Annotated in this window: 30 protein-coding genes and 1 pseudogene (1 of these 31 running past the window's edge); 8 read left to right on the forward strand and 23 right to left on the reverse strand. The window is 45.6% G+C overall.

Going from position 1 to position 43,243, the window contains the following annotated elements; translation table 11 throughout:
• The 3 genes from QUB63_RS20395 to QUB63_RS20405 all read right to left on the reverse strand — a co-directional run.
• Positions 1-73, reverse strand: partial view of a DUF5615 family PIN-like protein gene (locus tag QUB63_RS20395; RefSeq protein ID WP_332947107.1) — the 5' end (the start) only. It extends 179 nt beyond the left edge of the window; the window shows 73 of its 252 coding nt (coding positions 1-73); it begins with the start codon at positions 71-73; the stop codon falls past the left edge of the window.
• Positions 70-300 (reverse strand): DUF433 domain-containing protein, encoded by a 231-nt coding sequence (locus tag QUB63_RS20400; RefSeq protein ID WP_332947108.1) that lies wholly within the window; start codon positions 298-300, stop codon positions 70-72. Before QUB63_RS20400 ends, QUB63_RS20395 begins: the two co-directional genes overlap by 4 nt.
• A 370-nt stretch (positions 301-670) precedes the next feature.
• Positions 671-3,598 carry an ATP-dependent Clp protease ATP-binding subunit gene (locus QUB63_RS20405; protein WP_332947110.1) on the reverse strand — a complete coding sequence of 976 codons (2,928 nt, stop codon included), beginning with the start codon at positions 3,596-3,598 and terminating at the stop codon, positions 671-673.
• 91 nt (positions 3,599-3,689) lie between these two features.
• On the opposite strand from QUB63_RS20405, the gene QUB63_RS20410 reads away from it, so the two are divergent.
• The 4 genes from QUB63_RS20410 (at position 3,690) to QUB63_RS20425 (ending at position 8,450) form a co-directional block, all read left to right on the forward strand.
• Positions 3,690-3,920, forward strand: coding sequence for a hypothetical protein (locus QUB63_RS20410; RefSeq protein WP_332947112.1), 231 nt, complete (start codon positions 3,690-3,692; stop codon positions 3,918-3,920).
• Between the two features lie 78 nt (positions 3,921-3,998).
• Positions 3,999-5,414: an MBOAT family O-acyltransferase gene (locus QUB63_RS20415; RefSeq protein WP_332947113.1), complete on the forward strand. Its 1,416-nt coding sequence runs from the start codon at positions 3,999-4,001 to the stop codon at positions 5,412-5,414.
• A gap of 4 nt (positions 5,415-5,418) precedes the next feature.
• On the forward strand, positions 5,419-6,390 hold the full coding sequence (locus QUB63_RS20420) for an SGNH/GDSL hydrolase family protein (protein WP_332947114.1): 972 nt from the start codon (positions 5,419-5,421) through the stop codon (positions 6,388-6,390).
• A gap of 281 nt (positions 6,391-6,671) precedes the next feature.
• Positions 6,672-8,450 (forward strand): hypothetical protein, encoded by a 1,779-nt coding sequence (locus QUB63_RS20425; RefSeq protein WP_332947115.1) that lies wholly within the window; start codon positions 6,672-6,674, stop codon positions 8,448-8,450.
• Positions 8,451-8,551: 101 nt separating this feature from the next.
• Here the strand turns inward: QUB63_RS20425 and gloA are convergent, their stop codons facing one another.
• From gloA to QUB63_RS20445, 4 genes are all read right to left on the reverse strand, one after another.
• On the reverse strand, positions 8,552-8,980 hold the full coding sequence (gloA, locus tag QUB63_RS20430; protein ID WP_332947116.1) for a lactoylglutathione lyase: 429 nt from the start codon (positions 8,978-8,980) through the stop codon (positions 8,552-8,554).
• Positions 8,981-9,186: 206 nt separating this feature from the next.
• Complete coding sequence (locus tag QUB63_RS20435; RefSeq protein WP_332947118.1) at positions 9,187-9,453, reverse strand: hypothetical protein; 267 nt, start codon at positions 9,451-9,453, stop codon at positions 9,187-9,189.
• Between the two features lie 19 nt (positions 9,454-9,472).
• Complete coding sequence (locus tag QUB63_RS20440; protein ID WP_332947120.1) at positions 9,473-11,722, reverse strand: heavy metal translocating P-type ATPase; 2,250 nt, start codon at positions 11,720-11,722, stop codon at positions 9,473-9,475.
• 86 nt (positions 11,723-11,808) lie between these two features.
• Positions 11,809-12,003 (reverse strand): heavy-metal-associated domain-containing protein, encoded by a 195-nt coding sequence (locus tag QUB63_RS20445; RefSeq protein WP_332947122.1) that lies wholly within the window; start codon positions 12,001-12,003, stop codon positions 11,809-11,811.
• A gap of 192 nt (positions 12,004-12,195) precedes the next feature.
• On the opposite strand from QUB63_RS20445, the gene QUB63_RS20450 reads away from it, so the two are divergent.
• Both QUB63_RS20450 and QUB63_RS20455 read left to right on the forward strand, forming a co-directional pair.
• A complete protein-coding gene (locus QUB63_RS20450) occupies positions 12,196-12,912 on the forward strand; it encodes a DUF305 domain-containing protein (RefSeq protein WP_332947123.1) in 717 nt (238 codons plus the stop codon).
• Between the two features lie 188 nt (positions 12,913-13,100).
• Complete coding sequence (locus tag QUB63_RS20455; RefSeq protein WP_332947178.1) at positions 13,101-13,685, forward strand: D-glycero-alpha-D-manno-heptose-1,7-bisphosphate 7-phosphatase; 585 nt, start codon at positions 13,101-13,103, stop codon at positions 13,683-13,685.
• A 211-nt stretch (positions 13,686-13,896) separates the two neighbouring features.
• Here QUB63_RS20455 and QUB63_RS20460 read toward each other — a convergent pair whose 3' ends face one another.
• From QUB63_RS20460 to ftsH2, 5 genes are all read right to left on the reverse strand, one after another.
• Complete coding sequence (locus QUB63_RS20460) at positions 13,897-15,114, reverse strand: hybrid sensor histidine kinase/response regulator (protein ID WP_332947125.1); 1,218 nt, start codon at positions 15,112-15,114, stop codon at positions 13,897-13,899.
• Positions 15,115-15,123: 9 nt separating this feature from the next.
• Positions 15,124-18,054: a PAS domain S-box protein gene (locus tag QUB63_RS20465; protein ID WP_332947126.1), complete on the reverse strand. Its 2,931-nt coding sequence runs from the start codon at positions 18,052-18,054 to the stop codon at positions 15,124-15,126.
• Positions 18,055-18,178: 124 nt separating this feature from the next.
• A complete protein-coding gene (locus QUB63_RS20470; protein WP_332947128.1) occupies positions 18,179-19,468 on the reverse strand; it encodes an aminopeptidase P N-terminal domain-containing protein in 1,290 nt (429 codons plus the stop codon).
• Positions 19,469-19,775: 307 nt separating this feature from the next.
• The gene (locus QUB63_RS20475) at positions 19,776-20,174 is read right to left on the reverse strand and encodes a hypothetical protein (RefSeq protein ID WP_332947129.1); all 399 of its coding nucleotides are present in this window, start codon (positions 20,172-20,174) and stop codon (positions 19,776-19,778) included.
• Between the two features lie 252 nt (positions 20,175-20,426).
• A complete protein-coding gene (ftsH2, locus tag QUB63_RS20480) occupies positions 20,427-22,313 on the reverse strand; it encodes an ATP-dependent zinc metalloprotease FtsH2 (RefSeq protein WP_332947130.1) in 1,887 nt (628 codons plus the stop codon).
• 403 nt (positions 22,314-22,716) lie between these two features.
• Here ftsH2 and QUB63_RS20485 point away from each other — a divergent pair, with 403 nt between their 5' ends.
• Together QUB63_RS20485 and QUB63_RS20490 are read left to right on the forward strand one after the other, a co-directional pair.
• Positions 22,717-23,799, forward strand: coding sequence for a ParM/StbA family protein (locus QUB63_RS20485; RefSeq protein ID WP_332947132.1), 1,083 nt, complete (start codon positions 22,717-22,719; stop codon positions 23,797-23,799).
• A 20-nt stretch (positions 23,800-23,819) separates the two neighbouring features.
• Entirely contained in the window at positions 23,820-24,338 is a 519-nt protein-coding gene (locus QUB63_RS20490) for a hypothetical protein (RefSeq protein WP_332947134.1), read from the forward strand.
• Positions 24,339-24,603: 265 nt separating this feature from the next.
• On the opposite strand, the gene QUB63_RS20495 is transcribed toward QUB63_RS20490, so the two are convergent.
• From QUB63_RS20495 to QUB63_RS20545, 11 genes and pseudogenes are all read right to left on the reverse strand, one after another.
• A complete protein-coding gene (locus tag QUB63_RS20495) occupies positions 24,604-24,939 on the reverse strand; it encodes a hypothetical protein (RefSeq protein ID WP_332947135.1) in 336 nt (111 codons plus the stop codon).
• Positions 24,940-24,965: 26 nt separating this feature from the next.
• Entirely contained in the window at positions 24,966-25,889 is a 924-nt protein-coding gene (locus QUB63_RS20500; protein WP_332947137.1) for a hypothetical protein, read from the reverse strand.
• Between the two features lie 217 nt (positions 25,890-26,106).
• On the reverse strand, positions 26,107-27,504 hold the full coding sequence (mgtE, locus tag QUB63_RS20505; RefSeq protein WP_332947138.1) for a magnesium transporter: 1,398 nt from the start codon (positions 27,502-27,504) through the stop codon (positions 26,107-26,109).
• Positions 27,505-27,657: 153 nt separating this feature from the next.
• Positions 27,658-28,539 (reverse strand): amino acid ABC transporter substrate-binding protein, encoded by an 882-nt coding sequence (locus QUB63_RS20510; RefSeq protein WP_332947139.1) that lies wholly within the window; start codon positions 28,537-28,539, stop codon positions 27,658-27,660.
• A gap of 182 nt (positions 28,540-28,721) precedes the next feature.
• On the reverse strand, positions 28,722-28,937 hold the full coding sequence (locus QUB63_RS20515) for a hypothetical protein (protein WP_332947141.1): 216 nt from the start codon (positions 28,935-28,937) through the stop codon (positions 28,722-28,724).
• A gap of 62 nt (positions 28,938-28,999) precedes the next feature.
• Positions 29,000-30,736, reverse strand: a complete 1,737-nt coding sequence (locus QUB63_RS20520) for an ABC transporter permease (protein ID WP_332947142.1) — start codon at positions 30,734-30,736, stop codon at positions 29,000-29,002.
• A gap of 148 nt (positions 30,737-30,884) precedes the next feature.
• Positions 30,885-32,243, reverse strand: a complete 1,359-nt coding sequence (locus QUB63_RS20525; RefSeq protein ID WP_332947143.1) for an ABC transporter ATP-binding protein — start codon at positions 32,241-32,243, stop codon at positions 30,885-30,887.
• 166 nt (positions 32,244-32,409) lie between these two features.
• The gene (locus QUB63_RS20530; protein ID WP_332947144.1) at positions 32,410-32,643 is read right to left on the reverse strand and encodes a hypothetical protein; all 234 of its coding nucleotides are present in this window, start codon (positions 32,641-32,643) and stop codon (positions 32,410-32,412) included.
• A gap of 562 nt (positions 32,644-33,205) precedes the next feature.
• A complete protein-coding gene (gene crcB / locus QUB63_RS20535; RefSeq protein ID WP_332947145.1) occupies positions 33,206-33,604 on the reverse strand; it encodes a fluoride efflux transporter CrcB in 399 nt (132 codons plus the stop codon).
• 255 nt (positions 33,605-33,859) lie between these two features.
• A pseudogene (locus QUB63_RS35125) lies at positions 33,860-34,965 on the reverse strand (ISAs1 family transposase).
• Between the two features lie 124 nt (positions 34,966-35,089).
• A partial coding sequence (locus QUB63_RS20545; RefSeq protein ID WP_332947147.1) for a Calx-beta domain-containing protein occupies positions 35,090-43,243 on the reverse strand: 8,154 nt, incomplete at its 5' end.

The following is a 43,243-nucleotide window of genomic DNA, read 5'->3' on the forward strand; positions in this document are numbered from 1 at the left end:
GAGACTCTATTCCGTATTTAGTAAATACGACAGTCCATTCAGGTGACAGGTTCATATCAATCAAAATTTTCACGCTATTTTGAGAGGAATTTCTACTTCTTCAACTCGCCACGCTGCATAGGCAAGCGCTTCATATATATCTGCTTCTTCCAGGTAGGGATAGGCTTGCAAAATGCCTGACGGTAAGTGTCCCGATGCCATCAGTCCGACTATAGTACCCACAGTGACTCGCAAGCCGCGAATGCAGGGTTTTCCTCCCATTACTTCTGGATTCAGAGTGATTCTAGTTAGTTGTTTCATGATTTTAAACTACCAGGCTTTCGGGGACAAAAGAAGATTAATTTTTGGTGGAACAGGCTAGAAAGTTATTGGTGTCAACTTAAGCCAGAAAACTTTTGTATCTTTCGTTTATAGCCTAGGCCTGATCCCCCTAAATCCCCCTTAAGAAGGGGGACTTTGAGAAGACTTTTGTCCTTCTTCGCAAATAGAGTTGCTAGTTGGAAAGATCCCTTAAAAAGGGGAGTAGGGGTTGACGAAAGAGAAGACTCTTATCCCCCCCTTGTTAAGGGGGGTTAGGGGGGATCAGGCCTTAAATCACCCAACAGCAGTCTCTGAATACTTTTGAAGTTAAGTTGACACCAATGGCTAGAAAGCCTGTTCCTAAATGCAACTACAAACTGTTACCTACCAGCGCGGGGAGAGAGTCTTTTTTGCGAAACTGCAAAGTGTTATTTACGCAGTCGATCGCAATTGTATCGCCTTCGGTAAACGCATTTTCCAGAATCTTGTTAGCCAGCGGGTTTTCCAGCTCCCGCTGGATAGCGCGTTTCAGCGGACGAGCGCCGTAAACCGGGTCGTAACCGACATCTGTAATGTGGTTTTTCGCGGCATCTGACAGTTCCAAAGTAATTTTTTGCTCCGCCAACAACCGCTCGATCCGCTTCACTTGAATGCTGACTATTTGCCGCAGTTCGATCTTGCTCAAAGTGTGGAACAAAATTATCTCGTCCACCCGATTGAGAAACTCAGGTCGGAAGTGCGATCGCAAAGCAGTCATCACCCGTTTTAACATTTGCTCGTACTCTTGGTCTGTCTCCCGTTCTTGAGTCAATAAATCTTCATTTTCACTCTTGTCTTTTTCACTCTTATCTGATGTATCGACTCGCTGGGCCGACACCTCAACAGTACCGTCAGCGGCCACTTTATAATCTGTCTTGTGACTTGACAAATCTTTCGGTTCGTGCTTCCGACTTGCAGGTTTCTTGGCCGTTTTTTCCTTCTTCGCAAACACGTCTAAAATGTGGTCGCTGCCGATATTGCTAGTCATCACAATTACAGTATTTCTAAAGTCAACCACTCGACCTTGAGAATCGGTAATTCTGCCGTCATCCAACACTTGCAGCAAAATGTTAAATACATCCGGGTGCGCTTTTTCCACTTCGTCAAACAGCACCACCGAATAAGGATGTCTCCGCACTGCTTCAGAAAGTTGTCCGCCTTCATCGTAACCGACATATCCGGGGGGAGCTCCTACCAACCGCGAGACGCTGTGCTTCTCCATGTATTCCGACATATCGATGCGGACGATCGCATCGTCGCTGTCAAACAAAAACTCCGCCAACGCCCGCGCTAACTCGGTTTTTCCCACGCCTGTCGGGCCCATAAACAAGAAAGAGCCGATCGGTCTACCGGGATCTTTCATCCCCGCCCGCGCCCGCCGAATCGCCGCCGCCACAGCCGTTACAGCCTCCTCTTGACCGATGACTTTTCTGTGCAAATGGCTTTCCAATTGCAGCAATTTTTGGCGTTCCGATTCTAACAACCGGTTGACCGGAATTCCCGTCCATTTAGCCACAATTTCCGCAATGTCGCCCTCAGTAACTTTTTCCCGCAGCAGCGAAGAACCTTGAGCTTGCTGTTTCAAAAGTTCGGCTTCCTTGGCTTCGCGATCGCGCACCGCAGTCTCCAATTTACCGTACTTCAACTGCGCCGCTTTATTCAAATCGTAAGCTCTTTCTGCCTGTTCGATTTGCACTCGCAGTTGGTCTTCTTCTGCTTTCAATTTATTGATCGCATCCAACAACTGCTTTTCGCCCAACCACTGAGAAGATAATTTTTCTTGCTTGACTTTTAAAATATCAATCTCAGTTTTGATGCGTTCGATGCGGGGGGTAATGGTGGCGGTGGGAGAACCTTTTCCCTCGCCTTCGATCGACAATTTTTCCATTTCCAACTGCATCACCCGGCGGTCGATCCCTTCCAATTCCACGGGTTTGGAGGTAATCTCCATTTTCAAATGGGCGGCTGCTTCGTCTACGAGGTCGATCGCCTTGTCCGGCAAAAAGCGATCGGAAATATAGCGAAAAGACAAAGTTGCAGCAGCTACCAGCGCCGAATCAGTAATTTTTACCCCGTGGTGGCGTTCGTAACGGTCTTTCAATCCGCGCAAAATTGAAACAGTATCTTCCACAGTCGGTTCCCCGACAAATACTTGTTGAAAGCGGCGTTCCAGTGCAGGATCTTTTTCGATATTTTTGCGAAATTCATCGAGAGTTGTAGCGCCGATACAGCGCAATTCGCCCCGGGCTAACATCGGTTTCAACAAATTTCCCGCATCCATTCCCGAACCGGAACTACCGCCGCCGCCAGTGCCAACAACCGTGTGCAATTCGTCAATAAATAGGACAATTTGCCCGTCGGAATCGATAACTTCCCGCAGGACAGAACGCAACCTTTCTTCAAATTCGCCCCGGAATTTTGCCCCAGCAATTAAACTGCCCATGTCGAGGCTGAATAGCTGGCGGTTTTTCAAAGATTCGGGTACGTCGCCGTTGACAATTCGCTGGGCTAAACCTTCGGCGATCGCAGTTTTTCCGACTCCGGGATCGCCAATTAACACCGGATTGTTTTTCTGGCGGCGGGAAAGAACTTGTACGACGCGGCGAATTTCCTCGTCGCGGCCGATTACTGGGTCGAGTTTGCCTGCTTTGGCGGCTTCTGTCAAATCCCGCCCGTATTTGCTGAGGGCGTCGGAGTTGGCGTCGGAATTTTGGTTTTGACTTTGGCTTTGGCTTTGGCTTTGGCTTTGGCTTTGATCTTTGACTTTGTTGCTAGCGCGAATTGATTTGATTGCTTCATCGAGTTTCGGGCGATCGATCGTCCCTGGGGCCGGTTTGCGATCGTATCCGGGGCGGCCCGGCGGCCCGTCGCCCCTAGTCAGCAATCGCCTACCGACTCGTTCGTCTTCTAGCAAGCCTATTAATAAATGTTCAACGGCGATAAAATTATCTTGCCAAGTCTGTCTGGCAGACTCAGCAGCATCTAACATCACTTCTAAGCCGCGGCCGAGGTATAGTTGGTCAGCGTTGGCAACTCTGGGCTGTCGTTTGGCAAAAGCATCTAACTGCTGCGCCAAGCGGGGGACATCGACTCCAGCTTTGCTGAGAATGCTGTTGCCCAAGCCTTGCTGTTCTAGAATGGCGATCGCTAAATGTTCAACCTCTAGCTGCTGATTGGCAAAGCGGCGGGCTACATCCTGGGATTTGACAATGGCTTCCCAGGCTTGATCTGTAAATTTGCTAGGGTCTGTTGGCTGCACGTTGGTTCCTCGCAATCAAGGGGATTCCTGTTGTTATCCGTTAATATATCGTCTCACAACCATCATAATCTTTAAACTCGATTGTGAATCTATGAGTGCGGTTAACAAGAGCGGAAGTTGCAACATAATTGACCTCTTGCAATACCTGCAAGCCCGCAATCCCGGCGATTTTTTGTGCGGTACGACCGGAACGGGCGATCGAACTTATGAAAATATAGTGGTTCTCCATTCCCTACAATACTGTACGAACACAGCACTGCCGTGTCATATTATATCTTGGTTCGTAGTGAGGACTTTAGTCCGCATCCATTCAGAGGACTAAAGTCCTCACTACCAACCTCTTTATTGCTCTACTAAAATTTTATCTCTTGCCCTAACATTTTTTGATTGACTGACATCTATGCTATTTCCAACTTACCAATTTCTAGTATTTTTCCTAATTATTTTTAGCACGATCCTCTCTTTGAAGCCCAAAGTCGATTTATATAAAATTGTCTTGCTAGTTTCCAGTTTATTATTTTATTCCTTTTGGAGTTTCGACTTTCTCTGGCTCCTAGTTTTAGGTACAGTCTACAATTATATCATTCTCCGGGCTGTTTGCAACGGGAAATATAAAAAACTTGCTTTCGTCTCCGGCATAATTTTCAACATTGCCAATCTCGGCATCTTTAAATATTGCAACTTCTTTGTAACTTCGTTATTTGAGGTACTGAACCAGCTACACATTCCCGCTAGCTTTCAAGTTTTGCAAATAATCGCCCCCGTCGGCGTATCGTTCTACACATTTAGAATGATTTCGCATTTAATCGACTGCTACCAGCACAAAATCCCCTGTCCGAAATTTGTAGACTACGCCACATACATTACCTACTTTCCCCAAATTGCCTCCGGGCCAATCTCGCGGCCTCGCGAATTTTACACGCAGCTAAATTCACCAAAAAAATACGACTATCAAATCGAAGAAGTTATCGTTTTGATTTTGTCTGGACTCTTCAAAAAATATACTTTATCGAGCTTTTTGTTTAACTTCACTCAACTGCCCTTCAAAGTCCCCCAGCAGTACAGCAGCATCGATTTAATCCTCGCCGCAATTTCCTATTCTTGTTTGATTTATGTAGATTTCAGCGGCTACTCGGATTTAGCTAACGGCATCTCTTGCTTGCTGGGTTTCAAACCCATTCCTAACTTTAATATGCCATACCGATCGCTGGGCTTGCAAGAATTTTGGAAAAGGTGGCACATCAGTCTTTCCGAGTGGTTGAGGGATTACGTTTACTTTCCCTTAGGTGGCAATAAATACGGCAAGTTGCGGAAGTACGTAAATTTACTGATGACAATGGCGATCGGCGGATTTTGGCACGGCGCAGGTTTAAACTTTATTGTCTGGGGAGCAATTCACGGTTTAGGATTGATTGTCAACCATTTATGTAAAGATATCCCCCAAGCTATCCACCTCAAATTAGACTATGCCTTTCCTAGATTTGCGCGATTTTGCAGTTGGCTGTTAACATTTAGCTTTGTGACTTGTAGCTGGGTATTTTTCGGCACTCCCAACTGGGAAACTGCGATCGGGTTTTTTCAGGGAATTTTTCGTTTTTCGTTTGCAACTTTTCAATTCAACTTTTGGCAATTGTATTTAGTAATTGCCGTCATTGGCGCGATCAACTTGTGGGGCGAGATCATTTCCAAGGTATTGCAAACCGTATTTTCCTTAAAAAACCTTTTCTTTCGGGTTGTCTTAGTTTCGCTGTTCGTGTATGCTATCTTGATGTTGGGCCCGAGTACCGTCCCGCCTTTTATTTACTTTAATTTCTAAGAACATGAGAGACAGAGAAATTTTGCTGATTGTCACTTCTGTAATTCTCACTTTAATATTTTCCAACTTATCCTTATTTCTCAAAAGCTTTTCTTCAACTCCTTTCGCCAGTCCCGAAATTAAACAAGCAGCGCGCCTGATCGAAATAGACGGCTTCAGGAAATCCGAACAAGATTTTTGGAGCAAAATTAAAGATATTAACTTCGATAGCCTCCCCAAAAAATCCGCAACTTCTCCAGTCCCAACCGCAACAAAATCGGCACTTGTCCCCCAAAAACCTGCTAAAAAACCCACTCCAGCTAAACCAAAACTAACCGTACCTTATCGCAAATTTTTATTTATTGGCGATTCAGTAATGTTCGACTTAGGAACTCAACTCCAGTATACTCTCAAAGAAAAATACAATATTACCGATACAAAACTTGACTACAAAGTATCGAGCGGATTAAATCGGATAGATTATTATGACTGGTATGCCAGAACCAGCGAAATCATCCAGGATTATCGACCGGATGTAGTCATAATTTTGTTCGGAGGCAACGATCCTCAAGATATCATTGATTCTCAAGGAAAATACCGGGCAATCCTGACCCCAGAATGGCAAAAAGCTTATCAAGCAAGAGTAGATAAATATGCCAAGTTACTTGACTCCTCCTCGGTGAGAAAAGTGTATTGGATAGGTCAATCCACAACTAACAAATCTTGGTATTTCAAAGCTTTTCCCATCATGAACGATATCTATAAAAATGCGAGCAAATCTTCACCAAAAATTGAATTTATTTCTACTTGGGAGACTTTTGCAGAAGCTGGCAAATTTGTTCCGGTAGTTGCTGATAAATCGGGCAAGCGAGGCTATGTAAAAATTAATGACGGCGTGCATTTTACCTCCCACGGAGCTCAAATTATCAGCGACTTAATCGTTGACAAAATGGCGAAGGACAAAATCTTAAAAGCTCCGAAAAAGAAACCTGCATAGTAGGTTGATTTGACCCAAAAAACCCCCACATACAAATTTGACATTTTACCAATTAATGCAAAATTATATATTTAGTCCAGGACGTACATTTGCGTTGCTCAACCCGGTTACTGCGGAAAATATCGGGTTGAGTAACGAGAAATCTACTCGTGAAATTGGGTTTCTAGCTGTGCGTCCACTGCGTCCAGGACTAATATTGACAAAAAGCAGCAGTAGATGTAAAGTGGCATTCAACATCGGACAACGGCGTTAAGATCTAGCAATTGTCATGGCGACAAATTATGACAAGCAATCTCTGGAAACTCGATCGCACTACCATCCCTGAGTCAATGGAGTGCAGCGGCACAGCGCTGACCTTCACTCTAACTAAGTATAGTCAACCTTGGCAAAGAATAAACACAGTTGACTCAATCGTGCAACAGTGCGGAACCGAGCCTTTTGCGGAAGTTTTGGGCGTACCGAAAAGCGGGATATTAGGGAAAGATATACCGGAATCCGCCAGAAAACCGCATCCGAATTTGCTGTTTCGCGCTTTGGCAATTCAGGCATTGGGCAAGGTGCGAGAGGGTCTGATACCAAGTGTGAATTTTCCTCTATCAAGTGATTATAGGGAAAATCTGCTGGCGGTGTTGGAACAGGAAGCGCGAGGGGGAGCGACTCCTTTAATTCAGTGGTCTGCGGCTGTTAGTATGCAGTCAATTTGGTTGGATGAAGCAGGGCAAGGACAAGGCAAGGAATCTGCTGTCAATGTCACAATCAATGCAGCGGAAATTGAGCGGCAGGTTGTAGAAGAGCAAATTAAACTGTTAGCCAGCCACAAATTTGCTGTGGAGCACAGCAGCAGAAATGACAGCGGTAAGGAATATGAGAATTGTCGAGATTTTTGGGTGTACGGCCCTAGCTGGCTGGTGCCCGGTGTGCCAATGGATTGCGAGGAATATCTGTTTTGGCTCGATCGCGTATTTGCTGCGATCGCACTTAGGGGCGATGGGTACAAATTTAAGACCGAAAACGATGCAGCGGTAACAAACTTTTTGGAAGTAGCCCAAAAAAATTTTAATGACTTGGAATTTTCCCAAATACTTGCCAAAATTTTTGAGTTCCTGCACCACCCGGAAGCGACAGTAAAAAATCTCTCGGCAATTATTTTAGAACCTTACAAAGATCGGCTAGACCGAAAATCGGCGCAAATTATGACAGCGCTCGTATATAAATTTCAGGTAAAAAATCAGCCCTTAGAATCTCTGACTATTCCCGAAATTGAGGAGTGCAAAGCATCACTCTCTCAAGGCCAAATGGAAATTGACGAGGTGTATTCTGAGGCTTTGTCGCTGTGCGGCGATGATGTCGAAATGGCAAATTTATTGTCAGCTAAACAGAGAGAATACCAAAATAGTGTAGGCGAGCATATCAACAATCTTAGCAAGTTAGTTAAGTCGATCGTAGATTGCCAGAGCTTGTTAGATGCGAATAGGGAACTTTTGTATTTGACAGTAGAGCGGCTGCAAGAATGGGATTACACCCTAGGCAATAAACTGGCTGCTCACCGCAAGAAACTCCAAAACTTGAGTGTTGACAAAAGTACCTCGGAACAGTGCATAAACCTCGACAACGATCTGAATTTTATCAGAGATTCTGTGCAGTATACTTTGTATGAAGTTACATCAAAAATTAACAGCCGAATTAGAGATTTAGAACTTTCGGCGTCCAAAAATAACAAGACTGCAACAGAGATGTTTAAGTGGACGTGGGTATTGTTAGGGGTGTGGTTTTCAATAGGGCTGCTTTTGTATTTATCCGATGCAGTGATTAACTCGATATTGACTGTCAACTACTACCAAAGTGAATTTCTAGTCTATTGGACTGTGTTCTTTATTGTGATGGTGGTATTTTTGTTAGTATTAGCTATATTCTTTGCGACGCTCGCTGCCTTAGACAAGCGCCGAGAATCTAAATTAATTCCTAAATTTGATAGTTTAAGCCAAATAGGCAACAGTTTTTCTATTTTGTGGCAAAAGAGTTACTTGCAGCAGTTTGTACCGTCGGTGCGATCGAATTAAAAGTGTTGAAAACCCCCTCGCATCCCCTCAGTAAGGTGCGTCAGAGCCCGAGTTTCAACGTCGTAACTCAAAAAGTTTGTTGGTGACGCACCCTACCACGACTAAGATGCAGTCGCCGCAGCTACTTTCTGACTGCTGCTACCTTGATTTCCCAGTTGGATTAATTCAACTTTATATCCATCAGGATCTTGCACAAAAGCAATGACTGTTGAACCGTGCTTCATCGGGCCGGGTTCGCGAGTAACTTGACCGCCGCGGGCTTTAATTTCTTCGCAAGTACCGTAAATGTCATCAACGCCGATCGCAATATGACCGTAAGCATCCCCCAAATTGTACTCTGCGACGCCCCAGTTGTATGTTAATTCCAAAACTGTAGTATCCGATTCATCGCCGTAGCCAACAAAAGCCAGAGTAAATTTACCGTCTGGATAGTCCTTTTTCCGCAGCAATTTCATACCCAGAACCTCGGTATAAAATTTGAGGGACTCTTCCAGGTTGCCGACTCGGAGCATCGTGTGTAGTAGTTGCATTTAGCTCACTCCAAATTTTTTAAGCTTTCTCAATTTTAGCGAGTTCTCGCTGGAAAAAACCGCGACGGGAAAATTGACCGGGTTTTAGCTCGATACGCGATTGTTAAAACTGTTTATGCCCCGGAGATCCCCTTAAATCCCCCTTCCCAAGGGGAGTAGGGGTTGACGCAAGACAATTCTCTTGTCCCCCCTTGTGTTAAGGGGGGCTAGGGGGGATCTCCGGGCTTAACTGAACCGTATTGAGGCTTAGCTTGCTTTTTACTAAACAAAAACCACCACAGTTCTAAACCAATTAATGTCAATCCGCCTGCTGTTACACCAATTTTTAAACTTAGCGGCTGTTCAATCTGCCGAAATTGAGTTGTTGAATTTGCCGGATGGGTTGATATTTGATTTGCTCGAACTCCCGATGCAATTCCGAGGATAATTCCTAAACCTGCGAGACTTCCTAAAACTTGACGCTGGCTAAACATTGCTCAAATTCCTCCTAATTTATGCAAGAGATTTGGCTTTAAAATTCCGCAAGCGCAAAGCATTAGTCACTACCGAAAGAGAACTGAAAGCCATTGCTGCACCAGCGATAATCGGATTTAGCAGCCAGCCAAAAATTGGGTACAAAACGCCCGCTGCGATCGGTATTCCAGCGATGTTGTAAATAAAGGCAAAAAACAGATTTTCGCGGATGTTCCGCATGGTGGCGCCCGAAAGTTGAATTGCTGTAACTATCCCTTGCAAATCGCCGGAAATTAAGGTGATGTCGCTGGCTGCGATCGCCACATCGGTGCCGGTACCGATCGCAATTCCCACATCCGAAGCGGCCAAAGCAGGTGCATCGTTAATCCCGTCTCCCACCATCGCCACAATTTTTCCTTCCCCTTGCAGCGCTTGGATTTGAGCGGCTTTTTGGTCGGGTCTAACTTCGGCAAAAACGCGAGTAATTCCTACGGATCGGGCGATCGACTCCGCAGTCGATCGATTGTCCCCAGTCAGCATCGCCACCTCCAAACCGAGTTTTTGCAGCGCCTTCACCGCCCGCGCCGACGACGGTTTCAGGGCATCGGCAATGCCCAGAATTGCCTCAATTTTGCCCTCTACAGCCATCCAAACCACCGTTTTGCTCGCAGCTTCCAAAGCGCGCGCGCGCAGCTCCAGATATTCAGTATCGCAGCCCAATTCCTGCATCCATCTCAGGGTTCCCAGGGCGATCGGCTTTCCCCCTAAAACCCCTCGCACGCCGCTCCCCGCCACAGCCTCAAAATCCTTAACATCAGTCAACTTCACCTCTTGAGATTGAGCGTACCTCACAACAGCTTCCCCCAAAGGATGCTCGGAATTCCGCTCTACAGATGCCGCCAATTGCAGCAACTTTAACTCATTGCTGTCCGCCGTTCCTTTAATTGTCACAAAATCAGTTACAGTCGGCTTACCCTCAGTGAGAGTTCCCGTTTTATCTAACACAATAATTTGAATTTTCTGAGCCAATTCTAAACTCTCTGCTCCTTTAATTAAAATGCCATTTTCTGCACCTTTTCCAGTTCCCACCATCACAGCAGTCGGAGTCGCCAAACCCAAAGCGCAGGGACAAGCAATAATCAGCACTTCCACCATTGTCACGGTCGCCAAAGTGAAGTTACCCGTCGCGTTAAACCAAATAATAAAAGTAGCTAAAGCCACGGCAATTACTGCGGGAACAAACCAACCTGTTACTTGGTCTGCTAACTTTTGAATCGGGGCTTTTGAACCTTGGGCGTCCTGCACCATCTTGACAATTTGAGCTAAAAATGTATTTTTTCCGACTCTGGTCGCGCGAAACTTGAAGCTGCCAGTTTTGTTAATTGTCGCTCCGATAACTTCGTCGCCAAGCTGCTTTTTGACAGGCAAACTTTCCCCCGTAACCATTGCTTCGTCTACCGTGGAAGCACCTTCAATTACCTCTCCGTCTACGGGGATTTGCTCGCCCGGGCGCACCTGCACGATGTCGCCAATTGCCACTTGCGCGATCGGCAATTCCAACTCTTCCCCGTTGCGAATTATGCGAGCAGTTTTTGCTTGCAAACCCATGAGTTTGCGAACAGCTTCCGAAGTCTCTCCCTTCGCCCGATTTTCTAGGGTTTTCCCCAACAGAATTAAGGCGACAACGCTGGCTGCAACTTCGTAGTAAACGCTAGGAGTCAAACCTTGGGAAGTGAAGAAACCGGGGAAAAATGTCACAAATACAGAATAAAAGTAAGCAGCACTCGTACCCAAAGCAATCAGGGTATCCATTGTGGCGACGCGCCGTTTAAAGGATTTCCAAGCTCCCAAATAAAAAGATTGGCCGCACCAAAATTGTACGGGTGATGTCAGCACTAATTGCAGCCAAAAATTGTGCAGCCATGCGGGAATGAATGGCAGGTGCCAGCCTGTCATGGCCCCAATTGCACCCACAAGGAGTAGAATGCTTATGCTGCCTGCTGTCCAAAGTTTGCGCTGCAAGTTGTGAGATGCTGATTTGCGATCGGCTTTTTCTGCATCATCCTCTGCCATTTCTTGCAGGGGCAAAGCTTCGTATCCCGCCGCATCAACAGCTTCTTGAATGATTGCTAAGTTGGTTTCCTTTGAGTCGTATTGAATGGTTGCTTGTTCCATCCCAAAATTGACATGACACTCACTTACGCCGGGGACAGATTGAATTGCTTGTTCGATAGAGGAAGCACAAGCTGCACAACTCATGCCACGCAATTTAAGTGTGAGATTGTCCATAAATGCCCTCCTAAATTAGACAATTTCCTTGCAACTACCACAGGTCAACTGTCAACTGTCAACTGTCAACTGTCAACTGTCAACTGTCAACTGACTGGATAGCCAGCAGATGCGATCGCTTTTCTAACTTCACTTTCCGGCTTAGCGGTTTGAATCGCGACCAATTTTGTCTTGAGATCCGCCTCAACAGCAGCGGCTGAGTCAATGGCTTGGACTGCTTTTGCGATCGTATTAGCACAAGCGGAACAAGCCATTTTGGGAACTTTTAGCTGTAAAGTCATAATTGGAACCTCAGCAGAAACTACTCTGCTCAATCAATGAATTAACTTTATTATAAAGTCTCCAGTTAGCAGGAGAGTCAAGTAGATTTTAGATTTTAGATTTTAGATTTTAGATTTTTGTAAATTTCATCCTAATTTCATCTCTACGTGACAAGCTGATTATTAAGTGGCCACTTTAAGGATATAAAATCTATGAAACCAATTTCATTAAAAACAGGCTTTGCAGCGCTGACATTAACCTGCACAGCCGCTTTAAGCAGCGGAGTGCTAGCAGCTTGTTCAAAAGCTCCTACAAGCCAAACTCAATCACCAAATATTACCGCAGCAACCCAAACAAATAACAAGCAAGACCCGGCGCCAAGCGGCATGGGTGGCATGAATCATGGCATGAATCACAGTATGTCAATGGATTTAGGCCCGGCTGATGCCGACTACGATTTGCGATTTATTGATGGGATGACAGTACACCATCAAGGTGCTGTAAACATGGCAAAAGATGTGCTCAACAAATCCAAACGCCCTGAAATGAAAAAACTAGCTAATAACATTATTGCTGCTCAAAACCGCGAAATCAATCAAATGAAACAGTGGCGCAAAACTTGGTACGCCAAAGCCGACAGTACGCCAATGGCTTATCACGCTCAAATGGGCCACATGATGCCAATGACTCCCGAACAAATGCAAAGCATGATGATGAGCATGGATTTAGGCGCTGCTGACGCTGAATTTGACCTGCGATTTCTCAATGCGATGATTCCCCACCACGAAGGAGCGTTAGTGATGGCTGAAGATGCTTCTGTGAAGTCGAAGCGGCCGGAAATGAAGAAATTATCTCAAGAGATTCTGACTTCGCAAAAGCAAGAAATTGAGCAAATGAAACAGTGGCGCCAAGCTTGGTACAAAAAGTAGTGAGGGGGCGGATAAATTAATTGCAATATCTGTAGATACTGTCTTGAAATTTTCAGGGTAGCTAGAGTATAATTGAGGTCAAACGGTTTTGGCACCTTAAAATCCCAAAAGCCTTTGAACTCCAATTATTTGAACTCTACTCCTTGACAGTTCCAGACAGTATATACAATCCGATCGATCGCAATTCTATGAAACGAGCAGTATTTCTCGACCGCGATGGCGTTCTCAATATCGAAGTCGGCTACATCCACAAAGTAGAAGATTTGCATTTAATCCCCGGAATAGCCCAAGCTGTACGCCGTTTAAATGACCAACAAATATTTTGCTGTTTGGTTTCCAATCAATCGGGCCCAGCGAGGGGTTATAATCCGATTAGCCACATAGAAGCTTTGCACAAACGCCTGTGTCAGTTATTAGAAAATGAAGCCGGAGCAAAGTTAGATGCTCTTTATTACTGTCCTTATTTAAGCGCAGCCCAAGGCGGAACAAACCCCGAATTTACGCGGTATTCGACTTGGCGAAAACCAAATACGGGGATGTTGGTAGCGGCGGCTTGGGAACACGATTTGGATTTGCCGAATAGTTTTATGGTGGGGGACAAAGCGACTGATGTTGATATGGCTCACAATGCCGGCTGTACTGGCATTTTGGTGCAGACTGGTTACGGAGAAAGCGTGTTGAGCGGGGAGTATCAGCACCATACTAAACCGGATTTTATTGCAGCAAATTTAGTGACGGCGGTTGAGTGGATTTTGCAACACTTTGATGATTAGCTGATGTTTCAAGCCTGGAATAAAAAACCTATTTGTAGGGTGCGCCGCGGCGCACCTTACCCATATTACACGCATAGCTACCGACAAAAAAAGCAGAAATTTTTTCTCGATTTACTAGACTATAATTGCTTGAAATTATCTGCGTTGCATCTGTGCTGCACCTGCCTGACATCTGCGTTCGATATATCGCTCAAAGATTCATGCAATAAGTCTACTGAGTTTTAAAGGAAAGGGCTACGTAAGGAAGCGCGACTGTAAAGGTAGTACCAACGCCGATTTGGCTTTCGCAGGCGATCGCACCTCCTTGCACATCCACAGCTTTTTTAACAATCGTCAATCCCAAACCGTTACCTTTAATCTTTGCAGTATTCTTGCAGCGGTAGAACATTTCAAATATTTTCCCTGCTTCGGTTTCTGGGATGCCCATACCTTCGTCTCGGATGCGGATAATTAGTAAAGGAGAGTTAATATTTGTAAATTGGGAAGTGGGAAACAAACACTGAGGAGACAAGCAGAATATAGCTTCTTTGTCTCCCTCCCCTGCTTGACTGTATTCCAATTCTAAGGTGACTTGCCCGCCGTTTGGAGAATATTTGATGGCGTTGACGATTAAGTTAGAAATAATGCAGTGCAGCAATTGTCGATCTAACATCGCGCTGGTAACGCCTGACGGGATTAATGTTAGTTTGTGCTTGGCTTCATTTCCTAACTGCAATTGAGCTAGCAAATCTTGACAAAATTCGACTAAATTTATCGGTAATGGATGGCATTTGAGTTGGCCTGCTTCAGCTCGCCCCATGAACAGCATATCGTCGATTAGCTGGTTCATCTTTTGGGTAGCTGAGTGCACTAGGCGCAAGGTTTTGACTTGCGATTCGTCACTGCTGCGAGTTCGATCGAGATTCAGGAGCTCGGCAGAGATTAAAATCGTGTTGAGCGGGTTGCGCAATTCGTGAGCAGCCATTGAAATATACTGGTTTTGGCGCTGCGATTTTTCTTCCACCGACTCTCTGGCTGCTTCCGAAGCTTTGAGAGCGGCTCGCATCTTGGCTTCGATTTCGTGCCTGTGCAGGGCAATCTCGATCGCCACCCGCAAATCATTTTGTTGAAATGGTTTGATAATGTAACCGAATGGGTCTGTTAGTTTCGCTCTTTGCATCGTTTTATCGTCGGCATAAGCTGTTAAAAATACTGTTGGTACATCTATCTTGGCTCGGATTTTTTCGGCTGCTGTTACGCCGTCCATGTCACCTTTAAGCACGATATCCATTAGAACTAAATCCGGCGGATTTTCGGCGACTTTTTCTAGAGCTTCTTCCCCAGAAGCAACTGTAGCTGTTACTGCATAACCCAGTTTTTTTAATCGGCCTGCTATGTCCTGGGCTACAATAAATTCATCTTCAACAACCAAAATTTTTCTAGGGTTCATTTTCTTTTCTTAAATGCGACGCCGATAATTTAACTCAATGAAAGTAATATGGTAACAAGTTCCGCACTCACTGTCAATCACAAGAGTTCCCTCTAATTGCTGAGTCAACATTCGCACTAATCGCAATCCTAATGTTTCGGTAGTTTCCACATCAAAGTCCGCCGGAAATCCGCTGCCGTTGTCTTGAATACTTAAATAAAATTGGTGAGCATTTATTTCCTGAAAATTAATGTTAATTTCACCTTCTAAACTTTGGTTAAAGGCATATTTTAAGGAATTAGAAACCAGTTCGTTAATAATTAAGCCGCAAGGGATTGCTGTTTCTATGTTTAAATATATGGCGTCAATATTGAGATTGAATTGGATGGAAGTGTTGCCGCAACCAAAAGATTGATACAAATTAGCAACCAAGTTTTCGACGTAGGGGAGGAGATCGATGCGATCGATATTTTCCGATTGATAAAGTTGCTCGTGAATCAGAGCCATTGAATGGATGCGGGTTTGGCTTTCTTCAAATAAAGCTAGCGTCGGTTCGTCTTCAATGTATTGAGCTTGAAGTTGCAGCAAGCTGGAAACTACCTGCATATTATTTTTGACTCGGTGGTGAATTTCTTTCAGCAATACTTCTTTTTCGCGCAGTGCTGCTTGGATGCGGGCCGAAGTCAATTTGCGATCGCTAATATCTTCGCAAATACCCGCAAGCCGATAAATTTTGCCCGATTCGTCGTAAATGGGAAAAGCTCGATCGCACACCCAGCGAATTGTGCCATCTGGTCGAAAAATCCGATATTCGGTACTGGTGGACTCGCCCTGCAAAACTCGCCCAAATGCCTCTTGCAACAACAGGTGTTTATCTTCTGGATGCACCCACTCCATCCATCTTAAGGGATCGCCATACAATTCTTCGCGACTGTGCCCCCAGATTTGTTCGTAAGCTGGACTCACATACAATAGATCGGTCAATTCAGCAGAAATTAGCCAGAAGCAATCTTGAATATTTTCTGCTAACTGGCGGAAACGTTCTTCACTTTCGCGGATAGCTTTTTCTGCCTGTTTGCGCTCGCTGATATCTTCTGCAATGCCAACGACGCGGTAAACTTGACCTGCTTGATTTCTAATCGGAAAAGCCCGATCGCGAATCCAGCGAATTTCGCCGTCCGGTCTGACAATTCTATATTCTATCTCGTCTTCAGATACAACTTTTCTAGTGAGGGTAGCAATCACGCGAGCCCGATCTTCTGGATGGATAAACTCTGCACAAAAGTGCCCGCAAGCATACAAATCAGCGCAGCTTCTCCCCCAAATTTTTTCGTAACCCGGACTGATATAAATAATTTCCTGGGGCGGAACGCCTACCATCCAAAACACACTTTCAATGTTTTCTGCTAGCTGTCGGAACCTTTCTTCGCTTTCTTTCAGTGCTGCTTCTGCTTTTTTGCGATCGCTGATATCTTCTATGACTGCTATGTTGTAAACTGCTCCGCTCAACGGTTCTTCGACTAGGGAAACAGTGATATTTACCCAAACTAAAGAACCGTCTCGACGCACCAAGCGTTTTTCTATGTTGAAACAGTCAAATTCCCTAGCAAACAACCTGTTATTTTTCGCCAAGCCGGGAGCTATATCTTCACAATAACTGACATCCATCCAAGTTCGGCACAGCAATTCTTCGGCAGTATATCCTAAAATATTGCAAAACTTTTGGTTGACTCGCAAATAGCGGCCAGTTTTGTCGCCGTGGGTAATGCCGACTGCGGCTTGTTCGACGGTTGCCCGAAAGCGTTCTTCGCTATCTCTGAGGGCGGCTTCTGCTTTTTTGCGATCGCTAATATCGCGCTGCACGCCAAAATGTCCGACGATTTGGCCGTGGGAATCGTAAATGCAAATATAGTCGCCTTCCACCCAAATAGGAGTCCCATCTAACTTGCGATTGTCATATTCGATGTGAATTCGGCCAGCATCAAATAATTGCCCGATCGCCTCTCTGCCATCACCCAAGTTGTGGGACAAGAAAGAGTTAAGCCTCAAGCCCATCAACTCTTCTCTAGTAGCTCCGTATTGAGCTATAAAAGCATCGTTTGCCTTCGTTACCCGCCCGCTAGCAAATACGTAATCCAAGACTTTTTCTTTGTCAGCGGTATCGTCCCAGCGTACTGGCTCCTCCAGCATCATAAAGAAAAAGCCATCTAAAGATTGAGAGAAAAACAATTCTAGCTGTTGCTGGCTTTCCCGCAAAAATTCTTCGGTGCGCCAGCGATCGATAATTTCTTCCCGCAATTGTTGGTTAGCTATTCTTAAATCTTCAGTGCGCTTTTGATATTTTATTTCTAGCTCATTCTTCAGTCGTTGCAGCGCGAATTCTGCCTGCTTTTTTTCGGTAATATCTTGAGTAACTACCATGCCTGCAAAAATTTCTGCCCGGTCGTTTTTGACGGGAGCAACTGTTGTAGAATAAATGCGCTCGCGGTATTTATATTCAAAATTATTCTCTTCTCCCGCTAAAGCTGCGCGATATTTGGTTTCAAAAAGTTGCAAATCTTCAGGTGGGGCTACTTCCCACAAGGTTTTGCCTTCCAACTGTTCTTTGGACAAACCAACTACTGCCAAACCTTGACCGTCAACCAGAGTATAGCGCAAATCAGGATCGAACAAAAATACCGAACCATTCGGATAATGTTTGATGAGAGTTCGGTACATTTCCTGGCTTTTTTCGAGAGATGCGATTAACTGAGTGCGATCGTCGTCGGTGATATCCCACTCAGTTGCCCGAGCCCAAGAGCCGGCATTCTCGACTGCTTTGAGTTGTGCTGCTAATTTCTGGCACAATTCTCTCTGCTGCTGCAAATCCTCTTCGAGTTGCCGAATTTTTGCGCTTTGCTCTGCGACTAATGCTTCGCAGCTTTCGAGAGGTCGATCTATATCTGTAGGATAAATACACATAATGGCTCTATGTTTTGCAGTGCTGGATCGAGCTTTTTCAAGGCAATACTAACAAAGCTCAAGCCTTCAGTGCCAGCTTAATTAGTCAAAATCTTTCTTGACTTTTGCCGAAAGCCTTCTCTCTTTATTTAGGAACTCCCGCCGTCAAGACTTCATGACTGTCAACAGTCACCAAAACATCATCTTCAATTCTCACACCAATACCGCGCCATTTTTCAGGAACCTCCGGCTGTCCTTCAACGGGTTTAATATAAGGAGAAATATAAATCCCCGGTTCCACCGTCAGGACTTGTCCCGCTTGCAAAAGTTGCGGATTTTCGCCGTACTGATAAACACCGACATCGTGCACGTCCAATCCCAGCCAGTGACCAGTGCGGTGCATATAAAACGGCTTGTATTTCTCCTCTTTAATTATCTCTTCTATGTCGCCGACCAAAAGTTTTAAATCCATTAAACCTTCCACCAAAACCCGCACTGCTGTTTCGTGAATTTTGCTGTAAGGATTTCCGGGATATACTTGACGAATTGCCTGCGTTTGTGCTTGCAAAACTAAGTCGTAAATTATCTGTTGTTCGGCGGTGAATTTGCCGCTGACGGGAAAGGTGCGAGTAATATCGGCGTTGTAGTAGCCGCAAGCACAACCGGCATCTATTAGCAGCAAGTCGTTTTCCTGCATTTGGCGGTTGTTTTCGATGTAGTGGAGGACGCAGGCATTGTTACCGGATGCCACAATTGAAGGATAAGCGGGAGTGCCGCCATTCATGCCAAAAATATGTTCGATTTCTGCTTGAATTTCGTATTCGTACCTGCCGGGTTTGGCAAATTCTAGGGCGCGATTGTGGGCTGTCACTGAGATATTAGCTGCTTGGCGCATTAATGCTAATTCTGTTTCGCTTTTTACCAGCCGCATCGGGTGTAAAATGATGTTGGAATCTTCGATCGCTGTGGGGCCTGTACCGCGTTTGGGGTAAGTGCGCATCAAGCTTTGCCAGTGATTGAGCACTGTTTGGTCGAAAGTTCGATCGCGCCCGAAGTGATAGTATATGCGATCGGCTTTTTCTAAATATTTCGGTAGTTTTTCGGCAAGTTCGGCGATGGGAAACGCTTCATGGGCGCCGTACAACTCCTTAGCGCCTTCAACTCCAGCGCGATAACCGTGCCAAGTTTCTTTTTCCAAGTCTTTTGGCTGCACAAACAAAACAAATTTGTGTTCTTCGTGGTGCGGCGCGAGCACTGCTACCGCCTCCGCTTCGTTGAAACCAGTTAAATAGAAAAAATCGCTATCTTGTCGGTAGGCGTATTCAACATCGTTGTGCATGACGGCTGCGGGCGCGCTGCGAAATATTGCCGTCCCGGTGCCAATTTTTGCCATTAACTGTTCGCGTCTTTGCCGGTATTCGCTGGGGTTGGTCATCCGATTTTAGATTTTAGATTTTAGATTTTAGATTGAGCCCTAAGTCTCGATCGACATTTTATGCTTATTCGATCGCCAATTTACAAGTATAGCAACCGCCACATCTGGCGCGGACACAAATAACCTCATCAATAGCTCCCTGAAACCGCTAGCATAAACGGTTTGATTAGGGTACTATGTAACTGTCACAGGTCACAGGTCAACTGTCAACTGCTATATAGTCAACCAGCCGAGACAAAGACGATTTGAGATTAAAGACTTGAATAATTAAAGACTTGAAGCTTAAGTCTCGATCGACATTTTAGGCTTATTCGATCGCCAATTTACAACTATAGTCAACCATCCGAGACAAAGATGAGTTGCGATCGACTAAAGTCCATCTCGGATCGAAATTCGACCAATTTTCGCCATCTTCGCTAACCCTGACAGTTCTAAACTCTCGCTGCTTGCAGTTAACTTCCATCTGCGCCAGCAATTTCTCGTTACTAAACTGCTGAGTTCCTAAAACAGTTCTGACGGAATAAGAAGGAGCACCGGGAAAATTGGATTTACTTAATTTTACGCTGCTGGGGTCGATGCAAATATCTACAAAACATCTTAATTTTTCTGCGCGGGCGCTCAAAGTATTGAGGGGAATAAAAATCAAACTAGCTATTAAAACTATTGACAAGTTCTTAGTTGTGTGCTTGTAAAATCTAGTTTTCATCTGCCTTAATTTGCGTTCATCTGCGGTTATTATATCAAAAATCCACTCGGCGGTTGAAACCGCTTCTTGTCAAACAAAACCCGCCTGCGCGGGTTGAATTTCTTCAATTAACTCGGCGGTTGAAACCGCTTCTTGTCAAACTTTCGTCCGCCTGCGCGGACTGAATTCATGCAACCCGCGCAGGCGGGTTTTGTCTGTGTAGCAGCGAATAGAATTCGCCCGCTTTTATTCGCTTTTATTCGCCCTGACTTTTTAAAGCTGAGGAACGTATTGTTCTTTTTCAGGAACAAAAGTGTATTCAGAGACGATCAGCCGCAACTCTTCGCCGTCGATGGTTTCTTTTTCGATCAGCAAATCGACTAAACGATCGACCACGGTACGATTTTCGCGAATAATTCGGCGGGCATCTTCGTAGCAGCGATCGACAATTTCCCGGACTTGTCCGTCAATCCGAGAGGCAATTTCTTCGGAATATTCCGATCGCGCCGTGTAGTCGCGACCGAGGAAAATTTCGCTTTGCTGAGCTTCCAGGGCGATCGGGCCCAAAGTAGACATCCCGTAGCGAGTCACCATTTGTCGGGCCATGCCGCTGACTTGCTGCAAGTCGTTGCCGGCACCGGTGGTTACTTCAGCATCGCCGAAAACTACTTCTTCGGCTGCGCGGCCGCCCAAAGCACCGCTAATCCGGGCTAGGATTTGCGATCGAGAAATCAAGCCTTGGTCTTCGCTGGGCATGAACCAAGTCAAGCCGCGGGCTTGTCCGCGAGGAACTAAGGTAACTTTTTGTACGGGATCGTGGGCTTGAATGACAGTACCGACGATCGCGTGGCCGATTTCGTGGTAAGCAATCAAGCGCTTGCTCTTGCTGTCCACCAGCGGTGTGCCTTCCATACCTGCGACGACGCGATCGACTGCATCGTCAACTTCGAGCATCGTAATCGCTTCTTTGCGGCGTCTTGCTGTTAAAATAGCAGCTTCGTTGAGCAAGTTAGCCAAATCAGCACCGGTAAAACCGGGAGTGCGGCGGGCGATCGCGTCCAAAGAAATCTCCTCAGACAGCTTTTTGTTGCGCGCGTGAACTTCAAGAATGGACAAGCGGCCTTTGATATCCGGTGTATCAACCGTCACTTGGCGGTCGAAGCGACCCGGGCGCAGCAAAGCGGAGTCGAGCACGTCGGGGCGGTTCGTGGCAGCAATGATGATAATGCCAGTATTGCCTTCAAAACCGTCCATTTCGGTCAGCAACTGGTTCAGGGTTTGTTCCCGTTCGTCGTTACCGCCGCCGATACCTGCGCCGCGCTGGCGGCCCACTGCATCGATTTCATCGATAAAAATGATACAAGGAGCATTTTCTTTAGCTTTCTTGAACAAGTCGCGGACGCGGGATGCGCCGACACCGACGAACATTTCCACAAATTCTGAACCGGAGATGCTGAAGAAAGGTACGCCGGCTTCGCCTGCGATCGCTTTTGCCAGCAGGGTTTTGCCGGTTCCGGGAGGGCCCACTAGCAGCACGCCTTTGGGAATCTTCGCGCCGACTGCGGTGAAGCGTTCGGGTTTTTTGAGGAATGTTACGACTTCTTGAAGTTCTTCTTTGGCTTCTTCCACGCCTGCTACGTCGTCGAACAGTACGCCTGTTTTAGCTTCCATTTGAAAGCGTGCTTTGGATTTGCCAAAATTCATGGCTTGGCCAGGGCCCCCCGGCACGTTGCCGCCGCGGCGGAAAAGGAAAAACAGTCCTGCTACTAATAAGAGGGGAAATACTAGATTGCCTAAAACTCCCCAGATAGCGCCGTCGTTGCGCAGGGGGTGAGTGTCGAAGCTGATTTTGGAGTCTCTGAGTCGAGAAACCAGTTCTGGGGCATTTGAGGGCAAGTCCACGCGCCACCGCTGCACGTGATTGTCCAGTTCCGGATCGATTGCTTCGACAATCGCTGTGCGGCCTCCGTCGTAAAGGTCAACGCTGGTGACTCGATCGGCGTTTAAGTAATCTAAGAATCTACCGTAGCTCAGGCGGGTGCTGGCGGTGTTCTTGGTCATTTCAGCAGGGGATGGGGCGAAGGCTCCCTGCCACAAGAAAAAGCCGATGACTAGGGCGGGTAAAGTCCAAAGTAGTATAGTTCGCCAAGAAATTTTCATAAATGCGGGTGCCTTGAATTGGGGACAGATCGGGTAAGCTCGCGGTGTCGGAGGAGTGCCACAAAAGTTTACACTCAGAATCTTAACTAAATTTAACTTAACAATGCACGATCGGGCAATAGGGCGTATTGTCGCGATCGAGAATAAAACCGACAATCAAGCATCCAGGGTATCTGGCCCCCGTCCGAGCGGCCGCTCTTGTCGCCTGTTTAATCTAAAATCTAAAATCTAAAATCTAAAATCCATGTTTGGGCGATCGTCCCGAATATAATGTTTGGTGCTGATTTCAATACCGATCTAGGTAGAGTTAAAAGAATCGCCTCAAAACCCACTGTCTTTAAGCGCGGCAGTGTCCAGGGATAAGGCATGATAATGGTGAGGCTCAGTGAGGTAACACATTTCAATGACAACTAGACAGCTTGTTCCTAATTCGGCTATGCTGACGCAGCAGACTAAGATCGCGAATCACAAATCGATTATTAGTGCTGATTTGGGTCGTACAGCAACTAAAGCTTGCGTGAGTCGCAACCCGAGCAGCGTTGTGTTCATCCCTGCCAACGTGGCTAATATGTCCGTGGAAAAGGTGCGGGGCGGCAGCTTTGAGTCGAAAGCAACAGACCCTCTGTTGGATATGTGGCTGGAGTACCAGGGCAAAGGGTACGCTATAGGCCAACTGGCAGCAGACTTTGGCGCTAATCTCGGCGGCGCCGACCAGTCGAAAGTAGTGGATGCTTTGGTTAAGGTTTTTTCCTGTGCTGGATATTTCCAGATGAAGGGCGAAATAGCAGTAGTGCTGGGTTTGCCTTTTTATTCGCAGGAGCAGTTTGAGAAGGAAAAGGAAGAGATTATCAGCCAACTGCGCTCTCCCCACGTTTTGGTGTACCGCGGCGAGCGTTTGGAAATTGACATCCGCCACGTTTGGGTGATGCCGGAAGGATTCGGCAGCCTGATTTGGTGCGAGGCTCAAGACAACAAGGAGTTTTCGCCGAATTTACCGGAACTGTCGGTGGCTGTTGTCGATATCGGACACCAAACTACTGATTTGTTAATGGTCGATCGTTTCCGGTTCGCCCGGGCAGCTTCTAAGAGCGATTCCTTCGCCATGAACAAATTCTACGAACAAGTTGCCTCAAAGATTCCGGGGGCAGACCCTCAATCCCTGTCTTTACTAGAAGCGGTGAATAAACCGGAGGGCCAGCGTTTCTACCGTCCTAGAGGAGCGACTAAGCCGACTAATTTAGATCCGATTATTAAGGATTTGCGGGAAGCTTTCGCTAACGAACTGTCCGAACGTTTGGTGCAGTGGCTGCCGGAACGGGTGACGGATGTGGTTCTGACTGGCGGCGGCGGCGAGTTTTTCTGGGAGGTGCTGCAACCTTTGCTTAAAGACGCCAATCTTAAGGCTCACTTGGCTCAGCCTTCTCGGAAAGCTAATGCTTTGGGACAGTTTATTTATGCTGAGGCTCAGCTAGCCACGATAAAGTAACGCATTAAGGCTTGAACCCTATGGCACTGTGGGCAAAAAATAAGGCGAATTTCTCGGTGGCGTTTACAGAAGATGCTGCGGATCAAACTTTGCTGGCGGCTATTGAAAAAGAGTTGGCTTTCACCAAGTATCAGACTTTCAGCAATCTCTGCAAGCAAGCTTTGTGGCAGTTTTTGTCTGTATCTGAGTCTGCTAGCTCTACTGATAGCTTTCAGAGGTTGGAACAGCGTATTGCTGAACTTGCGGTCAGATTTGCTGAGTTCGAGCGCAATGTTTCTGCTGAGGAATTAAGCCGTTTGGAAGGACTGGAACATCACCTGAGTCAACTGGGCGCGCAGTTGGATCAGTTGCAGGGGAGTGTTAACAGTAAGTTTGCTCAAGTTTCTTTTGCCCAAGTTTCAAAAGTAGTAGAGCCTGACCCGATTGAGTCTAATTCTGTGGCGGATGATAATGTAGTTTCTGATGCTGAGGTTGCTCCTCGTCGGGATTCCGATCCTTTATTGGAGCGTTTAAGTTCTTTGTTACCCCAAGATTTCTAGAATGAGGTAGAGCAAGGCTAAAAAGCCTTGAGATGTGATGTTAGGGGGCCGCTGTTGGCAGCGGGTACTGAATAAATAAACAAAGCCGATCGCTCTTTTACAAAAAAGGGCGATCGCTTTGTTATGGAAGAAGTCATTAGTCATTAGTCATTAGTTATTAGTCATTAGTCAGTAGTCAGTAGTCATTAGTCATTGGTCATTAGTCATTAGTCATTAGTCATCAGTCATTGGTCATTAGTCATTAGGAAGAAGGCAAAGTTCTCAATTACCTATTTCCCAATTCCCAATTACCTTTTTCCCAATTCCCAATTCCCAATTCCCAATTCCCAATTACCTTTTTCCCAATTCCCAATTCCCTATTTGGCCGATGCCCGATGACCTGTTTGGCCCATGACCTGTTTGGCCCATGACCTGTTTGGCCTGTTTGGCCTGTTTGGCCTGTTTGCCCCATGACCTGTTTGGCCTGTTTGGCCGATGCCCTGTTTGGCCCATGACCTGTTTGGCCCATGACCTGTTTGGCCTGTTTGGCCTGTTTGGCCTGTTTGGCCCATCCCTCCGCTTCGCTCCGCCCAATTCCCAATTCCCAATTACCAATTACCAATTACCTTTTTCCCAATTACCTCGATATTATTCGATCAATCCTAATTTTTGCAAGCGCGAACGAATGGCACTAGGCTGTCGCTCAAATCTCTGAGCCAATTCGCCAATTTGTTGACCGCTAGCATATTCTTTCTGCAAATTCTCGTCTTCCTCCCGACTCCACTTTACGTAAGCTCTGGGATATTTATGGCGAATTTTCTCATTCTGGGTTTTAGCTCGATCGGCATTTTTTCGATCGGCATTCAAGCCCGAACCCAACTGTTGGTTAATTTCCCCGCCGCGACTAGCTACAGCCTCCTGTACCCGGCTGGGAATGACCGCAATTTCTTGAGAAAGCTGAGCCAAAGCATTGTCTACTTGTTGCTGGAGTTCTGTTAGCTGGCGCTGCTGCAAATTCCCCCACTGCGGCAGTTCGTTGATAAACTCCTGCAAGTCCAGAATTACTGTTGTCAAATTTTCGACTTGTTGCAGCTCCGGCCGCTGTTTGAATTGGCGGCTGGTGAGTTCGATCTCGCTTTGAATCATTTTAATAGTTTTTTCTAAAATTATTAGTCGCTGGCGCAGGTTCTCAATTGCTGAAATTAGAGAGTGTGCATTTTCTCCCTGCGCAACATTGAGATTTTCGCGAGATGTTTGGGCAAGAGCTGTATCTAAAGCATTTACAGCAATTTGCAATTGCTCGATCGCCCCATCGCTAGCAGCGGCTTGTTGGTTTACGCGATCGAACGCTGCCGCCGTACTTGTTTTAACTTGCCCGCGCAACTTCTGCCGGTTTACAAAATTCAACACCAGCGAAATCACTACAGGCACTTCGACATAAATGCTCTGGTGCAAAACCAAACTAGCAGCCAATCCCAAAGCCGAGGCAGCCAGAAAAAACAATTCAGCAGTTTCTAACAAATTGATCGACTTGGGATTTGGGATTTTGGTTGGTGAATTAGATGATGACATAGGTTAATACGATTTTAGATTTTAGATTTTAGATTTTCGATTGAACAATGGGGAATGACTGATTTCACGGTTGGGAGCAGGGGTCTAAAGTTGCATTATTTTTTTAAACTGGTATAAGTGTGTGAGTAAAAATAAAGTGTGAGCGCTTTGGGCCCATAATTTAGCACTGGTGAACAACAAATTAAATTTTTTATTGACAGCCATCTAGTTACATATATTATATTTGCAAAATTAGTCGAGCTAAAGTGAAATAAATCAAGACCCCGAGGACATCAACTGCGGTGGTAATAAAAGGAGCAGACATTAAAGCGGGGTCTAAACCCAAAGAACGAAAGAGAAACGGCAGAGCTGAACCGGCAATAGAAGCTAAAATTGCGATCGCCAACAAACTCACCCCCACCGCGATTGCCACGGCTAAATTCCCTTGCAGAGTGTAAGCCCAGCCCGTCGCTACCGTCCCCAATATAGCTCCTAGCAGCGCTCCTGCCATCCCCTCGCGGACAATTACTTGAAACGGGCCCATTGCTGTAATTTCGTCAGTGTTCAAACCGCGAATTACCACAGTTGAGGACTGAGCCCCGACATTCCCTCCAGTACCCGTCAGCAGCGGAATAAAGGCGGCTAGGGCAACTACTTGGTGCAAAATATCTTCTTGAGCTCTAATAATTGCCCCGGTGACAGTATTGGTTAAAAGCAGAACAAACAGCCACACCACCCTTTTGCGGGCAACGGTAATTAAATCGGTCTGAAAATAATTGTCGCCGCCGGACTGGACGCCGCCTAAGGTATAAATATCTTTATCAGCTTCTTGTTCTAAAATGTCGATCGCGTCGTCAACTGTAATGATCCCCACAAGGCGCTGTTCGCGGTCTACAACGGGCACGGCTAAAAAATCGTAACGCTGGATCAGCCTAGCTACTTCTTCTCGATCGGTTCCTGTTTGCACAGAAACTACCTCGCGGGTCATAATTTCGCCGACAGTTTTGTCGAGGGGAGAAGTGACTAAATCCCCCAAGGATAAAATGCCGCTCAGCCGTCTGGCCGCATCGGTGACGTAAAGAGAATAAATTGTTTCGGTAGTTTTAGCCAAAGAGCGAATTCTATCTAAAGCTTGGGCGACGGTAAAGCTTTCTTTGAGAGAAATGTATTCTGGGGTCATGATCCGGCCGGCGGTACTGGCTTCGTAACCCAAGAGTTGGGCCGTAGCTTCGCGTTCCGTTGGGCTCAATTGACCCAAGAGGCGGCGGACTAAGATTGCCGGCAGTTCGTCAAACAGTTTAGCTCGATCGTCCGGGGACATTTTGTCTACAATATCTAGGACTTCTTGGCGTTTGAATTTTTCGCAGAGCGACTGCTGAACGCTGGAGTCGAGATATTCGTAAACTGCGATCGCTTCGTCTTTGGAAAGCAACCGAAAAGCTATTACTTGCATAGTTTCTGGCAGGCCTTCGATAGCTTCAGCGATGTCTGCTTCCTGCACCGGCTGCAAAATCGCTTTTGCTCCTTGAAAGTCTCCTTGTTCCAACAAAGCCTTTAACTGCGATCGAACTAATTCCCGCAGTTCTTTTCGCGCGTAGGTGGGTAGAGAAGACGATTGATAATTGCTTTCTGTCACTGATGACCCTCCTAAACCTGTGCTGCGCGCCGAACTGAATCCAGTTTAGAGCCTATTGACGCCACTGGTTGCAGCGATCGGACTTGCCCTGACAAGATCCGCACCTTACACCTATTCATAGGGCACGCACGCAGCACCTTACCCGATTTGGGATCAAATACATTTATTTTGATCGGCGATACTCATCGGTAGGAAAGGAGAATTGGGCCCGAACACTTTTTCCAACAGGTTCGTCGAACTTTGATTGCGAATAAAATTGTTGACTGTTTCTTTCCATTCAGTATCGCTTGCCGGCAGGATCATGCCGTAGGAAATGCAGGTTAAAGGCTGCTCCGGTATCAGAGAATATTGGCTTTGAGTTAAACCCTGTCTCAGCGCTTCTCCCACTAACAGCATTCCATCGCTGGCGAAGGCATCGATTTTTCCTGATGCCGCATCTGTTACACCCGACTGTCGGCCCGCGATACCTTCATAAATTTGCTGGTTGGCTAGTTGATATCTGCCTGCAATGAATTGTTGCGTAACAGAACCGCTCAGCACGCCAATTGTCGCGTCTTGCAGGAATCCCGAAGGATTGACTCTCAGTTTATTTTCCGGCTTGACTAACAAATAGGTGCCGCTGTATAAAAAGGGCAGCGAATAGGCAATCCCGCTGGGGGGATTTTTGAGGATTGTATTGGGCCCGCATTCTAAGTGAGCGCGCTTGCTGGTGACGCTGCGGAAGCGCCCTTTTTCGGCTGATTCGTTGAGGTCTGTTTCTACTTTTTCTAAGCGGACGGAGCGATTTAATTTCTTTTCTAAGTCAGCCCTGAAAAGTTCTAAGCCTTCGATGCAAACTCCTTGCCACTTTTCGCCTTCTAAGTAGCCGAAGGGAGCGGCGTCTTTTCTAATGCCGACTTTGAGAATGCCGGTTTGCCGAATTTCTTGCAGTGCTGTCTGGGCTGAGGCAACTGAAGGTAAAGCAGCCGGAAACACTATCGAAAATATGGCTGTAAATGCTGCGATTTTTAAGTTTTTGTTCGTGGCTGAGTTCATTAGTTGGGAATCCAAATATATATTTCACTGGTTATTAATATAATACGCAAAAAACCAATATTGTCAATATCTTTTGGTGGTTGAATTTGGGGCATTATTTTGTAGGGGTTTGGAACTTGTCTGCATCTGCATTGTTTTTTTTATGTTTCACTGCCTTGTATAAGTAGCTATAAACCCGGTTTCTACGAGTTTTCGCAAGCGCAACGAGAAATCTGGGAAGAAACCGGGTTTCTGAGGTCAAAGGTGTTGTCTGCTTTAATTAAGTTGCCATATCTGAGAATTAGGAGCGGCTTTTGATAAGCTTTGATATAGCGCTTATCAACTTTCTCTTCTGTACTCCCCAGTTGTCTTACCAATTCCCAATTCCCAATTCCCAATTCCCAATTCCCAATTCCCAATCTTTACCTCACCCACTTGAGAATTGCTACAGCTATATTGCTGTTTTCTTTCACCACCCGAATTAAACCAACAACTGATATTTTTCTTGGGCCAAACGGTAAAGCGGACGCCACACCAAACGGTTAGTCAATACTACCAACAGCGACATCACAGAAGTAGCCGCTAACAGCAAAGGAAAATTCCCCGAGGCCGTTGCTTCAGAAATCGTCTCGCCCAAACCGCTGGTTTTAATTATTTCACCTTTAAACTGCACGTATTCGCTGACAATACTCGCATTCCAAGCTCCGCCCACCGCCGTAATAATTCCTGTGATTAAATAAGGAAAAATTCCGGGCAGGATTAAAGTTTTCCAGCGCCCAATTAGGGAAAGTTTGTAAACTCGCGCGGCTTCAAACAACTCCGAAGGTATCGATTGAGCGCCGGCAATAACATTAAACAGCAAATACCACATTGTACCCAACATCATCAGCGCCACAGAACCAATTTGCAAGCCGCCTCCAGCGTGAATTAAAGCTAGCAGCAATACGGGGAATAAAGCCGTTGCCGGTACAGAAGCGGCTATTTGTACTAAGGGCTGCAAAATCTGAGCTAAACGCGGATTTCGACCGATCGCCACTCCGACAGGTACAGTCCACAACAGCGATAAAAATAGGGCGCAAATGACTCGCAAAGCTGTGAAAAATGCACCTCCCACGACTTTTTGCCACTCAGACAAACTCAGCAACCGCAGCAGCAGCACTGCTTCCCATGTTCCCCAAAGCACGATCGCGGCAAACCCGCTGACAAATATCCAATTTATCCAATTTCCGATGCGGCTTTGTTGGCGAGGATTTGTTGGTAAATTAGCAGGTGCAAAACCTCTGGCCAAACCGCGATCGAAACTGTCACCTACGGGCGAAATGCGCGACTTCAACACCCGCAGCGTCGCCGATCGCCTTAAAAAATCCAACACCTTTGACTGCGGTACATTGGTCGCTTCTACGGCTTGATATTTAAACTTTTCCACCCAAGCAATCAAAGGCTGCCAGATCAAAAAGTCGATCGCGACAATCACACCAATTAATACTGCTAAACCCCAGCCGATCGCCCCAAAATTGCCTTCATTGGCTGCCTTGCCCAAATAGGAACCGAGCCCGGGCAAATGAAAATTTTTAGCGCCCAATGTAAAAGATTCGATCGCAATCAAAAAGAACCAGCCGCCCGCCACTGACATGACGCTGTTCCACACCAGCCCGATCGCACCGGCAGGCAATTCTAACGTCCAGAACTGCTGCCAAGCATTGAGCCGATAAACTTGAGCAGCTTCCTTAAGTTCTTGCGGAATGCCGGAAAGCGACTGGTAGAAACTAAAGGTCATATTCCAAGTCATCCCAGTAAATATTAAGATAATCGATGCGAGTTCTACGCCGATTCTTTGACCGGGAAATAACGTAATTAGCGCTAAAACTACTCCGGGCAAAAAAGACAAAACCGGAATCGACTGCAAAATGTCTAATAAGGGAATTAAAATTTTTGCTGCCACGGGAAAGCGGTAAGCTGAATAAGCATAAACTAGGGTAAATAGCAATGACAACAAATAGGCTGCTGTCATGCGTAAAAGAGTCTGGGCTGTATAGGCTGGCAAGACATTTAGCGTGGTCTCAATTTTAAAGTTTGGGTTGTAGTCGCTGTTGAATTGAGAAGCTGTTTGGACAATTACTAAGATTAGAGCGAAGATTGCTAGAATCAGCAAGCCGTCTTGCCAAGTCCAAGCCGATCTTTCTAATGTTTTATTGGCGGGTGTTAGAGGTCTTGTCATAAGAACGGAGAGGGGGAGAGGGGGAGAGTGGGAGAATTTCCCAATCAATTACGAATTACCCATAACTAATGACTGCTGTCAACTGAATACTGAATACTGTCAATTGAATACTGTCAATTGAATACTGTCAACTATCAACTGTCAACTGTCAACTGTCAACTGTCAACGGATCTTTAGCTTCGGATTCTAGGAAGATTTCGCCCCCTGGTGCGTCGTAGCTGTACAACTCGGCATAGCGACCCCAATCAATCGCAGTTTTCAATTGCCGCATGGCTTCTTGGGGGCTAAAGTGGGCTTCGAGAATGTCCAAAATCAACTCTTCAGAAATGCGGTGATTTCGCTTAGACTGAAGCATTCGAGAAATTTGCTGTACGAGGCGAATGTTGCCCAGAATTTGGGTGCGAACAATTTGTTTGCGCTGGTCAATTCCGCCGTCAATGAATTGAATTCCAACTGGTGTTAACAGCAGGTCGCCTTCTTGAATTACCAGGAATTCCATTAATTTCGCGGCTTCGACGATCGGCAAAATGTCGTCTACCTCTAACATTAATTCTTGACCGAGGCGGTAGAGGTCTTTCTCCTTGCGGTCTTCTAAGAGTTCCAACAAACCTGCGATCGCACCGGTGCGCACCTGCGGCAGAGATTGGTATTTAGCACTGGGCGCGGGCTCAGGTTGAGACACCGTAGTGGCATTTGCAGTAGGTGCAGCCAGGGTTTCGCAGCTTAACTCTGGATTCGTCAGAATTTTGTACACTTGGTCTACGAGGGATTGGAATTCTGCTGTTTTGCGATCGCGGTAGTGCGGCAAAGTCACCGTCAGTTCGGCGCGAATTCGTCCGGGATTGCGGCCGAGGACTACAATGCGATCGGCTAAAATTACCGCTTCCTCAATCCCGTGAGTTACGATTAACACAGCTTTAGTCGGAATCTTTTTTTCCAGCCACAAATCTAATAACTCAAACCGCAAGTTTTCTGCCGTCAGCACATCTAAAGCTGAAAACGGTTCATCCATGCAAAGCAATTCGGGTTCTACCGCCAAAGCTCTAGCAAATCCCACCCGCTGCCGCATTCCGCCGGAAAGTTCTTTCGGATAAGCATTTTCAAATCCATCCAAACCGATAATGTCAATCATGCGCAAGGCTTTTTGCCGGCGCGGTTCTGGCAATTCTCCTTTAGCTTTTAAGCCTAATTCTACATTTTCTAGTACCGTCAGCCAGGGATAGAGGGCAAAGTTTTGAAATACAATTGCTATCCCGGGATTTAAGCCGACTAAGGGACGATTGTGGTAGAGAACTTGACCGTCGCTGGGCGGGATTAGTCCGGCTATCATCCGCATTAATGTTGATTTTCCGGAACCGGAAGGACCGAGCAAAGCTACTATTTCGCCCGCTCGCAGTTCTAAATTAATTGGCTCTAAAATAGATATTTTTTGACCGTTGGGCTGCTGGTAAGCCTTGCTAACGCCTTCTAAGGTAATGAGGCACTCTGTTGCTGTTTGAACTACCACAACTAAACCCCCTCGCTTGTTGTTTAACTTTAGTTATTAGTCATTAGTCATGAGTTATTAGTCATGAGTTATTAGTCATTAGTCATTAGTCATTAGTCAACAGTCATCAGTCAAAAAAAATGTATAACTGATAACTGACAGCTAATAACTGACAAGTTACTGCCGACTATTTGGTCGATCGCCCGCGACGGGCGATCGCCTTGGAACCAGGAATAAGACTGGAATAGCAGCTCGTGGGAGCGCAACTGAAAATACAACCAGCCCGGAAACCAGAGCGATCGTACAAAATTCCCATCGCCAAACTGCCCAGAAACCATGATAGGCCATAGCCTGTATTAAATATCCCATAGGCTGAATGTCTTTTGTCTGAAGGCACGAGTCCGGCTAGAGCGGCTTTCAAAATCGAAACTCGTCAAATCCTCTCGGCTTAAAGGCTTCTCGCCCTCGAACATCACAGACAATCTTTGGCGCTGTAGCCCCTGGGTGGGACAGCAGTACGTCGCGGGCCCGAGTGCATATGCTTTCTTTGTCTGTGCGATCGGCGATCGTCAATGGGGCGGCTGCTTGTCAGGTTCCTGTTAGCGGCTGTATTGATGAATAAGTAGATGACGCGGGAAAATATATAAGTAGTCATTGCGAGCGAAACGAAGTGAAGTAAAGCAATCGCAGAGATTGTGACACCAATACACATTCTGTTACACAGCAGTGTTTCTTTCCGCCTACCTACTTATACCGATCGTTGTAATTTTCCAATACTGTCGAGTTTTGTCGCTGACATAGCCTGCGAACAAGCGCAATCCGCAGCCAATTAACTCGCCCCAACGGCAATAGCTAATACCATTTTAGATTTTATATTGAAGAATTGAAGAATTGAGAATGACTTGTGGCATAAGGGTTTGAAGTTGGCCTAATGTTGCCTTCTTGTTTTTTTGACTGGTATTCTTTGCACAAACCGATTTTATCTATTTTCCTAAGCGAGCTAGAATACTGCCTAACTGAACGGCGATTACTCCTAGTATGGCACTGCCAGCCCAGTAAAAAGCTGCAAAGCTGTAAAAGCGATCGCGCAACAAGACATTCGTCTCTAAACCGTAAGTTGAAAAAGTAGTATAAGCCCCCAAAAAGCCCGTTGCCACCATTAACCGCACTTCCGTCGGAACAGCCGGCACCCGTTCCAAAGCCAGGGTGATAAAAAATCCCATAGCCAAGCAACCGGTGATGTTAATAAAAAAAGTTCCGTAGGGAAAAGCCGTGCCGAAACGGTTGGCAAACCACAAGGTGATATAATACCGGCTCAAAGCGCCGGCAACGGCACCTAAACTAATTGCGATCGGAGGGCGCAGATTCGGGTCTTGCAGCATCAAACGATTTGAGATTTGAGATTTGAGATTTATACCACAGATTGTGCGAAATAGTTAAATATTTTTGATTTTTTTTATATTGTAAGAAGGGCGATCGCTCAATACGCTTGGGTTAAAACTGTTTATCCCCCGGAGATCCCTTGCAGCATCCCCCGGATAGTCGGGGGACTTTAAGAACTCTCTTGTCCCCCCCTTTTTAAGGGTAGGGCTGTTTCATTCTTGAGTAAAAAGGAGCAAATAGAACTAAGATCAAGACTAAGTGCAAAAAGAGAGGATATACTTCAGATTATGGCTCCAAGAGCTAATCGCCTCCGTCAAAGAATCATATCCATGAATCCGTAACAGGGTTAAGACCCAAGTTTTCAGCAAAGATAGGTTAATCGGAGCCATCCCAGCTTTCTGAGGACTAGAATCTTCTTCATAGACCACATCTTTAACCCAATGGAGACGATTCTCAATCTGCCAATGTTGCCGAATTCCTAACTCTAACTGTCGAGAATTAGGAGCCAAGGAACTGAAATAGTAACCAATTCGATGATAGGGGATATCTCCACGAGTTCCCCGTCGCTCGACTTTAATTACACAACCAACTTGAGACCATTGCGGGTCAAGGTTTGGTGGGGGAGCAAATACTTCGACTATTCTTTGACTCTGGCGGTTTCTGGTTCGTTCTTGGCTGTGGTAAGTTTTAACGGGATTTGGCTGTGATGTTTGTTGTTGAATTTGTTGATAGAGTTTCGGTTGGTTGGCTTTAACTTTAATTAGGTAATCATTGCCACTGTTGACAATCTCATCGACGGTTTTTTTTGACAGTGGAGAGCATCTAATGTGAAGACTACCCCTTTTAAATCCAGTATTTCCAGCAATTCTAGAACTGTGGTAATTTCACTGGTCTTTTTGTTTTCCATCACTTTCACCCCCAGGACTATCCCTCGCTGATGACTAAATACAGAAACCACATTAATAAAGTTTTGTTCGCAGATAGCATAATCAGTCACAGTATTTTTCAATCCCTTACCATCAATGCTTAACCATTGATGACTAGGCATCTGTCCATACTGACTTGCCCATTGGTTGAAGGTTTTTTCCAGTTCTTCATAGTCTAATCCCACCAGGACTCTTCTAATTGTTGAGTAGGATGGTAATCGGGCTTGAGGAATTGAGAGCAATTTGATTAATTCCCGACGATGACGTTCCACAAATCTGCCGAGTCCTCTATAGCCCCAATCACCACTGATAATTCCCATGATGACGATTAGTAGCACTAACCACAAAGGATGACGGCATCCTGAAGACTGGCGAAAGTCGGGGATTTGTTTGAGATAGTCAATTAGACTGTTATCCAAGTTTTTAGGGTACATCAAGATTAATATTGACTTGTTTCGCTATATTTGTCGATTATACTCCTATTTACTCAAGAATGAAACAGCCCTACCTTTTTAAGGGGGGCGCCGGGGGGATCAGCCTTAACAATCGCGTATTCGATTAGACAAGCAGTTGGAAATCCTGTGCAGTTATCAGGTTAGCTTGCACTCCAATTAAATTTGCCAACACCAGATTACCAGAGCGAACTAAAGTCGCATTACTCTCTTGAGTAATCGTCAACTGTTCAAACCGCAAACCGCCGGATAATCCTATCAAGTCCTGCCCCTTTGTAAAGTCGGCAATAATGTCAATTCCCTGACCGTTACCTAACACAAAAGTATCCTTTCCTTGACCCCCAATTAGACTGTCACCGCCCAAATCACCAGTCAAAATATCGTCACCGATGCCGCCGGTCAGAGTGTCGTCTCCATCTCCTCCAGTCAGGATATCATTTCCTTCGCAACCGTCTAACAGATCGTTATCTTTGCCGCCAAACAAGAAATCATCACCTTTGCCGCCGCACAGCGTATCGCTGCCAGCCTGTCCGAACAGAGAATCATTCCCTTTGCCGCCGAAAATTATATCGTTGCCTTTGCCTCCAAACAAGGAATCATTGCCTTTGCCGCCGTCGGTAAAATCATCACCTTTGCCGGCGTTAATTAAATCGTCAGAGTCGCCACCGTGGAGCAAATCATTCCCCTGATTTCCGAAAATTGTATCAGCACCTTCGCTGCCAACTACAATGTCATTCCCTTTGCCGCCAAACAGCAAGTCATCCCCTTGGAGACCATCTATAAAATCATTGCCTTCATTGCCGTTGAGAGTGTCGCTGCTGTTGCCGCCAAAGAGGTTGTCATTGCCTTCATTGCCGTTGAAGAAGTTAGGAATGTTAGTGCCAAAAAAGGCGTCAGCTAAAGGTGTGCCCCTTCTGACCCCACTGCCGCTAGCGATCGTATTTTCGACAGCATTCGGGCGATCGAAGTTGGGGTAGGGGATGCGATCGCAAATGCACTCATCGTCAGGCGTTTCAGGGCTGGTAGCGATTTCAGTGCTGGTAGCTATTTCAGTGCTATCAGGCATTTCAGTGCTGGTAGTGATTTCAGTGCTATCAGGCATTTCAGTGCTATCAGGCATTTCAGCGCTATCACTGGTTGGTGTTGCCGTCGCCGTCGGCGTGGTGACAGCAGTTGGCGTTGGCAGACGCCGGGGAACAGGTGCAACGGTAGTATTATTGCCGGTGCCGGTGTCCTCGGAGGTAGGTGCCAGAGAATCGACGATCGGGTCTTTGAGAGCCTTCGTCTCGACAACGGGACGGACTGTAGGGTCATTTACCTGCACCTTCACCATCCGATCCAGAATCGCCTCTTTGGTGTTTAGAGCGAGGAAATCTTCAACCTTGATAGTACCCGCTGCCAGTTTCGGCAGTCCCACCGCAATTTGACCCACAGACACCGCCTGCAAGCGAGTAATTTCAAGGGCAATATCCTTAATAGGACGACCGCTAGCAACGAGATCCTTGACGATTTGATTGCCCAAAGCCACGATCTGAGCGGCGGCTGATGCCACACTTTTAAGTTGGGCTACGTTGATTGTGGAATCCGATTCGGCAGCTTTGGTAATTGAGTCTTCAATGAACGCCTGTATTGTTTCTGTTTTTGCTAAATCGACAGGCACTCCACCCTTTAAGGAAAGCGAGATTGCAGCAATCGGCGCACTAGCCAATTGAGCCAGCGCCACATCACTCACCCCATCAATAAATTTGGCAGTTTGAACAATGGTATTTTGTACCTGAATTGCCGCCGCATACAACGCTAAACCATTGGGATCGTTATTTGCTACCGCCTCTAAGGGGTTAAACGTTGCCAAATCAACATTCGTAGGTAGTCCTAACGCAGCTTTAACCTTGGTTTGGGCTTCAGTGACATCCATTCCTTCCTGTGCCAGTTGCGCCACCATCGTTGTCAGCGGTGTCACCATTTTGGAACCGTGCACAGAACTTAATGGCGTATCCAAAGTCAAGCCAGTGGAGATATCTTGACCGCTGATTAAAACGACCTTACCTTCTGTAGGGTCAAGCTGGCCATTTTTATTGGTATCAAACTTCTCAACATCCGCCTGAAGTTGGAAACTGCCATCAGGGAACGTCATTGAGTAAGACTCACTCTCATCTTGGATGTTGTTGAAATTCGCATCAAAGAACACCCACGCGCCGGTGATGTAACCATCTTGAGCCGTAGCCGGTTTGGCACCAGCTCGGAAGTCATAGAGAGGAAAAGATGCGAGTTTTTTAGTTTGTTTAGAACTCACGAGAGTCTCGTAATAAGCATTAAAATAGGCTTCAATACCGCCTTGCAGATTTATGACATCTGACGGACTTTTAAAAATCAGCGCCAGATCGCTAGCCCGCAGCTTTCCATCGGGAGTCGCGCTAGGTTCCATTAAATTCAATTTAGCAGTGCCTTTAATTCCCCCCTCAACTCCTGCTTCTGCGACCAAAGCATCAAGTTCAGCAAAAGCACCAATGGTTGCTTCAAGGATCAGTTCGGGAACATTATCCCCCGTCCCATCAGCATTGGCATTCGTACTCATGTAGAAGCCATCAAGTAAGTCTGAATCTCGCTTCGTTTCTGCCCATTTTCTCATTCCGTAGGTGTCATATCCGATGGGAATGCTGCGAAGGTTAGCTGTTAAACTACCTCGAAGACCTCCTTCAAGCACTCCAAACACTCGGAAACCAGCTTTAATCTCTGCCCCCAATTCCAGGGCAGGTAATTTGTAGGTCATTAGGGGAACATCTTCCCCTGCTAATAACTTGCCAGCACTTTCAGCTTTGGTCAAAATTGGCAAGTCAAAATTCTCGAAAGCCCCTGCTAACTTACTGGCAATTTCTGCTTTTTTGTCGGAACTTCCCTTTTTCTTATCAACCTGACTTTTAACACCTTCACCAGCAACCTGTATTTGCTTTTTCATTTCATTTTCGGTTGCTGCTTTTTGAAGTTGCTTGCTTTGTTCCTTCGCTTTTTGATATGCTTCAATTTTTTTCTTGAGCTGACCAGAATCATCAGCAAATTGATAGAAATCATTAGGAGATTGAGTTGCCTTAACATCGGAATAAAATTCGTAAGGCTTAAGGTCAATTGCAAGATTTCCATCTTCTTTCAACGAGTCTTCCATCAGCCTTGTAAGGCTGTCTATTTCTTTGACACCCTCAATAAATGGAATATATTTCTGTGCCGATACTGGCGCAAATGTTTTGATGAGATCCAGGGGAGTGACTTTACCATCTTTGTCTGCATCTAGCGCCCCAACTAAACCAACTTCGCCAAAAATTTTAGTGTCGGTATCCAAAAAGTCTAAGATGGGTCGAATGGGTGCAAGTATCCGTGAAATGTTGCCAAAAATGGGCTTGCCAAAGGAGGAAATAAAATTTCCCAGATCCAGTTTAATGTTATTGAGTGTGAAGAAACTAGGGGTGTTGTCTTGGGTTAATTTGCCGTTAACATAATTAACTGTTGGCAAATCGCTGTAAAGGTTAAAATTTAGAGATGGTAGTCCAGCTTTCAACAAAACGTTACCATCTAAGTTCAGGGTTCCGTCTGCACTGAGAACCGAGTTATAAAGTGGTTGAGATGTATCTTTTGTCCCAAATGAATTGTATAAGTTGCTGGCAATTTCAGAGGGCATCAGTCCAAAACCATCTGCGTCGGTTCCTGACTTATCAAAATCTCTCAAAGAGATTTCTAATTTTGCCTGAGATTGACTTTGTTTTTCATTGGTGGATTTTGCAATAAAATCAACGGGCAGAAATCCACTGCTGCTGTTTCTAAAGAGGGAGTCATCTTTTACTTTTTCGTCAATGCTGGTGCTTAAACCTGTTTTTTCTGTATTGATATACCATCCCAACTCAGGCTTATAAGCAAGAGCCATAGAAATATCGTAATTTACAGTTGTTTGACCGGTTGAATTATCAAGACCCAACTTCACCCCGTTTTCATTGAATTTAATTTTCTCAAAAAGGTTAAATCCTTTGCTGTCAATGCTGCTGTTAAAACTTTCTTGACCCTGAATCTTCAACTGTAAGCTATTGTCGGTTCCTATAAAGCTGGTGCTATCAAGAGAAAATCCTGTCGTCGGTAATGCTGAGGAAAGTGCTAGTTGCAGTTGAGTGCCGGTTATTTGAGAATTTTTATTCAACACCTCCGTCAAACTTTGACCTAATTTAGAAAGTCTGCTTTCTATTTTTTCGGTGGGGAGTTGACCAAAAAATGGTAGTTTTACATTCTTACCAGTATCAACCGCATAAACAGCTAACATATCAAAAGCAAGTTTAGCTATCTCTGCTCGTGTCAATTTATTCTCAATAATAGTTGCTTCAGCAAAGCTATTTCCAACGGTAGCATTGGTTGCCCCACGCAATACAACTTTAAAGCGTTCGTCAGTGTCAGCTTTTTTGTCAGGGTTGACTTTAACTCGAATAGTTTTTTGAGTTTCTCCGGGAGCAAATGTTAAAGTTTCAGCAGGAGTTATGGGTTGGTAATCTTTATCTACAACTGTTGCTGTACCATCTTCTGTGCGATAGCGAACAGTAATCGGAAGTGTGCTAGCACTATCTAGTTTAACGTTAAAAACTGCTTCGTTAGTTGCACCAGTCTCTCCCTCTAAAACAGAAGTTGGAGCGATGTAAATTTTTTGTTTTGTTCCATTAGGATAGCTTACTGTTGAATCATTAAAATCATCAATGACTGCGACGGCCTCCCCGACAGTAATCTTGCCATTGGTCGTCGCACTATTGAGAACAACGCTAAAGGTTTCGTCTCCTTCTTCTTTGCTATCCCCAAAAACCGGAACATTAATTGTTTTTTTGCTCTCATTTGGCTTGAATGTAACGGTTTTGTTAGTGAGTGGTGAATAGTCCCTTTCACCACTCTTTGCACTGCCATCTTTGGTACTATAAGTAACTGTTACTTCTTCATTAATGGGTTTAGAAAGAGTGACTTCAAATTGAGCAGGGTTCGACGCTCCCCCATCTTCGTCAACAATAGTATCGCTAATAGATACTAGAGGTCGATCGTCGTCAATAATTGTAGCAGTACCAGTCGATTTGCTGCTGAGAGCAGCATTTTTAGGGTTGCTGAGAATGACGCTAAAGGTTTCATCTTCTTCAAGCTTCGTGTCCCCAATAATTGGCAAGGTAATTGTTTTCTTAATTTCTCCAGGTGCAAAGGTAATTGTATTGTCTCTTCCCGTACCATAATAATCATTGGAATGGACATCCGTTTTCGCTGTGCCATCTTGCGTTGTGTACTCCACTGTAACGGGAACAGGGAGAGGTGCTGTTAGGCTTACTGTAAAAGTAGCATCGGTTTTTCCGCTGTTACCCTCAATTACCCCAACATCATCAATTGACAGATTTATTTGGTCACGAATGGTAATGGTTCCAGTTCCTTTGCCAATTGTGCCATTCATGGGAAGCCCCGTAGGCTGGTTGAGAATCACAGAGAAAACTTCATCAGATTCAGTCTTGTTATCCTTGACAATGGGAACCGAAATATTTTTAACCGTTTCCCCTGGCATGAATGAGATAATCTTGCTTTGAGTTGAATCTTCTTTAAGATAGTCTTCCCCTGCTTTGGCCGTGCCATCTTCGGTTCTGTATGAAACGTAAACTTTTTCACTGCTGGGGCTAGAAAGTTTCACCTCAACATCTGCTTGTGGAAGTCCATTAACGATACGACCTGCTGCTTCAGAAGCATTGGCATCGCTAATAGAAATCGTGGGTTTGACATCATCATTGATGAGGGTAGCTTTACCAGTGTTTTTTACGATTTGGCCACCCACCGCCTCGCTGAGAGTAACTTGAAAAGTATCGTCTTTTTCAAAGAAAGAGTCTCCATTGACTGGAACTATAATCGTTTTGCTAGTTTCTCCAGGCTGGAATGTTAAAGCTGTTCGCTGAATAGCTTTATAATCTACAAAATTATCAACAGGCTCACTTGTGTATGGTACATAATGAGATGTTTCATAATAGACAGTTACCGGCGCACCTGCTGCTTGAGAAAGTGTAACTGTAAAAGTGGCTTTACTGGAAAAAGTGTTATTATTACCGTCGCCGTTTCCTTCCTCTAAACGAATATCATCGATAGAAATATTAGGTTCTATGTCATCATCTTGAATCCTGAAGCCTTGCGTATAGTTCTCAGAGGTAACGATAACGTTATTGTCTACGGCACTAATAACAACATATCCCCACTCATCCTTTTCTTTTTTTCCATCACCCACAACAGATACAGTGATATCTTTTTTTGTTTCTCCTGGATTAAACGTTACTACTGTTGGCGAAATTTGAACGTAGTCCTTATCTGCCACTGTTGCTGTGCCATCAACAGTTTTATAACTAACTTTTATGGGTACGTTACTGAGACGGTCTAGGTAGATAGGAATAGTGACGGTAGACGTGCCACTATTTCCTTCTTGAGTGTTCACAATCTGATTGTAGACAAGGATACTCGCCCGAGGCGCTCCGTCATCACTGTTGATTATTGCGATGCCCCTGGCTTTCTTAATTACCGCATTTTTAGGATCGGTTAGGTTGACTGTAAATATCTCTGTATTTGGCTCATAAACACTGTCATTTACAATTGGGACTGAAATAGTCTTTACTTGTTCTCCTGGTGCAAATGTAAGGGTGCTTTTTGTAAGCGCTGTGTAATCTCCATCTGCAACTTTTGCGGAGACATCAAAAGTTTGGTATGAAACAGTGATAGGTTCGCTATTTGCTGATGACAGCGAAACTGTAAATGTTGCATTGGTGGCGGATTCGTCTACCTCAATATCCGTAATAGAAATAGCTGAAACGGTTTTGAAGTTCCAAGTGGTTGCCCCAGTAATTCCAGCGTAGTTATTGCCAGCTAAGTCTTTAATCGCACCGTTGGCAATTTCTACATAGTAATCAGTGCCATCAACTAAGTCATTGACCGGATTAATCGTGACGCTAGAACCGCTAACTGTGACATTAGCCGCAGTCACATTAATAGTTTCAACAATTGAGTTATCTGAGACTTTCTTGATGACAATATTGCCGATGCCTTTTTGTACGGCTTCACTCAAGGTGACAACTAAATTCGCACCCACAGCCACACTGGTGGCATTATCTGCGGGGGTGAAAGTGGCTGTCGGCGCTGTGGTGTCAACGGCGGCAGCCGTGGTGAAATTCCAAGCTGTTGCCCCTGTAGTGCCGGCATAATTGTTGCCCGCTAAGTCTTTAATTGCACCGGCGGCAATTTCAACGTAGTATGGAGTGTTTGCTGCCAAGTCAGCAGTCGGATTAACTGTAACAGTAGAGCCGCTAACTGTGACATTACCCGCCGTCACATTAATAGTTTCAACAACTGAGTTGTCGGAGACTTTCTTGATGACAATATTGCCAGTGCCTTTTTGGACGGCTTCACTCAAGGTGACGACTAAATTAGCAGCAACTGCAATATTGGTGGCGTTGTCGGCGGGGGTGAAACTGGCGGCTGTGGGTGGTGTTGTGTCAGCGGCGACAGCAGTGGTGAAATTCCAAGCAGTTGCCCCTGTAATCCCAGCATAATTATTACCTGCTAAGTCTTTAATTGCACCGCTGGCAATTTCAACGTAGTAACCAGTACCTGCTACCAAGTCAGCAGTCGGATTAATGGTGACAGTAGAGCCGCTAACGGTGACATTAGCCGCAGTCACATTAATAGTTTCGACAATTGAGTTATCCGAGACTTTCTTGATAACCAGATTGCCGGTACCTTTTTGTACAGCTTCACTCAAGGTGACGACTAAATTCGCACCCACAGCCACACTGGTGGCTTCATCTGCGGGGGTGAAAGTTGTGGCGGTAGGGGCTGTGGTATCCGGTGCGGCAGCCGTGGTGAAATTCCAAGCAGTTGCGCCTGTAATCCCAGCATAGTTGTTACCAGCTAAGTCTTTAATTGCACCGGCAGCAATTTCAACGTAGTATGGAGTGTTTGCTAGCAAGTCAGCAGTCGGATTAACGGTGACAGTAGAGCCGCTGACGGTGACATTAGCCGCCGTCACATTAATAGTTTCGACAATTGAGTTGTCCGAGACTTTCTTGATAACCAGATTGCCGGTGCCTTTTTGGACAGCTTCACTCAAGGTGACGACTAAATTAGCACCCACAGCCACGCTGGTGGCGTTATCAACTGGGGTGAAAGTTGTGGCGGTAGGGGCTGTGGTATCCGGTGCGGCAGCCGTGGTGAAATTCCAAGCAGTTGCGCCTGT

The organism is Microcoleus sp. ARI1-B5, assembly GCF_036705795.1.
In the GTDB taxonomy this organism is placed as follows: domain Bacteria; phylum Cyanobacteriota; class Cyanobacteriia; order Cyanobacteriales; family Microcoleaceae; genus Microcoleus.

Bases quoted from the DNA above. Each gene is read 5' to 3' on its own strand.
- QUB63_RS20435 (WP_332947118.1), bottom strand. From the start codon at position 9,453: ATGTTTAGCCAGCGTCAAGTTTTAGGAAGTCTCGCAGGTTTAGGAATT.
- QUB63_RS20520 (WP_332947142.1), bottom strand. From the start codon at position 30,736: ATGACAAGACCTCTAACACCCGCCAATAAAACATTAGAAAGATCGGCT.
- QUB63_RS20470 (WP_332947128.1), bottom strand. From the start codon at position 19,468: ATGACCAACCCCAGCGAATACCGGCAAAGACGCGAACAGTTAATGGCA.
- QUB63_RS20400 (WP_332947108.1), bottom strand. From the start codon at position 300: ATGAAACAACTAACTAGAATCACTCTGAATCCAGAAGTAATGGGAGGA.
- QUB63_RS20490 (WP_332947134.1), top strand. From the start codon at position 23,820: ATGGCACTGTGGGCAAAAAATAAGGCGAATTTCTCGGTGGCGTTTACA.
- crcB (WP_332947145.1), bottom strand. From the start codon at position 33,604: ATGCTGCAAGACCCGAATCTGCGCCCTCCGATCGCAATTAGTTTAGGT.
- QUB63_RS20420 (WP_332947114.1), top strand. From the start codon at position 5,419: ATGAGAGACAGAGAAATTTTGCTGATTGTCACTTCTGTAATTCTCACT.
- QUB63_RS20410 (WP_332947112.1), top strand. From the start codon at position 3,690: ATGAGTGCGGTTAACAAGAGCGGAAGTTGCAACATAATTGACCTCTTG.
- QUB63_RS20440 (WP_332947120.1), bottom strand. From the start codon at position 11,722: ATGGACAATCTCACACTTAAATTGCGTGGCATGAGTTGTGCAGCTTGT.
- QUB63_RS20475 (WP_332947129.1), bottom strand. From the start codon at position 20,174: ATGAAAACTAGATTTTACAAGCACACAACTAAGAACTTGTCAATAGTT.
- ftsH2 (WP_332947130.1), bottom strand. From the start codon at position 22,313: ATGAAAATTTCTTGGCGAACTATACTACTTTGGACTTTACCCGCCCTA.
- QUB63_RS20460 (WP_332947125.1), bottom strand. From the start codon at position 15,114: ATGAACCCTAGAAAAATTTTGGTTGTTGAAGATGAATTTATTGTAGCC.
- QUB63_RS20415 (WP_332947113.1), top strand. From the start codon at position 3,999: ATGCTATTTCCAACTTACCAATTTCTAGTATTTTTCCTAATTATTTTT.
- QUB63_RS20425 (WP_332947115.1), top strand. From the start codon at position 6,672: ATGACAAGCAATCTCTGGAAACTCGATCGCACTACCATCCCTGAGTCA.
- gloA (WP_332947116.1), bottom strand. From the start codon at position 8,980: ATGCAACTACTACACACGATGCTCCGAGTCGGCAACCTGGAAGAGTCC.
- QUB63_RS20450 (WP_332947123.1), top strand. From the start codon at position 12,196: ATGAAACCAATTTCATTAAAAACAGGCTTTGCAGCGCTGACATTAACC.
- QUB63_RS20455 (WP_332947178.1), top strand. From the start codon at position 13,101: ATGAAACGAGCAGTATTTCTCGACCGCGATGGCGTTCTCAATATCGAA.
- QUB63_RS20485 (WP_332947132.1), top strand. From the start codon at position 22,717: ATGACAACTAGACAGCTTGTTCCTAATTCGGCTATGCTGACGCAGCAG.
- QUB63_RS20500 (WP_332947137.1), bottom strand. From the start codon at position 25,889: ATGTCATCATCTAATTCACCAACCAAAATCCCAAATCCCAAGTCGATC.
- QUB63_RS20465 (WP_332947126.1), bottom strand. From the start codon at position 18,054: ATGTGTATTTATCCTACAGATATAGATCGACCTCTCGAAAGCTGCGAA.
- QUB63_RS20445 (WP_332947122.1), bottom strand. From the start codon at position 12,003: ATGACTTTACAGCTAAAAGTTCCCAAAATGGCTTGTTCCGCTTGTGCT.
- QUB63_RS20510 (WP_332947139.1), bottom strand. From the start codon at position 28,539: ATGAACTCAGCCACGAACAAAAACTTAAAAATCGCAGCATTTACAGCC.